This window comes from Microbacterium sp. STF-2 (genome assembly GCF_034650155.1).
Classification (GTDB): domain Bacteria; phylum Actinomycetota; class Actinomycetes; order Actinomycetales; family Microbacteriaceae; genus Microbacterium; species Microbacterium maritypicum_A.
The window spans coordinates 964,695-1,019,846 of the sequence record NZ_JARKMW010000001.1 but is presented as its reverse complement, the minus strand read 5'-3'; the positions used below and the strand labels follow the sequence as shown (position 1 = coordinate 1,019,846).

At 68.6% G+C, this 55,152-nt stretch carries 56 protein-coding genes (2 of these 56 running past the window's edge); 31 read left to right on the top strand and 25 right to left on the bottom strand.

Going from position 1 to position 55,152, the window contains the following annotated elements; all coding sequences use genetic code 11:
• On the top strand, nucleotides 1-563 hold the 3' portion of the coding sequence (locus MicroSTF_RS04900; RefSeq protein WP_322954006.1) for a ComF family protein. Its footprint begins 82 nt before the window's first position; the window shows 563 of its 645 coding nt (coding positions 83-645); the start codon falls outside the window, past its left edge; its stop codon occupies nucleotides 561-563.
• A gap of 135 nt (nucleotides 564-698) precedes the next feature.
• Nucleotides 699-1,355 carry a ribosome hibernation-promoting factor, HPF/YfiA family gene (hpf, locus tag MicroSTF_RS04895; protein ID WP_029258249.1) on the top strand — a complete coding sequence of 219 codons (657 nt, stop codon included), beginning with the start codon at nucleotides 699-701 and terminating at the stop codon, nucleotides 1,353-1,355.
• A gap of 76 nt (nucleotides 1,356-1,431) precedes the next feature.
• Here hpf and MicroSTF_RS04890 read toward each other — a convergent pair whose 3' ends face one another.
• A complete protein-coding gene (locus tag MicroSTF_RS04890; protein ID WP_029266818.1) occupies nucleotides 1,432-2,754 on the bottom strand; it encodes a hypothetical protein in 1,323 nt (440 codons plus the stop codon).
• Between the two features lie 105 nt (nucleotides 2,755-2,859).
• Nucleotides 2,860-3,480, bottom strand: a complete 621-nt coding sequence (locus MicroSTF_RS04885) for a PadR family transcriptional regulator (protein WP_021199850.1) — start codon at nucleotides 3,478-3,480, stop codon at nucleotides 2,860-2,862.
• Nucleotides 3,481-3,670: 190 nt separating this feature from the next.
• Between MicroSTF_RS04885 and secA the strand changes: the two genes are divergently transcribed.
• Entirely contained in the window at nucleotides 3,671-6,472 is a 2,802-nt protein-coding gene (gene secA / locus MicroSTF_RS04880) for a preprotein translocase subunit SecA (RefSeq protein ID WP_322954002.1), read from the top strand.
• Nucleotides 6,473-6,536: 64 nt separating this feature from the next.
• Complete coding sequence (locus MicroSTF_RS04875; protein ID WP_021199852.1) at nucleotides 6,537-7,763, top strand: pyridoxal phosphate-dependent aminotransferase; 1,227 nt, start codon at nucleotides 6,537-6,539, stop codon at nucleotides 7,761-7,763.
• On the opposite strand, the gene MicroSTF_RS04870 is transcribed toward MicroSTF_RS04875, so the two are convergent.
• Complete coding sequence (locus MicroSTF_RS04870; protein WP_322953999.1) at nucleotides 7,687-8,928, bottom strand: AAA family ATPase; 1,242 nt, start codon at nucleotides 8,926-8,928, stop codon at nucleotides 7,687-7,689. The two genes, MicroSTF_RS04875 and MicroSTF_RS04870, sit on opposite strands and share 77 nt — an antisense overlap.
• Nucleotides 8,925-9,287, bottom strand: a complete 363-nt coding sequence (locus MicroSTF_RS04865; RefSeq protein ID WP_322953997.1) for a hypothetical protein — start codon at nucleotides 9,285-9,287, stop codon at nucleotides 8,925-8,927. The genes MicroSTF_RS04870 and MicroSTF_RS04865 overlap by 4 nt, the downstream gene beginning before the upstream one ends.
• A 356-nt stretch (nucleotides 9,288-9,643) precedes the next feature.
• Between MicroSTF_RS04865 and MicroSTF_RS04860 the strand changes: the two genes are divergently transcribed.
• A complete protein-coding gene (locus tag MicroSTF_RS04860) occupies nucleotides 9,644-9,922 on the top strand; it encodes a helix-turn-helix domain-containing protein (RefSeq protein WP_029258242.1) in 279 nt (92 codons plus the stop codon).
• Here MicroSTF_RS04860 and MicroSTF_RS04855 read toward each other — a convergent pair.
• A complete protein-coding gene (locus MicroSTF_RS04855; RefSeq protein WP_322953994.1) occupies nucleotides 9,910-10,521 on the bottom strand; it encodes a hypothetical protein in 612 nt (203 codons plus the stop codon). The genes MicroSTF_RS04860 and MicroSTF_RS04855 overlap by 13 nt on opposite strands.
• A 131-nt stretch (nucleotides 10,522-10,652) precedes the next feature.
• On the opposite strand from MicroSTF_RS04855, the gene MicroSTF_RS04850 reads away from it, so the two are divergent.
• Nucleotides 10,653-11,039, top strand: a complete 387-nt coding sequence (locus MicroSTF_RS04850) for an Rv3235 family protein (protein ID WP_292765411.1) — start codon at nucleotides 10,653-10,655, stop codon at nucleotides 11,037-11,039.
• Nucleotides 11,040-11,063: 24 nt separating this feature from the next.
• Complete coding sequence (locus MicroSTF_RS04845) at nucleotides 11,064-12,548, top strand: sensor histidine kinase (RefSeq protein WP_029266826.1); 1,485 nt, start codon at nucleotides 11,064-11,066, stop codon at nucleotides 12,546-12,548.
• A gap of 63 nt (nucleotides 12,549-12,611) precedes the next feature.
• Here MicroSTF_RS04845 and MicroSTF_RS04840 read toward each other — a convergent pair whose 3' ends face one another.
• Nucleotides 12,612-12,860, bottom strand: a complete 249-nt coding sequence (locus MicroSTF_RS04840; protein ID WP_017203224.1) for a WhiB family transcriptional regulator — start codon at nucleotides 12,858-12,860, stop codon at nucleotides 12,612-12,614.
• A gap of 230 nt (nucleotides 12,861-13,090) precedes the next feature.
• Here MicroSTF_RS04840 and MicroSTF_RS04835 point away from each other — a divergent pair, with 230 nt between their 5' ends.
• Nucleotides 13,091-13,477, top strand: a complete 387-nt coding sequence (locus tag MicroSTF_RS04835) for a hypothetical protein (protein ID WP_322953962.1) — start codon at nucleotides 13,091-13,093, stop codon at nucleotides 13,475-13,477.
• A gap of 54 nt (nucleotides 13,478-13,531) precedes the next feature.
• Here the strand turns inward: MicroSTF_RS04835 and bcp are convergent, their stop codons facing one another.
• From bcp to aroA, 3 genes are read right to left on the bottom strand one after another with little or no spacing between them, the layout of a single operon-like run.
• Nucleotides 13,532-14,005 (bottom strand): thioredoxin-dependent thiol peroxidase, encoded by a 474-nt coding sequence (bcp, locus tag MicroSTF_RS04830; RefSeq protein ID WP_021199860.1) that lies wholly within the window; start codon nucleotides 14,003-14,005, stop codon nucleotides 13,532-13,534.
• 9 nt (nucleotides 14,006-14,014) lie between these two features.
• Nucleotides 14,015-15,085 carry a ribosome small subunit-dependent GTPase A gene (gene rsgA, locus MicroSTF_RS04825; protein WP_136023837.1) on the bottom strand — a complete coding sequence of 357 codons (1,071 nt, stop codon included), beginning with the start codon at nucleotides 15,083-15,085 and terminating at the stop codon, nucleotides 14,015-14,017.
• Nucleotides 15,086-15,087: 2 nt separating this feature from the next.
• On the bottom strand, nucleotides 15,088-16,404 hold the full coding sequence (gene aroA, locus MicroSTF_RS04820; protein ID WP_029258236.1) for a 3-phosphoshikimate 1-carboxyvinyltransferase: 1,317 nt from the start codon (nucleotides 16,402-16,404) through the stop codon (nucleotides 15,088-15,090).
• Nucleotides 16,405-16,474: 70 nt separating this feature from the next.
• On the opposite strand from aroA, the gene MicroSTF_RS04815 reads away from it, so the two are divergent.
• From MicroSTF_RS04815 to MicroSTF_RS04805, 3 genes are read left to right on the top strand one after another with little or no spacing between them, the layout of a single operon-like run.
• Nucleotides 16,475-17,137: a sigma-70 family RNA polymerase sigma factor gene (locus tag MicroSTF_RS04815; RefSeq protein ID WP_021199863.1), complete on the top strand. Its 663-nt coding sequence runs from the start codon at nucleotides 16,475-16,477 to the stop codon at nucleotides 17,135-17,137.
• Nucleotides 17,134-17,379, top strand: coding sequence for a zf-HC2 domain-containing protein (locus MicroSTF_RS04810; protein WP_021199864.1), 246 nt, complete (start codon nucleotides 17,134-17,136; stop codon nucleotides 17,377-17,379). Before MicroSTF_RS04815 ends, MicroSTF_RS04810 begins: the two co-directional genes overlap by 4 nt.
• A 34-nt stretch (nucleotides 17,380-17,413) precedes the next feature.
• Nucleotides 17,414-18,715: a GNAT family N-acetyltransferase gene (locus MicroSTF_RS04805; RefSeq protein ID WP_322953957.1), complete on the top strand. Its 1,302-nt coding sequence runs from the start codon at nucleotides 17,414-17,416 to the stop codon at nucleotides 18,713-18,715.
• Between the two features lie 64 nt (nucleotides 18,716-18,779).
• Here the strand turns inward: MicroSTF_RS04805 and MicroSTF_RS04800 are convergent, their stop codons facing one another.
• A complete protein-coding gene (locus MicroSTF_RS04800; RefSeq protein WP_021199866.1) occupies nucleotides 18,780-22,460 on the bottom strand; it encodes a multifunctional oxoglutarate decarboxylase/oxoglutarate dehydrogenase thiamine pyrophosphate-binding subunit/dihydrolipoyllysine-residue succinyltransferase subunit in 3,681 nt (1,226 codons plus the stop codon).
• A 160-nt stretch (nucleotides 22,461-22,620) separates the two neighbouring features.
• Here MicroSTF_RS04800 and MicroSTF_RS04795 point away from each other — a divergent pair, with 160 nt between their 5' ends.
• From MicroSTF_RS04795 to MicroSTF_RS04785, 3 genes are all read left to right on the top strand, one after another.
• Nucleotides 22,621-24,075: a GuaB1 family IMP dehydrogenase-related protein gene (locus MicroSTF_RS04795; protein WP_322953954.1), complete on the top strand. Its 1,455-nt coding sequence runs from the start codon at nucleotides 22,621-22,623 to the stop codon at nucleotides 24,073-24,075.
• A 112-nt stretch (nucleotides 24,076-24,187) separates the two neighbouring features.
• Nucleotides 24,188-25,504, top strand: coding sequence for a hemolysin family protein (locus MicroSTF_RS04790; RefSeq protein WP_322953952.1), 1,317 nt, complete (start codon nucleotides 24,188-24,190; stop codon nucleotides 25,502-25,504).
• Nucleotides 25,501-26,562: a hemolysin family protein gene (locus MicroSTF_RS04785; RefSeq protein WP_021199869.1), complete on the top strand. Its 1,062-nt coding sequence runs from the start codon at nucleotides 25,501-25,503 to the stop codon at nucleotides 26,560-26,562. The genes MicroSTF_RS04790 and MicroSTF_RS04785 overlap by 4 nt, the downstream gene beginning before the upstream one ends.
• A 70-nt stretch (nucleotides 26,563-26,632) precedes the next feature.
• Here MicroSTF_RS04785 and MicroSTF_RS04780 read toward each other — a convergent pair whose 3' ends face one another.
• Nucleotides 26,633-27,700, bottom strand: coding sequence for an NADH:flavin oxidoreductase/NADH oxidase (locus MicroSTF_RS04780; RefSeq protein ID WP_029258231.1), 1,068 nt, complete (start codon nucleotides 27,698-27,700; stop codon nucleotides 26,633-26,635).
• Between the two features lie 56 nt (nucleotides 27,701-27,756).
• Here MicroSTF_RS04780 and MicroSTF_RS04775 point away from each other — a divergent pair, with 56 nt between their 5' ends.
• The 6 genes from MicroSTF_RS04775 to MicroSTF_RS04750 are packed head-to-tail and all read left to right on the top strand — an operon-like array spanning nucleotide 27,757 to nucleotide 32,526.
• Nucleotides 27,757-28,590, top strand: coding sequence for an ADP/ATP-dependent (S)-NAD(P)H-hydrate dehydratase (locus MicroSTF_RS04775; RefSeq protein ID WP_322953948.1), 834 nt, complete (start codon nucleotides 27,757-27,759; stop codon nucleotides 28,588-28,590).
• Nucleotides 28,587-29,822: a hypothetical protein gene (locus MicroSTF_RS04770; protein WP_040569816.1), complete on the top strand. Its 1,236-nt coding sequence runs from the start codon at nucleotides 28,587-28,589 to the stop codon at nucleotides 29,820-29,822. Before MicroSTF_RS04775 ends, MicroSTF_RS04770 begins: the two co-directional genes overlap by 4 nt.
• A gap of 4 nt (nucleotides 29,823-29,826) precedes the next feature.
• On the top strand, nucleotides 29,827-30,171 hold the full coding sequence (locus MicroSTF_RS04765; protein ID WP_322953945.1) for a thiamine-binding protein: 345 nt from the start codon (nucleotides 29,827-29,829) through the stop codon (nucleotides 30,169-30,171).
• Nucleotides 30,164-30,640, top strand: a complete 477-nt coding sequence (locus MicroSTF_RS04760; protein WP_322953943.1) for a GNAT family N-acetyltransferase — start codon at nucleotides 30,164-30,166, stop codon at nucleotides 30,638-30,640. The genes MicroSTF_RS04765 and MicroSTF_RS04760 overlap by 8 nt, the downstream gene beginning before the upstream one ends.
• Before the next feature lie 9 nt (nucleotides 30,641-30,649).
• Complete coding sequence (locus MicroSTF_RS04755; RefSeq protein WP_322953941.1) at nucleotides 30,650-31,879, top strand: MFS transporter; 1,230 nt, start codon at nucleotides 30,650-30,652, stop codon at nucleotides 31,877-31,879.
• Nucleotides 31,880-31,914: 35 nt separating this feature from the next.
• On the top strand, nucleotides 31,915-32,526 hold the full coding sequence (locus MicroSTF_RS04750; RefSeq protein WP_322953939.1) for an NUDIX domain-containing protein: 612 nt from the start codon (nucleotides 31,915-31,917) through the stop codon (nucleotides 32,524-32,526).
• A gap of 10 nt (nucleotides 32,527-32,536) precedes the next feature.
• Here the strand turns inward: MicroSTF_RS04750 and metX are convergent, their stop codons facing one another.
• The 3 genes from metX to MicroSTF_RS04735 form a co-directional block, all read right to left on the bottom strand.
• Nucleotides 32,537-33,742 (bottom strand): homoserine O-acetyltransferase MetX, encoded by a 1,206-nt coding sequence (gene metX / locus MicroSTF_RS04745; RefSeq protein ID WP_021201020.1) that lies wholly within the window; start codon nucleotides 33,740-33,742, stop codon nucleotides 32,537-32,539.
• A 184-nt stretch (nucleotides 33,743-33,926) separates the two neighbouring features.
• The gene (locus MicroSTF_RS04740; protein WP_168440968.1) at nucleotides 33,927-34,871 is read right to left on the bottom strand and encodes an endonuclease/exonuclease/phosphatase family protein; all 945 of its coding nucleotides are present in this window, start codon (nucleotides 34,869-34,871) and stop codon (nucleotides 33,927-33,929) included.
• Between the two features lie 124 nt (nucleotides 34,872-34,995).
• On the bottom strand, nucleotides 34,996-36,318 hold the full coding sequence (locus tag MicroSTF_RS04735) for a bifunctional o-acetylhomoserine/o-acetylserine sulfhydrylase (protein WP_021198513.1): 1,323 nt from the start codon (nucleotides 36,316-36,318) through the stop codon (nucleotides 34,996-34,998).
• Nucleotides 36,319-36,513: 195 nt separating this feature from the next.
• Between MicroSTF_RS04735 and MicroSTF_RS04730 the strand changes: the two genes are divergently transcribed.
• Genes MicroSTF_RS04730 through MicroSTF_RS04720 form a run of 3 tightly spaced genes read left to right on the top strand, consistent with a single transcriptional unit; the run spans nucleotide 36,514 to nucleotide 38,634 of the window.
• The gene (locus MicroSTF_RS04730) at nucleotides 36,514-37,296 is read left to right on the top strand and encodes an SDR family oxidoreductase (protein WP_205810311.1); all 783 of its coding nucleotides are present in this window, start codon (nucleotides 36,514-36,516) and stop codon (nucleotides 37,294-37,296) included.
• Between the two features lie 2 nt (nucleotides 37,297-37,298).
• On the top strand, nucleotides 37,299-38,012 hold the full coding sequence (locus tag MicroSTF_RS04725) for a uracil-DNA glycosylase (protein ID WP_021198511.1): 714 nt from the start codon (nucleotides 37,299-37,301) through the stop codon (nucleotides 38,010-38,012).
• A 4-nt stretch (nucleotides 38,013-38,016) separates the two neighbouring features.
• On the top strand, nucleotides 38,017-38,634 hold the full coding sequence (locus MicroSTF_RS04720; protein ID WP_322953929.1) for a GNAT family N-acetyltransferase: 618 nt from the start codon (nucleotides 38,017-38,019) through the stop codon (nucleotides 38,632-38,634).
• Nucleotides 38,635-38,664: 30 nt separating this feature from the next.
• On the opposite strand, the gene MicroSTF_RS04715 is transcribed toward MicroSTF_RS04720, so the two are convergent.
• The 6 genes from MicroSTF_RS04715 to MicroSTF_RS04690 form a co-directional block, all read right to left on the bottom strand.
• Nucleotides 38,665-39,462 (bottom strand): ABC transporter ATP-binding protein, encoded by a 798-nt coding sequence (locus MicroSTF_RS04715; RefSeq protein WP_031206731.1) that lies wholly within the window; start codon nucleotides 39,460-39,462, stop codon nucleotides 38,665-38,667.
• The gene (locus tag MicroSTF_RS04710) at nucleotides 39,459-40,250 is read right to left on the bottom strand and encodes an ABC transporter ATP-binding protein (protein WP_029266363.1); all 792 of its coding nucleotides are present in this window, start codon (nucleotides 40,248-40,250) and stop codon (nucleotides 39,459-39,461) included. The genes MicroSTF_RS04715 and MicroSTF_RS04710 overlap by 4 nt, the downstream gene beginning before the upstream one ends.
• Nucleotides 40,247-41,116: an ABC transporter permease gene (locus tag MicroSTF_RS04705; RefSeq protein WP_029266365.1), complete on the bottom strand. Its 870-nt coding sequence runs from the start codon at nucleotides 41,114-41,116 to the stop codon at nucleotides 40,247-40,249. The genes MicroSTF_RS04710 and MicroSTF_RS04705 overlap by 4 nt, the downstream gene beginning before the upstream one ends.
• Nucleotides 41,113-42,063 carry an ABC transporter permease gene (locus tag MicroSTF_RS04700; RefSeq protein ID WP_322953924.1) on the bottom strand — a complete coding sequence of 317 codons (951 nt, stop codon included), beginning with the start codon at nucleotides 42,061-42,063 and terminating at the stop codon, nucleotides 41,113-41,115. The genes MicroSTF_RS04705 and MicroSTF_RS04700 overlap by 4 nt, the downstream gene beginning before the upstream one ends.
• Nucleotides 42,064-42,080: 17 nt before the next feature.
• Nucleotides 42,081-43,601 (bottom strand): ABC transporter substrate-binding protein, encoded by a 1,521-nt coding sequence (locus tag MicroSTF_RS04695; RefSeq protein ID WP_029258474.1) that lies wholly within the window; start codon nucleotides 43,599-43,601, stop codon nucleotides 42,081-42,083.
• A 92-nt stretch (nucleotides 43,602-43,693) separates the two neighbouring features.
• Entirely contained in the window at nucleotides 43,694-44,620 is a 927-nt protein-coding gene (locus MicroSTF_RS04690; RefSeq protein WP_322956337.1) for an alpha/beta fold hydrolase, read from the bottom strand.
• A gap of 170 nt (nucleotides 44,621-44,790) precedes the next feature.
• On the opposite strand from MicroSTF_RS04690, the gene MicroSTF_RS04685 reads away from it, so the two are divergent.
• The 3 genes from MicroSTF_RS04685 to MicroSTF_RS04675 are packed head-to-tail and all read left to right on the top strand — an operon-like array spanning nucleotide 44,791 to nucleotide 46,522.
• Nucleotides 44,791-45,267: a carboxymuconolactone decarboxylase family protein gene (locus MicroSTF_RS04685; RefSeq protein ID WP_021198503.1), complete on the top strand. Its 477-nt coding sequence runs from the start codon at nucleotides 44,791-44,793 to the stop codon at nucleotides 45,265-45,267.
• Complete coding sequence (locus MicroSTF_RS04680) at nucleotides 45,264-45,998, top strand: tyrosine-protein phosphatase (protein WP_322953921.1); 735 nt, start codon at nucleotides 45,264-45,266, stop codon at nucleotides 45,996-45,998. The genes MicroSTF_RS04685 and MicroSTF_RS04680 overlap by 4 nt, the downstream gene beginning before the upstream one ends.
• A gap of 35 nt (nucleotides 45,999-46,033) precedes the next feature.
• Nucleotides 46,034-46,522, top strand: coding sequence for an SIP domain-containing protein (locus MicroSTF_RS04675; protein WP_231479866.1), 489 nt, complete (start codon nucleotides 46,034-46,036; stop codon nucleotides 46,520-46,522).
• Between the two features lie 76 nt (nucleotides 46,523-46,598).
• On the opposite strand, the gene MicroSTF_RS04670 is transcribed toward MicroSTF_RS04675, so the two are convergent.
• The 4 genes from MicroSTF_RS04670 to MicroSTF_RS04655 all read right to left on the bottom strand — a co-directional run bounded on the left by MicroSTF_RS04670 (nucleotide 46,599) and on the right by MicroSTF_RS04655 (nucleotide 50,754).
• Entirely contained in the window at nucleotides 46,599-47,042 is a 444-nt protein-coding gene (locus MicroSTF_RS04670) for a Fe-S oxidoreductase (protein ID WP_322953918.1), read from the bottom strand.
• Nucleotides 47,039-47,842: an arginase family protein gene (locus MicroSTF_RS04665; protein ID WP_322953916.1), complete on the bottom strand. Its 804-nt coding sequence runs from the start codon at nucleotides 47,840-47,842 to the stop codon at nucleotides 47,039-47,041. The genes MicroSTF_RS04670 and MicroSTF_RS04665 overlap by 4 nt, the downstream gene beginning before the upstream one ends.
• Nucleotides 47,843-47,906: 64 nt before the next feature.
• Nucleotides 47,907-48,650, bottom strand: coding sequence for a PspA/IM30 family protein (locus tag MicroSTF_RS04660; RefSeq protein WP_017831053.1), 744 nt, complete (start codon nucleotides 48,648-48,650; stop codon nucleotides 47,907-47,909).
• Between the two features lie 58 nt (nucleotides 48,651-48,708).
• Nucleotides 48,709-50,754, bottom strand: coding sequence for a TPM domain-containing protein (locus MicroSTF_RS04655; RefSeq protein ID WP_322953911.1), 2,046 nt, complete (start codon nucleotides 50,752-50,754; stop codon nucleotides 48,709-48,711).
• A gap of 122 nt (nucleotides 50,755-50,876) precedes the next feature.
• Here MicroSTF_RS04655 and MicroSTF_RS04650 point away from each other — a divergent pair, with 122 nt between their 5' ends.
• The 5 genes from MicroSTF_RS04650 to MicroSTF_RS04630 all read left to right on the top strand — a co-directional run bounded on the left by MicroSTF_RS04650 (nucleotide 50,877) and on the right by MicroSTF_RS04630 (nucleotide 54,962).
• Complete coding sequence (locus MicroSTF_RS04650; RefSeq protein ID WP_322953909.1) at nucleotides 50,877-51,716, top strand: DUF3097 domain-containing protein; 840 nt, start codon at nucleotides 50,877-50,879, stop codon at nucleotides 51,714-51,716.
• Nucleotides 51,717-51,781: 65 nt separating this feature from the next.
• Complete coding sequence (gene trmB / locus MicroSTF_RS04645; protein ID WP_021198496.1) at nucleotides 51,782-52,507, top strand: tRNA (guanosine(46)-N7)-methyltransferase TrmB; 726 nt, start codon at nucleotides 51,782-51,784, stop codon at nucleotides 52,505-52,507.
• Nucleotides 52,508-52,527: 20 nt separating this feature from the next.
• A complete protein-coding gene (locus MicroSTF_RS04640) occupies nucleotides 52,528-53,394 on the top strand; it encodes a CPBP family intramembrane glutamic endopeptidase (RefSeq protein WP_297555182.1) in 867 nt (288 codons plus the stop codon).
• 53 nt (nucleotides 53,395-53,447) lie between these two features.
• Entirely contained in the window at nucleotides 53,448-53,840 is a 393-nt protein-coding gene (locus MicroSTF_RS04635; protein WP_322953907.1) for a DUF1304 domain-containing protein, read from the top strand.
• A 45-nt stretch (nucleotides 53,841-53,885) separates the two neighbouring features.
• Nucleotides 53,886-54,962 (top strand): DNA polymerase IV, encoded by a 1,077-nt coding sequence (locus MicroSTF_RS04630; RefSeq protein ID WP_322953905.1) that lies wholly within the window; start codon nucleotides 53,886-53,888, stop codon nucleotides 54,960-54,962.
• 39 nt (nucleotides 54,963-55,001) lie between these two features.
• Here the strand turns inward: MicroSTF_RS04630 and MicroSTF_RS04625 are convergent, their stop codons facing one another.
• Nucleotides 55,002-55,152, bottom strand: partial view of a RidA family protein gene (locus MicroSTF_RS04625; RefSeq protein WP_322953903.1) — the final stretch only. 251 nt of this gene lie beyond the right edge of the window; 151 of the gene's 402 nt are visible here — the last part of the coding sequence; its start codon lies beyond the right edge, outside the window; its stop codon occupies nucleotides 55,002-55,004.

Here is a 55,152-nt window from a genome sequence, read left to right as displayed (position 1 = left end):
AGCCGGCCACGCTCCTGTGCGGGCGGTGTGAAGCGGCGCTCCGGCCCGCCCTGCAGCTCGGGCAGACCCCTCGAGGCATTCCGGTCCGAACCGCCCTCGTGTTCGATGGGGTGGCCGCGTGCTGTATCCGCCGTCTGAAGGGAGAGGGGGAGACGCTTCTCGCCCGCCCCCTCGGCGCCGCCCTGGCGGCGGTGCTCGAGCCTGTGGTCACGCCGAGCACGTGGATCGTGCCGGTCCCGACCAGGAGAAGCGCGTTTCGGCGTCGCGGATACCGCGTGCCCGAGCTCTTGATCCGTCGCGCGCACGCAGAGCCTCAGCGATTGCTCTCGCTTGCGGACCGTACCGCCGATCAGCGCGGCCTCGGTGCACGCGCACGAGAGTCCAACGTGCATGGTGCCATGCAAGCACGCCGGTCAGGTGGGGGCGCAGAGGCGGTCGTCGTCGACGACGTCGTCACGACGGGGGCGACCCTCGACGAAGCGGCACGAGCACTGGAATCGACCGGCTTCCGCGTCGTGGCGGCGGTTGCGCTCGCCGCCACGCCGCGTCGTGGCGGATTCTGATGAAGCTCATCGGGAATGCACCGGCGACACAGCGGAATGATCCCGTGACATCCGTCGGCGGGCGGACTACGGTGGGGGGACACAAGGCGACCACGGTCCGCCCTTGGCCGGGAGGACCGGGACAAGGAGGCAGCAATGGAAACAAGCATCGTTGGCGTCGGAGTGGGTATCACCGATCGCTTCCGAACCGTTGTCGAAGAGAAGATCGCCAAGATCCAGATGCTCGCGTCTCGCGCGCAACGGCTGGACGTGAAAGTCACCCATCGCGTATATCGCAACGGTCATGTCCCGGATGAGACCGTCGAGCTGACCTTGATCGGCAAGGGTCCGGTCGTCCGCGCAGAGGCGACGGATGGAGACAAGTTCGTGGCCCTCGACCTCGCGGTCGACAAGATGTCCGAGCAGCTGCGTCGCGCGAAGGAGAAGCGAGTCGACGGACGACAGCATCCGCGCGGCGCGCATTTCGAGAAGGAGAGTGGAGCGCTCGAGGGCATCGACGTCCAGCCGGCATCGGCCGACATCCTCCACGCGGTCGCGACCGGCAGCGTGCCGGTGCAGCAGACCGAAGAAGACGACTATTCGCCCGTCGTCATCCGCACGAAGAGCTTCGATGCGGAATGGATGACCGTCGAAGAGGCGGTCGACAGGATGGAGCTGGTCGGACACGACTTCTTCCTCTTCGTCGACGTCCGCACCGACCACCCGAGCGTCGTCTATCGACGCAAGGGCTGGGACTACGGTGTCATCGCGTTGAGCACTCAGGCTCCGCCGTCCGAGGCGCTCGCCTCCTGATCTGAATCGCAGAACGGCCCGATCCCGTGAGGGACCGGGCCGTTTCTGTGTCGAGCGATGCGGCGGAGACTGAATGTCAGTCGAAGATGCCGTCCAGCAGACTGCCGATCACGAGGCCACCGAGGATGCCCGAGGCGAGATCGCCGCCGCCGCCGCGCCGTCCGCCGCCGCCCCAGCCGCCACCGCCGCCCCAGTTCTGATCCTGGGGACGCGAGGAATCGATGTCGCGCTGCGCGAGCTGCAGCGCTTCGGAGGCCAGGTGCGCGACGCGACGCGCTTGGACGAGCGCCGCTTCGCGAGTGTCCTCGGCGGGGAGGAGGTCGGACAGATCGACGCGAAGGCGCTCCGCCTCGGCGAGGCGGGTGCGGGCGTCGGCACCGATCCAGCCGCGGTGTCCGGAGATGAGGCCGCGCGCCACCCCCAGCTGCCGGTCGGCATCGTCGATCGCGTGCTGCACCTGAGCGATGCTCGGGAGAGGGTTCTCGGCGCGGTGACGGGCCTGAGCGATCGCCTGGTCGAGGGCCGAGTTCGCGTCGCGCAGCTGGGACAGCTCGGCAAACGGATCGTTGGGCTGTCCGGAGGGCGTCAGCGCGCCCAGCGCGGCCTGGAGTGCGGCGACCGCCTGGGCGACGGCAGGCACGTTCGGGGCTGTCCGCGCCGCGATGAGATCGCCGCGGGAGTCGGCGACCACCTCGGCCAGGGTGGATTCGGCGCGCAGGGCCTCGATCTCGAAGTCCTCCACCGCATCGAGCAGGGCAGACGCACGGCGGGTGGCTTCCGTCGCCGTCTCGAGGGCGACGTTGGCCTCCTCGTTCTGCTTCGCCGCGCGACGGCGTTCCGACACGTCGGCGCTGTGCGTAGCGAAGCTGATGAGCTGCTCCGCCTCCGCCGCGCTGGCGGTGATCTGGTGCATGGCGGAATCGGCGTACCGGGCCGAGAGACGGGAGACGGCTTCGTTGGTCTGGGGGATGCGGGCGCTGAGCGCGGCTGCCTCGGCCCGCACCTGCGCGATGATCTCCGGGGCGCGTCGCACCTTGGCGACCGACTCGGCGAGGACGGAGGTCTTCTCGTCGAGCAGGTCCTGCGCCCAGTCGCAGAGCTGGAGGATGCGCGCGTTGCGCGTACGCAGCTCCTCGTCGGTGTCCGGGATCTCGTCGTGGTTCAGCTGGTGGAGCTGGAACGCTTCGCGCAAGTGGGTGCGCACCGCAGCGAGTGCCGTGCGCAGATCAGCGGTGAGCGACTCGCCGAGCTCGGCTTCCGCGAAGGAGAGCTCGTCGGAGGTCGTGCGGATCCGCTCGTCGGCGCTGACCAGGGCCTGCTCAGCACGTCGAGCCAGATCGGCATCCTGTGCGGCGAGTTCTTCCTGTTCGCGTTTGCGTCTGCCCCAAAATCCAGCCATGACCCGATCCTAGTTTCCCCGGGCACAGGGATGGCTGAGCATCCGCTCGGGGCGAACGGCGATCCCGTATCGGTCCCGGCGTGCGGAGCGCGCCTGTGACGTGGGTCAGAGTGCCGGGAGGGCGTCGGACATCGCCGACACGGTCTTCGCGGGTCGCCCGCGCTTGGGGCGATCGGCGGTGAGCTCGAGCGCCATCGCATGGCGGGGATGCCCGCTGAGGCGCTGCGCGGTGTGATCGAGCCAGCGCACCTCGGCCTCCGCGGCGAAGATCATGGAGTCGGTCAGGAGGGCCCACGCGAGTCCTTCGGGATCGTCGGCGTCGCCCCGCGCTCGGCGCTCCTGCCGAAGAGCTTCCAGCTGTCGCAGGGAGGCCGATCGCTGAGCGAGGATCGCTGCGGTCGCATCGACGCCCGGAAGAGTCGCCGCGACCGCGAGCTTGATCGCGAGTTCGTCCCGGGTGCCCTGGGGGCGCACGACGGGGGAGGAGAGCCACTCGTCGACGTCGGCGATCCCGGCATCCGTGATCCGCCAGTACACGTGTCCGCGATCGTCGGCCTCGCCGCGCGACACCAGGCCGTCACGTTCGAGGCGCTCGAGGGTGTTGTAGATCTGTCCGACGTTCAACGGCCAGACCGATCCGGTGCGGCGATCGAATTCGTGGCGGAGCTGGTATCCGTAGCAGGGCCCCTGCGCGAGGATGGCGAGCAGACTCTGGCGTACTGACATCGTTCGTCCCCCGTGACCGTTCTTTGGAATGCGATACCGAGTATATGGTTGCCGGGCAACCCGACGATCCGACGCGCGGGACCGCCATGCAGGCGACGTGCAGGTCACAGCCCGGTAACATGGCGAAGTATGCCTGGCGTCGGGTTCACCGATGACCGGCGATTTACCCACTGACAGGGAGATGACATCCGTGGCCAATCCTCTTGAGAAGCTGCTGCGTGCGGGCGAAGGGCGGGTCATCCGCCGCCTGAATCAGGTCGTCAAGGCAGTGGGGGCGCTGGAAGAGGACATCTCCAAGCTCACCGACGACGAGCTGCGCAACGAGACCACGGAGCTGCGTGCTCGCTTCGAGAAGGGCGAGACGCTCGACCAGCTGATGCCCGAGGCGTTCGCCGCGGTGCGCGAGGCCGCCAAGCGCACGCTCGGAATGCGCGCGTACGACGTGCAGATCATGGGCGGCGCCGCCCTCCATCTCGGCAACATCGCCGAGATGAAGACCGGTGAGGGCAAGACGCTGGTCGCCACGCTCCCGGCCTACCTGAACGCGATCGCCGGCAAGGGCGTCCACGTCATCACGGTCAACGACTTCCTCGCCAGCTATCAGGCCGAGCTCATGGGACGCGTGTTCCGCGCGCTCGGGATGACCACCGGCATCATCGTCTCCGGTCAGACTCCCGCGGTGCGCCGCGAGCAGTACGCTGCCGACATCACCTACGGCACGAACAACGAGTTCGGCTTCGACTACCTGCGCGACAACATGGCGTGGCGCAAGGAAGACCTCGTGCAGCGCGAGCACTTCTTCGCCATCGTCGACGAGGTCGACTCGATCCTCATCGACGAGGCGCGCACGCCGCTCATCATCTCGGGTCCGTCGTCGGGCGAGGCCAACCGCTGGTTCGCCGAGTTCGCGAAGATCGCCCGCACGCTCGAAGTCGGCGAGGACTACGAGGTCGACGAGAAGAAGCGCACCGTCGGCGTGCTCGAGCCCGGTATCGAGAAGGTCGAGGACTACCTCGGCATCGACAACCTCTACGAGTCCGCGAACACCCCGCTGATCTCCTTCCTCAACAACTCGATCAAGGCGCTGGCCCTGTTCAAGAAGGACACCGACTACGTCGTCATGAACGACGAGGTCATGATCGTCGACGAGCACACCGGCCGAATCCTGGTCGGTCGTCGCTACAACGAGGGCATCCACCAGGCCATCGAGGCCAAGGAGGGCGTGCCGGTCAAGGCCGAGAACCAGACCCTCGCCACCGTCACCCTGCAGAACTACTTCCGCCTGTACGACAAGCTCGCCGGCATGACCGGTACGGCCGAGACCGAGGCCGCCGAGTTCATGTCCACGTACAAGCTCGGTGTCATCCCGATCCCGACGAACCGTCCGATGATCCGCAAGGACCAGTCCGACCTCGTCTACAAGAACGAGACGGCGAAGTTCGCACAGGTCGTCGAGGACATCGCCGAGCGTCACGCATCCGGTCAGCCGGTGCTGGTGGGAACGGTGAGCGTCGAGAAGAGCGAATACCTGTCGCGCCTGCTCGCGAAGAAGGGCGTCAAGCACGAGGTCCTCAACGCGAAGAACCACGCACGCGAGGCCGAGATCGTCGCTCGGGCCGGTCGCCTGGGAGCCGTCACCGTCGCCACGAACATGGCCGGACGAGGAACCGACATCATGCTCGGTGGTAACGCCGAGTTCCTCGCCGTCCAGGAGCTCAAGGGCAAGGGCCTCGACCCCGTGGAGACGCCCGAGGAGTACGAGGTCGCGTGGGATGAGACCTACGAGGCGATGAAGGCCGTCGTCGCGGAGGAGGCCGAGAAGGTCATCGAGGCCGGCGGCCTCTACGTGCTCGGCACCGAGCGTCACGAGTCCCGCCGCATCGACAACCAGCTCCGTGGCCGTTCCGGACGTCAGGGCGACCCCGGTGAGAGCCGCTTCTACCTGAGCCTCACCGACGACCTGATGCGTCTGTTCCAGTCGGGGGCGGCCGAGGCGATCCTCGCCCGCACGAACTTCCCGGACGACGTGCCGATCGAGTCGGGGCTCGTGTCCCGTGCGATCCGCAGCGCGCAGTCGCAAGTCGAATCCCGCAACGCGGAGATGCGCAAGAACGTCCTCAAGTACGACGACGTCCTGAACCGCCAGCGCGAGGCCATCTACGCCGACCGCCGACACATCCTCCAGGGCGATGACATCGCCGACCGGGTGCAGCACTTCATCGAAGACGCCATCAGTGGCGTCGTGAAGGATCACACCGGGGAAGGTCACAACGAGAGCTGGGACTTCGATGCTCTCTGGACCGAGCTCAAGACCCTTTACCCCGTCGGCGTGACGATCGATGAGGTGGTGGCCGAGGCCGCCGACCGCAAGGGCGGAATCGATGCCGATGGACTCACCCGCGAGCTGCTCTCGGACGCCAAGATCGCATATGAGGCGCGCGAGGAGTCGCTCGGCGAAGCCGCCACACGTGAACTCGAGCGTCGTGTCGTGCTCCAGGTGCTCGACCGCCGCTGGCGCGACCACCTCTACGAGATGGACTACCTCAAGGACGGCATCGGCCTGCGTGCGATGGCTCAGCGCGACCCGCTCATCGAGTACCAGCGCGAGGGCTACGCGATGTTCCAGTCGATGATGGGGCAGATCAAGGAGGAGTCGGTCGGCTACCTCTACAACCTCGAGGTCGAGGTGCGCCGTGCCGGTGACTCGCAGACCGCAGAGGTCGAGGCGAAGGGCCTCGCCACGGACGGCGGCGAGCAGCGACTCGAGTACTCCGCCGCGAACGATGCGGGAGAGGTCGAGGTGCGCAACGACCGCGGTCAGGTCCAGCAGGCGGCCACCGATCGCGTACGCCAGGCGGCGGCTCGCGCGCAGGCACCGCAGACCGAGCCGGAGGACGCGCCGCGCGGGGCTTTCGGTCAGCGCACCGATGCAGAGGCGCCCGCTGCCGGGAACCGCGAGCAGCGTCGCGCCCAGGGCAAGAAGAAGAAGTAGCGTCAGCGCAAGGAGGGCCAGTCCGCGTGGATTGGCCCTCCTTTCGTCGCTGTAGGCTTGGCCGATGACCCCAACGCGCAACTTCGACCAGTCGTCGAAGCTCAAGAACGTCCTGTACGAGATTCGCGGAAACGCCCTCGTCGAGGCGGCGCGGTTGGAAGCCGAGGGACACAAGATCCTCAAGCTGAACACGGGCAATCCGGCGATCTTCGGTTTCGACGCTCCGCACCAGATCGTGCGCGACATGCTCGCGGCGCTGCCGACGGCGCACGGCTACAGCGACAGCAAGGGCATCATCTCCGCACGGCGTGCTGTCGTGAGCCGCTATGAGGAGATCGAGGGCTTCCCTCGATTCGACCCCGATGACGTGTATCTCGGCAACGGTGTCTCCGAGCTCATCACGATGACCATGCAGGCGCTGCTGGATGAGGGCGACGAAGTGCTCATTCCGGCGCCGGACTACCCGCTCTGGACGGCGATGACCAGCCTCGCCGGCGGGACGCCCGTGCACTACCTCTGCGACGAGGATGACGAGTGGCAGCCGGACCTCGAGGACATCCGCTCGAAGATCACACCACGCACCAAGGCGCTCGTCATCATCAACCCGAACAACCCCACGGGCGTCGTGTACTCCCGTCAGATCCTCGAGGGGCTGGTGCAGATCGCCCGCGAGCACCAGCTGCTGCTGCTGTCGGACGAGATCTATGACCGCATCCTGTTCGACGGCGCGGTGCATATCCCGACAGCGACCCTTGCTCCCGATCTGCTGTGCCTGACCTTCAACGGCCTGTCCAAGACGTATCGGGTGGCGGGATACCGGTCGGGATGGATGGTCATCACGGGACCACAGGACCACGCCAAGGGCTTCCTGGAGGGCATCACGCTCTTGGCGTCCACGCGACTCTGCCCGAACGTCCCGGCACAGCATGCCGTGCAGGCGGCGCTCTCCGGAGTGCAGTCGATCGAGGCGCTGATCGCTCCGACCGGCCGCCTGCACGAGCAGCGCGACATCGCATGGGAGGGGCTCGAGTCGATCCCCGGCGTCTCCTGCGTCAAGCCGCAGGGCGCCCTGTATGCATTCCCGCGGCTCGACCCGAATGTGCACGAGATCCGGGATGACGCACGGCTGGTGTACGACCTGCTGGTCTCGGAGCACATCCTGCTCGTTCAGGGCACCGGCTTCAACTGGGCGACCCCGGACCACCTCCGGCTCGTCACGCTCCCCGAACCCCGAGTGCTGAGCGAAGCCGTCGAACGACTGGGGAACTTCCTCTCGAGCTACCGGCAGTAGCGGTCTCCGCCTCGGCGGGACAGAGCGTCGTCGCCAGTCGTCTCACGGCGGCAGCGAAGGGCGAGCGGGGAGCCACATCGGTCATGGGGCGCGCATGCAGCAGCGCCGCGTCGGCCGCGCGCTGGTCGAACGGCAGGAAGACGACGTCGGTGATGCCCGCGAACCTCTCGAGCGTGCGCCGCACCTGCCCTCGCGCATCGATCCCGAGGGGCCCCGATCGCACCCGATTGACCACGACGACCACGGGAGTGCGTGCGGCGATGCGTCGCAGCTCGGCATGGTCGCGCACGAATCTGCTGATTCCGAGCGGATCGGCCGAGGCGACCGCGATGATCAGATCAGCCTCTTCCAATGTCGCCGAGGTCGCCGCGTGACGACGTGGCCCCGCGAGATCGTACGTGACCTCGTCGTCGGCATCGAAGGCGTCGGACACATCGACGACGGTCTCCTCGATCCACTCGCGGCAGGCGGTGAACGTGGCTCTGAGGCGCGTTGCAGAGAGCTCCGGCCAACGGCTGGGACGGTTGATGCCGGGCAGCACCTCGACGTCCCCTCCGCCCGTGGAGACCGTGGTGGCGAGTCTGGTCAGTTCGGCGGAGTCGAGAGCCCCGCGCTCCGCCCGCCGGCACGCGGCGGCCACGCCCGGTGAGTCGTCGCCGAGCCCGAGCAGGAGAGCGAGAGCCGGAGCGACGGTATCGGCGTCGACCAGAGCGGTCCGGCGTCCGGTGCGGGCGAGCTCGGCCGCCAGCTGGATAGCCAGCGTGGATCGCCCCGGGGCGCCGTGCGGACCCCAGACGGCGATGACGCGGTGGGGGAGGATGGACGGCGGCCGCGACGCCGCATCCGCCTCTGTCGCCAACGTCGCTGCGACCTCCCATCCCGCGGCGTCGGCGCGCAGGGCCGCGGACAGCCCGAGACGGCCCAGCAAACGGCTGTCCGCTCCGCCGAGGGCCAGGATGCGCACGCCGGCTCGATCGCACGTGGAGATCAGTTCTGGGGTCAGCACCGCGCGCGTGGCGGGGACGATGACGGCTTCGGTGCCGGGAGGGATCTCGACGCCCGGGGCGGGCACGACGATCGAGACCACCTCGATGCCTTCCAGTCCGAGTTCCGCGGCCAGCACGCTCGCGCGGGGCTCGGGAACCGCCACGACGACAGCCGTCACGATCCGGACCCGACCGGCACGACCGAGAGGGCGGCCCCACCGGTGATCGCGGCGAGCACGTCGGCCACATCGGCGCGGTCGATCACGACTTCGAGCTGGCTTCCGGTATCGGCGAGCACGCCCTCCTGGTCGAGCACGTCGTGCACGATCACGTCGGCGACGAGGATGCGCGGGACATCGTAGGACCTGCCCTCGTCGAGGGGCGGCGCCTGCCAGATCTCCACAACCGTGCCCGCCTCGACTCCTTCCGGGATCCCGGTGCTGCTCTGGATCACGACGGTCGTGGAACGGCTGCTGTCGGCGTCGGTCAGGGCTGACGTCGGAACGAGCTCGCCGCTCTGCAGAGTGCGCGCCGCCACGCTGCCGGGACGGACGTCTTCGGGCCCGAGATAAGTCGTCGGCCAACGAGCCCAGACCGACGTCGACGACCTGGAAGTCCGAGGAGGTCAGCTCCTCTCCCTGCGCGATCGTCCGCGTGGCCTGGAGGGCCGGTACTGCATGGTCTGATGCCGACACGATCAGCCAGACGCCTGCGATGGAGAGCACTACCAGTGCGATGCCCACGAGGAAGCGGACGTCGCCCCAGAACGCACGCCGAGGAGGAGGGAGGGATGCCATGGCGATATCGTCACAGAAACGGCGTCGATGGTCCGTGAGTTATCCACAGGAGGCGATCGGACCGGATTTCTGGCTCTCCGCGGGAGAGAATGAGGACATGTCCGCCTCTCCTGTTCGCGCCTCGCGTTATCTCGCGCCGGCACAAGTGGCCGAGCTGCTGAGCATCGAGGTGGATGAGGTCATCGCGCTCGTGCATGAGGGACGACTTCGGGGCGCGCAACTCGGATCGCCGCCTCGGTGGCGCGTGGAAGAGACCAGTCTCGAGGGGTATCTGGCCGAGGAGTCCGAGAACTCCCGACGGATGGCGCTGTGGCATCAGTCCCAGACCGCGAGCTTCCCCGAGGTCTGGGGCACATCATCGGCTCATCGCAACTGATCGCCGGGGGCGCGTACCGCGACCAGCGCTGAGAACGGGATGATGCGGAACCCGTGCACGGCCCCGGCGAGCCGAGCCTGGCCCGCGTCGTGCACGGCCAGATCGAGGTGATCGGCAGCGGCGCGGTCGATCGTGCCATGGACGTCGTCGCCCACCCGTGTGCTGATGTGCACCGGGACGCGTCGCCGCGCGAGGTCACGCAGCAAGAAACCGAGAGTCATCCGCTCTCGTAGCGGTATGTCAGCAGAAGGCGGTGCGTCGAGACTCGCCAGGAGCATGCCGTGATCCGTCGCGACACCGCTGACGGCCGCGAGCGGAAGGAAGAGGGCGGTGGAGTCGCCGTGTGCCGCGCCCATGCCGCGCGTGGAAACCGCGACCCAATCCGCACCGAGGCACTGCAGCGAGACCGGAATCCGTCTCCCGTTCGTGAGGTCGATCGTGGCGTCCGCACCGGTGCGGCACAGCGCGCGCAGCCGAGAGCGCAGATCCAATCGCGCGATGCGAAGCCGTTCCGACTCGGCATCCAGCACCGCGCGCTCGGCCTCCCATTCTGATGCCAGCTGGCCTTCGAGGTCTTCGAACAGTCGGTCCCAGTGCATTCGACAGAGCGTAGGCGACACCATTCCCCGGCTGTACGAGTTATCCACATTCCTCCACCTTTTCCTCCCTCGTCCGGGCATCGCGGTGCTGTACTTGCTCACTCGCAGACCTCCCCGATCGAGAGTTCGACATGATGCCCCACGAGTACTTCGCACCCCAGCCGACACCTACCATCGAGCTGCCAGACCCTGTGCCGCTTCTGCGCAGCCTCACGCACGGCGTGCTCGAGGTCCTCGCGGGTGTCAGAGAAGTCGATCAGCTCGCCCGATGGTTCAGCGAAGAGGCGTTCCGTAGCCTGGTCACCCGATCGAATCTCTCCGCGCGAGCACGCAGCGCGCGCGGAGTGCCTCCTGCACGTCCGACCTTCGAGATCCGAGCGCTACGAGTCGCCGAGCCCCTCGACGGTGTCATCGAAGCCGTGGTGGTGGTCGCGGGTCCCGGTCGAACCCGGGCGGTCGCCGTGCGCCTGGAAGGGACGGATCGTCGCTGGCGCGCGACTTCGCTGGCGATTCTCTGAGGCATGTGACCGTAGGCTGGTCAGGTGTCAACCCTCAGCGATCTCGCCCATGCCCAGGGACTCCTGAACGACAGCGATGTCGAATGGCTCCATCGTCTCGCCGGCGACGGACAGCTCCTCGCGGACCTGGCCTCCGCCGACATCGTGATCTGGATCCAGACCGACGACGGCTCCTTCATCGCGGTCGCACACGCGCGACCGAGCGGCGCCGCGACCCTCTTCTATCGCGACATCGTCGGTGAACGGGTGCGGCCGCAGTGGCGCACGCAGGTCCAGGGCGCCTTCGAGTCCGCCGAGATCGTCGATTCCTCTTCGCCTGACTGGTTCGAAGAGACGCCGACCAGAGTGCGAGCCGTGCCGATCGTGAGTGTCCGACGCGGCGCCGACGCCCAGTCCACCGTGATCGGAGTGGTCACCCGGCACACCAACCTCGGCGAGGTGCGCACGCCCTCCCGTCAGCAGATCACCTTCGACGAGTGCGCGAACGATCTTTTCCGCATGATCGCCGACGGAAGCTTCCCCGACCTCACCGCACCGACGTCACCGCGTCGCGGCGCCCCGCGAGCCTCCGACGGACTCATCCGCATCGACGTCGACGGGATCACCACATTCGCCAGCCCGAATGCGCTCTCCGCCTTCAACCGGATGGGTTTCGACGACGAGCTCGAGGGGGAGTCGCTCGCCGAGGTCACCACTCGGCTGGTGCCGCCTTCCCGACAGGTAGACGAGTCTCTGCCCGTCGTCGTCACCGGACGCGCGCCGTGGCGCACCGATATCGAGGCCCGCGGGGTGACGGTGTCGCTGCGCGCCATTCCGCTGAAGGACCACGGCACCCGGATCGGGGCGATCGTCCTCTGTCGCGATGTGTCGGAGCTGCGTCATCAGGAGCAGGAGCTCATCACCAAGGATGCGACGATCCGGGAGATCCACCACCGGGTGAAGAACAATCTGCAGACGGTGGCCTCCCTGCTGCGGATCCAGGCACGTCGCACGCATTCCGACGAGGCGCGGGACGCGCTCACGCAGGCCATGCGCCGCGTGGATGCCATCGCCGTCGTGCATGACACGCTCGCTCAGGGCCTCACGCAGAAGGTCGATTTCGATGAGGTCTTCCACCGCGTGCTCAAGCTCGTCGCCGAGGTCGCCTCCGCGCCCAACACGCGCGCACGCACGCAGTCGACCGGACGCTTCGGTGTGCTGCCGAGCGAGTATGCGACTCCGCTCGCGCTCGCGCTGACGGAGGTCGTGACCAACGCGGTGGAGCATGGTCTCGCTGGGCAGGAGGGCGTCGTGACGATCGACGCCAAGCGCACCGAGGAGAATCTCCGCGTGACGGTGCGGGACACCGGACTCGGCCTGCCGGAGGGGCGGATCGGCCAGGGGCTCGGCACTCAGATCATCCGCACCCTCATCCAGGGCGAACTCGGTGGAACGATCGAATGGCACGGGAGCGACGGAGAAGGCACCGAGGTGGTCATCGACATCCCGCTGCGCTGGCTCGAGAGGTGAGCACGGCCGCTCCCGAACAGACGGAAGCGGCCTGAGAGTCGATCTCAGGCCGCTTCCGGACGATCAGGAGGCGCGGCGGGCGCGGGCGGCGCGACGCTTCAGAGCGCGGCGCTCGTCTTCGGAGAGACCGCCCCACACGCCCGAGTCCTGGCTGGTCTCCAGGGCGTACTGCAGGCAGATCTCGGTGACGGTGCAGGTGGCGCACACAGTCTTCGCCTTCTCGATCTGATCGACGGCCGGGCCGGTGTTCCCCACGGGGAAGAAAAGCTCGGGGTCGACAGTCAGGCAGGCGGCCTTATCGCGCCAGTCCATGGGGGCTCCTCGGTGTGGATTTCAAGAGATGTCGCGATGCGACCTCTCGGATTCGGGTAGTAGTTCGGGTTCCGCTACCCTGTTGAGATGCGGACGGAATGCCCGCGAATTGTGATGCGAGCGTGAACGCTCGCCCCACGCCGCTGTGGGAGCACATGACTTTCTCTATTCTGTTACATGAAAACCGTGAAATCAAGGGTTTTCTCCTCTTTCGATCCTTGGGAGACACCGTGCGCGCACCCGGAATCGCCCTCGCAGCTGCGGCGGTCCTCGGCCTCGAGGCGGTGGCTCTCCTGGTCTTCGCCGTGATCGAGCTCGCCGGCCTCGGTGCGGGCGACGCGGCCTCGCTGCCGACGGCGCTGGCACTCATCGTGCTCACGCTGATCGGTGCCGCAGCCCTCGTCGCGTTCGCCGTCGGCACACGTGTGGGCAAGTCGTGGGCGCGGTCCGGGGGAGTGGTCTTTCAGGTGCTCGCCGTGGCTCTCGCGCTGGCGTCTCTCACGCTGCAGCCGATCGCGTGGACATTCACCCTCGGTGTCGGGCTTCCCGGGCTGCTCGGATTCGTCCTGCTGATCTCGAGCGCGCGTCTGGAAGGCCCACAGCGCGCTGCCGAGTGACCTCAGCGCCGTGCGGGCCGCGGGGCCCATCGGCCTCGGATCGAAAGTCGCGGCTCAGGCGTCGATGCCGAGCTGCTTGCGCAGTCGTGCGACGTGGCCGGTGGCCTTGACGTTGTACTGCGCGAGAGCGATCTTGCCCTCTTCGTCGAGCACGAAGGTCGAGCGGATGACGCCCTCGATGCGCTTGCCGTAGTTCATCTTCTCGCCCCACGCGCCGTACGCCGTGTGCACCGCGTGGTCGGGATCGCTCAGGAGCGGGAAGGTCAGCCCGTCGCGCTCGCGGAACTTCGTCAGCGTGGCGGGTTCGTCGCGCGAGATGCCGATCACCCGATACCCGGCGCCCTGGAGCGAGGAGATGCTGTCGCGGAAGTCGCAGGCCTCGGTGGTGCATCCGGGGGTCATCGCCGCCGGATAGAAGTACAGCACGGTCTTCTGGCCGCGCAGGTCGTCCAGACGGACGGTGTTCCCGTCCTGGTCGAGGAGGGAGAAGTCGGGGGCGGCGGTTCCGGGTTCGAGGCGCTGAGTCACGTGTCCAGCCTAACGGCCGGGCGCCTGCTCCGCCTTGTCCGCGAAGGTCTGCAGGAGCCGCTGCAGGGAGTCGAGCCGCGCTCGACCGGTCTCGCCCAGTTCGCCGCTCTCCGCGGCCTCGATGAGGGCGCAGTCGGGGGCGTCGGCGAGGTGGGTGCAGCCGCGTGGGCAGTTCTCGGCGATCGCGGCGAGCTCGGTGAACGCCGCAAGGATGTTCGCGGGGTCGACGTGTCCGAGACCGAACGAGCGCACGCCGGGGGTGTCGATGACCCAGCCGGTCCCGCGGGGGCCTTCGTAGCGCAGCGACACCGTCGACGACGAGGTGTGCCGCCCGCGTCCGGTGACCTGATTCACGTGGCCGGTGGCGCGCAGCGCCGTCGGGACGAGCGCGTTGACGAGCGTGGACTTGCCCACTCCGGAGTGGCCGACGAAGACGGTGGAGTGTCCGACGAGGGATTCGCCGATCTCGTCAACGGGCATCTGATCCTGCGCACTGGTGAACACCCGCAGGTCGAGCCCGTCGAAGTGCGTGAGGAACTCGGTGGGATCCGCGATGTCGGTCTTGGTGACGACGAGGAGTGGGCGGATGCCGGCATCCAGCGCGGCCACGAGATAGCGGTCGACGAGTCGGGCGCGGGGCTCGGGGTCGGCAGCCGCGACCACGACGAGCATCTGATCGGCGTTGGCGACGATCACGCGCTCCACCTGGTCGGTGTCGTCGGCACTGCGTCGCAGCAACGAGGTGCGGTCGATGATGCCGACGATGCGGGCGAGGGTGCCTTCGTCTCCCGATGTGTCGCCGACGACCCGTGCCTGATCGCCGGTGACGATCGGCATACGTCGCAGCTCCCTGGCGCGCGTGGTGGTGATCATGCGCTCCTCGGCGGTGTCCTCGCCGAGGAGGACGGAGTACCTGCCGCGGTCGACGCCGAGCACTCGACCCACCTGCGCATCCTCGTGCGCTGGGCGACGTTTGGTGCGCGGGCGGTTCGCCTTCGGGTTGGGGCGCGTCCGGATGCTGCTCTCGTCGAAGTCCTCGAAGTCGTCTTCGAGGTCGTCGGCGTCGTCGAGCCAGCTCATCCTCAGCCCCGCAGCATCCGCTCCCAGAGCATCGTGAACTCCGGGAGGGTCTTGGCGGTCGTACCGATGTCGTCGATCTCGACGGCGGGGATGCGCAGGCCGATGAGCGCTCCGGTGGTGGCCATCCGGTGATCGTGATGCGCGGCCCATCCGCCGCCCTGCAGTGGGCGGGGGATGATGCGGAGGCCGTCGGGAAGTTCTTCGGCTTCGCCGCCGAGCTTTCGGAGGTTGCCGATCAGTGCGGCGATCCGGTCGGTCTCGTGCAGACGGATGTGCCCGATGCCGCGGATCGTGGTCGGAGACTCCGCGAAGGCGGCGAGGCCGACCAGGGTCGGCGTCAATTCGCTGGCCGCGGAGAGGTCGAGATCGAGGCCGCGGATTCCGGAGCCGGCGCGCACGGTGAGCGTGCCGCCGTGACGGCCGACGTGCGCTCCCATGGCCTGGAGGATCTCGGGCAGCAACGCACCGGGCTGGGTGGAGTGGGCGGGCCAGCCCGTGATCGACACCGATCCGCCGGTGACGAGTGCCGCAGCGAGGAACGGTGCGGCGTTGGAGAGATCGGGTTCGATCGCGATCTCCTTGGCGCGCGGCACGCCCGCTTCGACCAGCCATTCGCCGACAGCGGGGCGCTCGATGCGGATGCCGCGTCGGCTGAGGGCCTCGATCGTCATGTCGATGTGCGGGAGGCTCGGCAGGTGCTCGCCGGTGTGGACGAGGTGCAGGCCGACGTCGAACCGAGGAGCGGCGAGCAGAAGCCCGGAGACGAACTGGCTGGATGCCGAGGCGTCGATCTCGACCCGTCCACCGCGGATCCGACCGTGACCGCGGATCGTGAAGGGGAGGGCCCAGGTGCCCTCGTCGTCGATGTCGACGCCGAGATCGCGCAGCGCGCTGATCAGGCCGCCCATCGGACGGTGGAGGGCGGTCTCATGGGCGGTGAGATGCACGTCATGTTCCGCGAGTCCGGCGAGCGGGGCGATGAATCGCATCACGGTTCCGGCCTGCCCGCAATCGATCGTGGTGCCGCCACGGAGCTTCGCAGGGGTGACGACCAGATCGGGTCCGAACTCGTGTCCGGCGTCCACCTCCTCGATACCGACCCCGAGAGCGCGGAGAGCGTCGACCATGCGCGCGGAGTCGTCGGAGTGCAGCGGCGAGATCAGGCGGCCGGGACCGTCGGCGATCGCGGCGATCATCAGCTCGCGGTTCGTCAGCGATTTGGAACCGGGGATCGTGAGCTCGGCGTGCACCGGCACGTCGGTCGTGGGCGCGGCATAGGCGCCCTGCACACGGGAAGGGGAATACCTGTTGGCGCTCATCGGTTCTCACCTTAGTAAACACAGGGAGCTTCGTCGCGAAAGACAGGCATCCCGACGCGAAGGAGAGAGTATGCCGGCGACGTTGGAGCGCGAGGTGTTCGACCTCAGCGGCCTAGACTGGCCGATGATGGATGACACCGCAACCGCAGACACCGTCAGCGACCCTCGGCGCGAGTTCGAGGAGCAGGCGATCCCTTTCATGGATCAGCTCTACGCCGCGGCGATGCGCATGACGCGCAACCCGGCCGACGCCGCCGACCTCGTGCAGGAGACCTTCGTCAAGGCCTACGGGTCCTGGGCGACGTTCTCGCAGGGCACGAACCTCAAGGCGTGGTTGTACCGGATTCTCACGAACACCTACATCAACATCTACCGCAAGCGCCAGCGGGAGCCGTTCCAGGGAACGATCGACGAGCTCGAGGACTGGCAGCTGGGCGGAGCAGAGTCGACCACGGCGTCGCACAGCCGGTCGGCCGAAGCCGAAGCCATCGACCGGATGCCCGCGTCGGTCGTCAAGGACGCGCTGCAGGCCGTTCCGGAGGATTTCCGGCTGGCGGTGTATCTCGCCGACGTCGAGGGCTTCGCGTACCAGGAGATCGCCGACATCATGAAGACCCCCATCGGCACCGTCATGAGCCGTCTGCACCGTGGCAGGCGGATGCTGCGGGAGCTGTTGGCAGATTACGCCGCTGAGCGGGGCATCGCCGCGGCTGAGACGAGGAGCAAGAAATGAGCGACTGCGGCTGCGACAAAGCCCGTCAGGATCTGGAGGAGTACCTCCGCAACGAGGTGTGCAAGACCGAACACACCGAGATCCGCGAGCATCTCGAGAACTGCCCGTCGTGCCGGGACGAGGCGCTCGTCGCCACCACCCTCACCGATGTGATCGCCCGTGCCTGCAAGGAGACGGCTCCGGAGGAGCTGCGCGACCAGGTGTTCGCGCGTCTGCGGGCCGTTCAGGCGACACAGCACTGACACACGCGTCTGAGGCCGTCGCTAGTGTGGATGGATGACCTCCATCGATGCGCGCGAAGTTCCCGCTGACAACACCTCGACGGAAAGACTGGCCGGATCCGGGCTCGAGTACCGAGTCGTCGATCTGAGCGACGAGGCGAGCGCTTCCGCCTTCGCCCGCGCTGTCGACCGAGGGTTCCTCGGGTCCGACCCGAACGCCGAGATGCGGGCGCAGGTGCGGAAAACGTTCGCCGAGCGACGGAACATCGGCGTCTTCGAGAAGACACCGCCGGCGACCGCACTGCCGGTGGCGACGATCAACAGCTGGGTGACTCCGCTCACCGTCCCCGGCGACGAGATCCCCATGTGGGCCATCAGCGTGGTCACGGTCTCGGCGACGCACCGGCGTCGCGGGATCGCCCGGGCACTGCTCGAGGGCGAACTGCGCGCGGCAGCATCCGCAGGGGTGCCGATCGCGGGGCTCACCGTGTCTGAGGCGACGATCTACGGTCGGTACGGGTTCGGATCGGCGATCCCGGTCGCGCGTCACACGGTCGACACCCGACGCGCAGGTTGGAGCGGTCCGACGCCGACCGGCCGGCTCGAGTACATCGATGGCGAAACCCTCGCCGCCGATCTCGGCACGGTGCACGAGCGCGCCCGGGGCCGGGCGTCGGGCCAGATCCCCGGCTGGCAGGGTCGATGGGAGGGGTACGCGGGCGTCGCGCCCACCCCGGATCGCGACCAGGCGCGCGGGGTGCGCTACCTCGACGAGGAGGGTGCGCTGCGCGGTGTGATGGCGTACACGGTGGGGGAGGCCGGCGGAACCTTCCGCTTCCGGATGGACGTGCGCCTGCTGGTCGCCGAGACCGACGATGCGCGCACCGCGCTGTGGCGTTTCGCGCTGCAGCACGATCTCGTCGACGAGGTGGTCGCCGACCTCCGCCCGATCGACGACCCGCTGCCGTGGCTGGTCCACGACACCCGCGGGGTGAAGCAGGAGGTGCACGATCACGGGTGGCTGCGCATCCTGGATCTGCCGACCGCCCTGACCGCGCGCCGCTATTCCGCACCGATCGACACGGTCCTTCGCGTGGAGGACTCTCTGGGCTTCGCGAGCGGCGACTGGCGTCTGCGCGTCGATGACGCCGGGGTCGCGACGGTGGACGCGGCCGCGGGAGGCTCCGCGGTCGACGTCACACTCGACGTCTCGACGCTCTCCGCGCTCTACGCGGGGGGTGTCCGTGCGTCCACACTGCACGGTGCCGGACGGATCTCCGCCGAATCCGAGGCGGTCGAGGCGCTCGATCGGGCGCTCGTCGCCTTCCCGGCACCGTCGCTCGACATCTGGTACTGATTCCGGAGGGGGAAACGAAAGGGGCGCCACGACCGAAGTCGCGGCGCCCCTTCTCGTCTGACGATCAGCCGAGGGTGACCGCCGCGCGGATCAGCGCGGCCTGCTCAGCCGCGTGGACCTTCGAGGATCCGGTCGCCGGCGATGCCGAGGCCGGGCGCGACACCGGGCGGAACGAGCGGTCTCCGGGAACGTCGGCGAAGGCGAGCGCCAGGAACGGCCAGGCGCCCTGGTTCTCCGGTTCTTCCTGCACCCACACCAGTTCTGCGTTCGGGTAGGAGTCGGTGATGGCCTTGAGTTCGTCGATCGGCGTCGGGTACAGCTGCTCGAGCCGGACGAGGGCGACCTCGGGGTTCGGGTTCTTCTCGAGCTCGGCACGCAGATCCCAGTGCACCTTGCCCGAGTGCACGAGCACCCGCTTGACGGCGGTGCGGTCGAGCCCGCGGTCGTCATCGATGACCGGCTCGAAACGACCCTGCGTGAACGCCTCGACCGGGCTCGTCGCGCCGCGCAGACGCAGCATCGCCTTCGGTGTGAAGACGATGAGCGGCTTGCGCGGTCGGGCGTAGGCCTGGCGGCGCAGCAGGTGGAAGTACGACGCGGGGGTCGACGGACGCGACACGATCATGTTGTCCTGCGCGCACATCTGCAGGAAGCGCTCGATGCGTGCCGACGAGTGGTCCGGCCCCTGGCCTTCGTAGCCGTGGGGGAGGAGCAGGGTCACGCTGGACTGCTGTCCCCACTTCTGCTCGGCGGCCGAGATGTACTCGTCGATGACCGACTGGGCACCGTTGACGAAGTCGCCGAACTGGGCCTCCCAGAGCACGAGCGCCTCGGGAGCCTCCACCGAATAGCCGTACTCGAAGCCGAGGGCGGCGTACTCGCTGAGCAGCGAGTCGTAGACGAAGAAGCGCCCCTGAGCGTCGGAGAGGTTCGACAGCGGCAGCCATTCCTGGCCGTTCGCACGGTCGTGCAGGGTCGCGTGCCGCTGCACGAACGTGCCGCGGCGAGCGTCCTGGCCGGCGAGCCGGACGGGCGTTCCCTCCACCAGCAGCGAACCGAATGCGAGCAGTTCGCCGAAGCCCCAATCGATATTGCCGTTTCGGCTCATGTCGAGGCGCTTGTCCAGCAGCTGCTGGATCTTCGGGTGCACCGTGAAGCCCTCGGGCTTGTTCACGAAGGCGTCGCCGATCATCTGGATGACCTCGCTCGGCACACCGGTGATCTCGGGGGCACCGACCTGGTCGTCGACGGGGGCCTGCTCCGGAGCGATCGGCAGAGCGCCGGTCTCGGCGGCGTGCGTCTCGGCGAACGCGATCTCCAGGCGGTTCTGGAAATCGGCCTTGGCCTCGTCGTACTCCTGCTCGGTGATGTCACCACGGCCGACGAGCGACTCGGTGTACAGGCGGCGGACGGAACGCTTCGCCTGGATGAGGTCGGTCATCAACGGCTGCGTCATCGAGGGGTCGTCGCCCTCGTTGTGACCACGTCGGCGGTAGCAGACGAGGTCGATCACGACGTCACGGTGGAAGCGCTCGCGGTACTCGAACGCGAGCTGCGCGACGTGGATGACGGCCTCGGGGTCGTCGCCGTTCACGTGGAACACCGGCGCCTGGATCGTCTTGGCGACGTCGGTCGAGTAGATCGACGTGCGGCCGTCGTTCGGCGTCGTGGTGAATCCGACCTGGTTGTTCACGACCACGTGGATCGTGCCACCGGTGCGGTAGCCGCGCAGCTGCGACATCTGCAGCGTCTCGACCACGACACCCTGACCGGCGAAGGCCGCGTCGCCGTGCACGAGGATCGGCAGCCAGGCGAAGGTGCCGATCGGCTTGCGGTCCTGTTTGGCGCGGACGATGCCTTCCAGCACGCCATCGACGGTCTCGAGGTGCGAGGGATTGGCGGCCAGGTAGACCGGAAGCTCGGAGTCGTCGTCGGCGACGAAGGTGCCCTCGGTGCCGAGGTGGTACTTGACGTCGCCGGAACCGCGCTGGTTGCCCGGGGTCTGCGTGCCCTCGAACTCACGGAACACCTGGCCGTAGGTCTTGCCGGCGATGTTGGTGAGCACGTTCAGACGGCCGCGGTGCGCCATGCCGATCGCGGCGCCCTCGAGGCCGGCGGTCGCGGCGCCCTGAAGGATCTCGTCGAGCAGCGGGATGAGCGATTCGCCGCCCTCGAGCGAGAAGCGCTTCTGACCGACGAACTTGGTCTGCAGGAAGGTCTCGAAGGCCTCGGCCTCGTTGAGCTTGCGGAGAACCCGCAGCTGCTCGTCGTGGCCGGGCTTCTGGTACTTGACCTCCACCTTCTCCTGGAACCAGCGACGCTGCTCCGGGTCCTGGATGTGCATGTACTCAATACCGAGCGTGCGGCAGTACGAGTCGCGGAGCACCCCGAGGATGTCGCGGAGCTTCGCGATGCGCCGACCGCCGAACCCGCCGGTGACGAACTCGCGGTCCAGGTCCCAGAAGGTGAGGCCGTGGCTCTCGATCTCGAGGTCGGGGTGCGAGCGCTGCACGTACTCGAGCGGGTCGATGTCGGCCATCAGGTGTCCGCGCACACGGAACGAGTTGATGAGCTCCTGCACACGGGACTGCTTGTCGACGCGCTCGGCGAGGTCGACGGCGATGTCGGGGTTCCAGCGGATCGGCGCGTAGGGGATGCGCAGGGCCGCGAAGATGTCGTCGTAGAACCCGCGCTGGCCGATGAGCAGCTCGTGCACCTTCTTCAGGAACTCGCCGGAGCCGGCGCCCTGGATGACGCGGTGGTCGTAGGTGCTGGTCAGTGTGATCGTCTTGCCGATGGCGAGTTCGTTGAGCGTCTTCTCGCTCGCGCCCTGGAACTCGGCGGGGTACTCGAGGGCACCGGCACCGATGATGCAGCCCTGGCCCTTCATCAGACGCGGCACCGAGTGCACGGTTCCGATGCCACCCGGGTTCGTCAGCGACACCGTGGTGCCCTGGAAGTCGCCGGCCGTCAGCTTGTTGCCGCGGGCGCGGGTGACCAGGTCCTCGTAGGCGGAGAGGTACTCGGTGAAGGTGAGGGTGTCGGCGCGCTTGATGCTGGGCACCATGAGGGCGCGTGTGCCGTCGGGCTTGGGCAGGTCGATCGCGATGCCGAGGTTGACGTGCGCCGGCGCGACCACGGAGGGCTTTCCGTCGACCTCCGCGTAGAACACGTTCTGGCTGCGGAACTCGTCGAGTGTCCGGATGAGTGCCCAACCGATGAGGTGGGTGAAGCTCACCTTGCCGCCGCGGGTGCGTGCCATGTGGTTGTTGATGACGATGCGGTTGTCGATCATCAGCTTGGCCGGCACGGTACGCACGCTGGTGGCGGTCGGGACGGTGAGCGACTCGTCCATGTTCGCGGCGAGGGTCTTGGGCAGACCGCGCAGCGGCGTGACCTTGTCCTCTTCGGCGGGCGCCGGAGCGTCCTTCGACTCGGATTTCGCCGGCTTCGGGGCCTGGGCGGGGATCGGCGCGGCAGCGGCGGGCTTGGCCGTCGTGCGCGCCACCGGCTGCGAACCGATCACCGGGATCGGTGCGGTGACGGGATGAGCCGCCGCCGGCGCATCGGGCGTTGCCGCGGGAGCTGCGGAAGCCGTCTCGGAGTGGTACTTCTCCAGGATGGGCCACCACTCCTTGTCGACGGAGTCGCGGTTCACCTTGAACTGCTCGTAGAGCTCTTCAACGAGCCAGGAATTGGCTCCGAACCCCCCGTCGCCGTTGACGCCGGTCACCTGGTTCGACACTCTCGATCGCCCTCTTTCATCGCTGAAGCTCTCTGGTGCGGACGTCGACGCAGGATGCGTTCGGGCCCGCACACTCTCGACCAACAAGCCTAACGTGTTTCGCTATGGGAATCGTCGAAGCTGAGCGCCCACCGCGTCGCGATCTGGGTACCGTGGAAGCATGAAGTTCTCTGGAGAGCAGCCGACCGTCGATCTGACCTACTCCGACGTCTTCCTGGTACCGCGCAGATCCGCGGTCACCAGCCGTCTCCAGGTCGACCTTGCCCCGCAGGACGGCACCCCGGCGACCCTGCCACTCGTCGCCGCGAACATGAACTCCGTGACCGGCCCGCGCATCGCAGCCGTGCTCGCGCGGCGTGGCGCGCTGGGCGTGCTGCCCCAGGACCTGCCGCTGCAGGATCTCGATGCGGCGATCCGCGAGGTGAAGTCGCAGCCCGTGCTCTGGGACACGCCCATCGTGCTGCCTCCCGAAGCATCGGCGGCCGATGCGCTCCGTCTGCTCCCGGCGACCAGCGGTCACGGGATCGTCGTCGCCCGCGGCACGGCGCCGATCGGCGTCGAGCGCATCCTCGGGATCCTCCCGGCGACCCGCCTGGCCACGGCGCTCCCCGATGCGCAGCTCGGCGATCTCGTGCACCACGGCACGCCGGCGATCGACGCGGACGACATCGGCTCGGAGCGGCACGCGTTCGATGTGATCACCGATGCAGGCGTCGAGATGGTGACCGTCGTGCACCACGGACACCTCGTCGGAACACTGAGCGCCCGGAGTGCGCTGCGCTCGACGCTCTACCGCCCTGCGGTCGATTCCGATGGGCGCCTCGCGGTCGCCGCGGCCGTCGGGATCAACGGCGACGTCGCGGCCAAGGCCAAGGCACTCGCAGCGGCAGGCGTCGACGTTCTGGTCGTCGACACCGCCCACGGCCACCAGGAGGGGATGCTGCGGGCTCTGCGCGCGGTCGCCGAGCTCGACCTCGGCCTCCCCGTCGTCGCAGGCAACATCGTCACCGCCGACGGCGTGGCCGATCTGGTCGACGCGGGGGCGTCGATCCTCAAAGTCGGCGTCGGCCCCGGCGCCATGTGCACCACCCGCATGATGACCGCGGTCGGTCGCCCGCAGTTCTCCGCCGTGCTCGAGACCGCGCAGGCGGCACGCGAGCTCGGTGCGCACGTCTGGGCCGACGGTGGCGTGCGCTATCCGCGCGATGTCGCTCTGGCCCTCGCCGCCGGCGCGGCCTCCGTCATGGTGGGATCCTGGTTCGCCGGCACCATCGAGGCGCCGGGAGAGTTGCAGCGCGACGCAGAGGGGCGTCTGTTCAAGGAGTCCTGGGGCATGGCGTCGACCAAGGCCGTCCAGGCGCGCTTCGGTCGCCTCGACGCCTACGAGCGTGCTCGCAAGGAGCTCTTCGCCGAGGGCATCTCCTCATCGAAGATCTATCTCGACCCGCTCCGTCCCGGGATCGAAGACCTTCTCGACATGATCACCTCCGGTGTCCGCTCATCCTTCACCTACGCCGGCTCCTCGTCTGTACCGGAGTTCCATGAGCGCGCCGTGGTGGGCCTGCAGTCGGCGGCCGGCTACGAAGAGGGCAAGGCGCTGCCGGTCAGCTGGTGACCGCGAGCGCACTCCCCGTCGTCTTCGGTACAATCGTCGGCATAATGGACGACCCTCCCAGTTGTAGAACATCGCCCCACTGTCCGCCTCTCTCACAGGAGAGGAACTTCTGATGGACTACATCATGTTGGGCGTGGGGCTCCTGCTCACGGTCGGCACCGGCCTCTTCGTGGCGAGCGAGTTCGCATTGGTGAACCTCGATCGCGCCGAACTCGAGGCCAGGCAGGCACGCGGTGAATCGCGGCTCTCGCTCACGATCAGCGCCCTCAGGCACACATCGACGCATCTCTCGGCGGCCCAGCTCGGCATCACGCTCACGACGCTTCTGACCGGTTACACGATGGAGCCGGCGCTGTCGAACCTCCTGCGCCCGACCCTCATCGCCTGGAACCTCCCTGAAGCGGCCGTCGCGCCGATCGCGACCATCGTGGCGATGCTGGTGGCGACGGTGCTCTCGATGATCCTCGGCGAACTCGTGCCCAAGAACTTCGCCCTCGCTCTGCCGCTGGCCACGGCGAAGCTCGTGATCCCTTTCCAGATCGCGTTCACGACCGTGTTCAAACCGGCCGTCGTGGTGCTCAACGGCAGTGCGAACGGCGTACTGCGCGGCATGGGGATCGAGCCGAAGGAAGAGCTCTCAGGCGCCCGCAGCGCGGAGGAGCTGTCATCGCTCGTGCGGCGGTCCGCCAACGCGGGCCTGCTGGAGGCCGACACCGCCTCGCTGCTCGACCGCACCCTCATGTTCTCGCGCCTCACGGCCGCCGACGTGATGACGGCCAGACCGAGCATGCACGCGATCGCTGCAGGCGACTCGGTGGACGACGTCATCCAGCTCGCGCGACGCACGGGCCACAGCCGCTTCCCCGTGTACGACGACGACCTCGACGACATCACGGGCGTCGTGCACCTGAAAGCCGCCATCTCGGTTCCGCGCGAGCGGCGCACGGAGGTGCCGGTGGGCGCTCTCGCGACGGAACCGCTCCGCGTTCCGGAGACCGTGCACGTCGACGCCCTGGTCGCGGAACTCCGTGCACGCGGTTATCAACTCGCGATCGTCGTGGACGAGTACGGCGGGACCGCGGGGCTGGTCACCTTGGAAGACCTCGTCGAAGAACTCGTCGGAGAAGTCGCCGATGAGCACGATCGCACCCGCGCGGGAGTCATCCGCAACCGGGAGGGCGTCACGTTCCCCGGAGAGCTGCGCCCGGACGAGCTGCGTCGCCGTGCCGGTGTGGAAGTACCCGAGGGCGATGTGTACGACACCGTCGGCGGCTACGTCATGAGCGTGCTCGAGCGCGTGCCCGCGGTGGGCGACGAGGTCTCTCTCGACAGCGGCGTGCTGCAGGTGGTCCGCATGGATGGCAGACGGGTGGATCGGGTGCGCTACGTGCCGAATCCCCTCGATGGCGATGAGGAGGTGACCCGATGAGCGATTGGGCAGGACTCGCCTGGCTCGTCGTGCTCCTGGTCGCGAATGCGTTCTTTGTCGGTGCCGAGTTCGCGGTGATCTCGGCCAGACGATCGCAGATCGAGCCTCGAGCCGACCAGGGCTCGCGCGCCGCGAAGACCGCGCTGTACGCGATGGAACACGCGACGCTGATGCTCGCGACGTCGCAGCTGGGCATCACGATCTGCTCGCTTCTCATCCTCAATGTGTCCGAGCCGGCGATCCACCATCTGCTCTCCGTGCCGTTGCACGCGCTCGGGTGGCCGGACGGTGCGGTCGACGCCGTGTCGTTCACGATCGCATTGGTGATCGTGTCCTTCCTGCACGTGGTGTTCGGCGAGATGGTGCCGAAGAACCTGGCGTTCTCGGTGCCGGACCGTGCCGTGCTGATCCTCGCCCCACCGCTGGTGTGGGTGTCGAAGGTGTTCATGCCCGTGATCTGGGTGCTCAACGCGGCAGCCAACGGCGTCCTGCGCCTGTTCCGGGTCGAGCCCAAGAACGAGGCCGCATCGACGTTCACGCTCGATGAGGTCGCGACCATCGTCAGCCAGTCGCGTCGCGAAGGCGTGCTCATGGACACGGCGGGAACAGTCGCCGCAGCGGTCGAGTTCACCGACAAGAAGGCGCGGGACGTCGCGGTGCCACTGAGCGATCTGGTCACGCTGCCCCAGTCGACGACGCCCGACGACATCGAGAAGGCGGTCGCACGATACGGGTTCTCGCGCTACGTGATCGTCGACGATGCATCCGTACCGATCGGCTATGTGCACCTGAAGGACATCCTCCGCGCGTCCGAAGGCCCCGACGCCGAGGCCAAGATGGTCGAGCCGGTTCCGGCCAAGCGCATCCACCACATGGTGCCGGTGCAGGAGGACACGGATCTCGAGGACGCCCTCGCGGTCATGCGTCGCGCGGGTCGGCATCTGGCGAAGGTGCGTGACGCGCAGGGCAACACCACCGCCGTTCTGTTCCTCGAGGACATCCTCGAGGAACTGGTCGGGGAGGTGCAGGACGCGACCCGCCGCTTCCGCGGACGCTGATCGTCGCTCGGACGACGAAGGCCGCCGACCCCTCTCAGGGGATCGGCGGCCTTCGTCGTCCGAGCACTGTTCAGCGCAGGCGGGCGCGCTCGTACTGCGGTGGCCAGACGATCTCGGCGTCGAGCTCGTGCGCGGCACGGAGCGCGAAATGGGGGTCGCGCAGCCACTCCCGTCCGGCGAAGATCGCATCCGCGGCTCCCTCGCTGAGCACCTGCTCGGCCTGGGCCGCCGCGGTGATGAGACCGACCGCCGATACCGGGATCCGACCGCCCTGACGCACGGTCTCGGCGAGCGGGACCTGATAGCCGGGGAAGACACTGATCCGCTGGTGCGCGACCAGGCCGCCACTCGAGACGTCGATCAGATCGGCACCTCGCTGCGCGGCCCAGTCGCCGACGATCGCCGCTTCCTCGGGTGTGAACCCGCCGTCGGCATGATCGGTGGCGGAGATGCGCACGAACAACGGCACATCGGCTCCTACGGCTTCGCGGACCGCGTCGACGACGCGCAGCAGCAGGCGGGCACGATTCTCGAGCGAGCCGCCGTACTCGTCCCTGCGCCGGTTCGACAGGGGAGACAGGAACTGGTGCAGGAGGTACCCATGCGCCCCGTGCACCTCCAGCACGTCGAACCCGGCGTCCGTCGCGCGCCGTGCTGCGGACGCGAATGCGTCGACCACGCGGTCGATCCCGGCGAGGTCGAGGGCGACCGGCTCGTCGAAGCCGTCGAAGGCGATGGCCGAGGGGGCGGATGTCGTCCACCCGCCATCGGCGGCCGGCACCGATCCGCGTTCGGGTGCCCAGGGCCACCACGTCGATGCTTTGCGGCCGGCATGGGCGAGTTGGATGCCGGCGTGGGCTCCGCGGTCATGGATCGCCTGGACGATCGGGGCGAGGGCGTCGCGCTGCTCGTCATCCCAGAGCCCCAGGTCACGCGGTGAGATCCGTCCCTCGGGGGCCACGGCCGTCGCCTCGGCGATGATGAGTCCCGCGCCGCCGGACGCGAACTGTGCGAGGTGCGTGTGATGCCACTCCTGGGCCACGCCGTCGACCGCGCTGTACATGCACATGGGCGAGACCCAGAGGCGGTTGCGGAAGTCGACGGAACGGATGCGCAGCGGGGAGAAGAGAAGACTCACGGTTCGACGGTACCGCCGCGCGGGTGCAGGACGGGCCGTCGCACTAACGTGGAGTCATGTTCGAGGTGCGCGAGTGGACACGCGGCGACACGGCGCGGTTGTTGCGTGCGCCGACCGCGGATGACGACAAGTACGCCCGCGGCGTGGTGGCGCTGCGCACCGGATCGCCCGCGTATCCCGGTGCCGCGGTGCTCGGCGTCGAGGCGGCGTGGCGGGCCGGGGCGGGCTTCGTCCGCTACGTGGGCGCGGAGCGGGTGGCGGATGCCGTTCTCGCCCGGCGACCGGAGACCGTCGCCGGGGCGGACACGGGGCGTTCGAGGGTCGACGCCTGGGTGATCGGATCGGGGACGGACCCGGCGCACCGCAGCGACACGGAATCCGGTGCTCTGGGGGAGATCCTCTCCGGCACCGCCGCCGTCGTGATCGACGCCGGAGCGCTCGATCTCGCCGAACGCGCGACGGCGCCGTTCCTCGTGACGCCCCACGCGCGGGAGTTCGTCCGGCTGCAGGAGAGGCTCGGAATGTCCTCGACCGCGGAGGATCGCGCGCAGGCCGCGCGGCACATGGCGGACACGCTCGGGGGCGCCGTGCTGCTCAAGGGCGCGCGTACGCTGATCGCGGCGCCGGACGGGACGGTCATCGCCGTCGAAGCGGGGACCGGCTGGCTGGCCACCGCGGGGACGGGCGACGTCCTCGCCGGCGCGCTGGGTGCCGTGCTCGCGGCGAATCCCGGACGCCCGATCGCCGAGGTCGCCGCGGCCGGAGCGTGGCTGCACGGCCACGCCGGGCGTATCGCCGCCGGCGTGCGTGACGGCGGGGCGGGGCATCCGATCGTCGCGATGGACGTGGCCGAGGCCCTTCCACTCGCGATTGCGGACGTCCTGGCGTGAATCGCGCGTCGACGGCCCGGGTGGTCGCGCTGTGGAGCGTCTTCCTCATCGTGCACGCGCTCACCGCATGGGCCGGCTGGGTCTACCCCAGCCAGCCCATGGGCGATGTGGTGCTCGTGTACGAGCCCTGGGCGTCCTCTGCACTCGGTGGGGGGCCGATCGTCGGTGTCACCGAGACATGGGTCTACCCTCAGCTCGCCCTCGTGCCGATGCTCGTCGCCGCCGTGCTCTCCGCGCCGCTCGTGCCTCTGCTCGGAGTATCCAGTGCGTATCTCGTCGGATGGGCGGTCCTGGTCGTGATCCTCGACGCTGTCGCCTTCGCTGTGCTGGTGGGGCGCGCGCCCTCGCACGCGCGCCGTGTCGCGGCCTGGTTCTGGTGCGGCGCGCTGGCGCTCCTCGGACCGATCGCGCTCTACCGGATCGATGCGATCACCGTCCCGATCGCCGTGATCGGCGGACTCTGGCTCGTGTCGCGGCCCGCTGTCGGGGCCGCTCTCCTCACGATCGGGGCATGGATCAAGATCTGGCCCGGCGCGCTCGTGCTCGCCGCCGTCGTCGCGCTCCGTGCGCGCGTGCGGGTGCTGGTCGCCGCAGCCGTCGTCAGTGTCGGGGTCGTCGCGACTCTGCTCCTGCTCGGGGCGGACACCGAGATCCTCGGCTTCCTGACCGAGCAGACCGGACGAGGGCTGCAGATCGAAGCCGTGGCCGCCACCCCCTTCCTGTGGCTCGCGGTCGCCGGCGCCGCCCGCATCGAGTACAGCTTCGAGATCCTGACCTTCCAGATCACCGCGCCTGGGGTCGATGCCGTGTCCGCCGCGCTCACGCCGCTCATGGTGCTCTCCGTGCTGGCGGTCACCGTGCTGGGCGCGCTCAAGGCGATGCGCGGTGCGATCTTCCCGCGACTGTTCCCGCCGCTCGCGCTCACACTGGTGACGCTTCTGATCGTCACCAACAAGGTCGGTTCACCGCAGTTCCAGACCTGGATGATCGCGCCCGTGATCCTGTGGCTCGTGCTCGACCGGGCCCGAGCACGCGTTCCCGCCGTCCTCGTCCTCGCGCTCTGCCTGCTCACGTGCCTCGTCTATCCGATCGGCTACGACGGGCTGCTGAGGGCCGACGCCCTCTCGGTCGCCGTCCTCACGGTGCGCAACATCCTTCTCGTCGTCCTGCTCGTCCTCGCAGCCCGCGCTCTCGTGCGCGTGCCCGTCCGTCATCCGAAAACCCAGGAGTGAAACCATGCTGATCGCCTTCTCCGTCGCCCCGAGCGGCACCACCTCCGCGGGAGCAGAGCGCACCGATGCCTCCGTGCACGACGCCGTGGCCGCTGCCGTACGGGTGGTGCGCGAGTCCGGACTGCCGCACCGCACCACGAGCATGTTCACCGAGATCGAGGGACCGGACTGGGACACGGTCATGGACGTCGTGAAGCGTGCGACCGAGGCCGTGATGCCCTTCGGCTCGCGGGTCTCGCTCGTGCTCAAGGCCGACATCCGCCCGGGCTACTCCGGAGAGCTGGACGCGAAGATCGAGCGGCTGGAAGCAGCCATCGACGAAGCAGCGGTCGAGGAGTCCGGTGACTGATTCCCCGTCGTCCATGTCGATCGCTCTTCGACCGGCGACGGCCGACGACTCCGAGTGGATCGCGGAACTCCGCGCCGAAGTGCTTCGGGCCGACCTGGAGCGGCTGGGGCGTTTCGACGAGACCCGCGTCCGGCAGCGGTTCCGTGATGCGTTCGAACCGACGCAGACCCGGATCATCGTCGTGGACGGCACCGATGTCGGCTCGGTCGCCATCCGTGCGGAGGGGGAGTCCCGCTGGCTGGAGCACTTCTACATCGCGACCTCGCATCAGGGCCGTGGTCTCGGTGACCGCGTGCTGGGGATCGTGCTCGATGACACGACCTCGTATCGACTCAACGTGCTCCAGGGCAGCCCGGCACGGCGTCTCTACGAACGCCACGGTTTCGTCGTCGACACCCAGGATGACGTTGATGTCTTCATGACGCTCGATCGCGCGGGGCGGGCGACCTCCGGGTCCGACGGCCGCTAAGCTGATCCGGTGAATCCCTCGACTGAATCGAGGGGTGCGGCGAAGTGGGCGCTCCTCTCCCTCGCCATCGGCAGCTTCGGCATCGGCATGACCGAATTCGTGGTCATGGGCCTGCTGCCCAACATCGCCGCCGACCTGCTGCCTTCGCTCTGGGCGACCAGCCAGGAAGATGCGCTGAGCCAGGCCGGCTGGCTGATCTCGCTCTACGCGCTCGGTGTGGTGGTGGGCGCACCGACCATCGCCGGCTTCGTCGCGCGTTACCCGCGGCATCGGGTGATGATCGTGCTGGCCCTCGCGTTGACGGTGTTCAACGCCCTCACGGTCGTGCTGCCCACGTTCGAGCTCGTCGCCGCGTCGCGCTTCCTCGCCGGGCTGCCGCACGGTGCATACTTCGGCATCGGTGCGCTCGTGGCCGCCGATGTGATGGGGCCGGGCAACCGCGCCAAGGGTGTGGCGTTCATCCTCACCGGCCTCACGGTCGCCAACGTCGTGGGCGTGCCGTTGGGGACGTTCCTCGGGCAGCAGTGGGGCTGGCGCTCCGCCTTCGCCGTCGTGGCGCTCGTCTTCGCTCTCGCCACCCTCTGCATCGCGCTCTTCGTCCCGGAACATCCGGGAGACCCGGGGCGCACGATGCGCCAGGAACTGCGGGTGTTCCGTATCCCGCAGGTGTGGTTCACCCTGGGCGTCGGCGCGATCGGTTTCGGCGGATTCTTCGCCGTCTACAGCTACATCGCCCCGCTGGTGACCGAGGTCTCCGGCTCCCCGGACTGGGTGGTGCCGATCGTCCTCGTGCTCATGGGGCTCGGGATGACGGCGGGAAACCTCGTCGGCGGTCACCTCGCCGACATCGACCTGCGCCGCACGCTGCTCTTCGGACTCGCCGCCATGGCCGTGGTCTTCGCGCTGCTGGCGTTCCTGTCGTTCTGGATCGTCAGCCTGGCCGCGGTGGTGCTGGTGGTCGGGTTCGTCTCCTCCGTGCTGAGCCCGACGATCCAGACCCGGCTCATGGACGTGGCGGGCGACAACCAGTCGATCGCCGCAGCCATGAACCACTCGGCGCTCAACATCGGCAACAGCCTGGGCGCGTTCCTCGGGGGCGTCGTCATCGCCGCCGGCTGGGGCTTCACCGCACCGGCATGGACCGGTGCCGCGCTCGCCGTGGCCGGTCTGCTGATCGCGCTGCTCTCGTACCGCGTCGAAGGACGTCGCCCGGCGGCAGCGGAGCTCGTCGCCTCGTAGTTTCGCCGCGGTCGGTCCGGTCGTAGAGTGACGGGGTGAGTGCCCCCGAGCTGTCCCTGCCCGTCGCCGGCACTGCTGTGCTGCTGCGCGCGTCGGACCCCGCCTTCGAGGTGCTGCTGATGCGTCGACCCGATCGCGGGTCGTTCGCGGGTGCATGGGTCTTCCCCGGGGGCAAGGTCGAACCGGGCGACGTCCACGACGGCGACGACGAGTCCGAGAACGCGCGCCGTGCCGCGATCAGGGAGACGCGCGAGGAGGTGGGCCTCGCTGTCGACGACCTCGTGGTGCTCTCCGAGTGGCAGCCGCCGGTGGAGGCCCCCACGCGTATCCGCACCTGGTTCTTCCTCGCCGAGGCGCCGGACGGAGAGCCTTCGCCCGCTGCCGACGAGGTCGCGGAGATCGCCTGGGTGCCGGCGGCGGAGGCGCTCGCGAGGCACGCGGCGGGGGAGTGGACGCTGTATCCGCCGACGTGGATCACGCTCCACCAGCTTGCGGCGTTCAGCGACGTGGAATCGGCCCTGTCGTCGGGCGGTGCGGCGCAGCTGTTCCAGACCCGGGTGCTCGAGTCCGAAGCCGGGCGTGCCTTCGCCTGGGAGCAGGGACACCTCGAGGCGGGCGCGCTGCCCTGGCGGTTCGTCGCGACCTGAGCGGCCGGGGTCAGCTGTCGAGCAGATGCCGCAGGTTCGAGCCCACCGCCTCGGTCTCGATCAGGAAGCCGTCGTGCCCGAAGTCGCTCGTGATCACCACGGCTTCGTCGTCGATGACATTCGGGATGCTGCGGGCGATGCGCTGCTGTCCGTCGACGGGGAAGAGGCGATCGCTGTCGATGCCGAGAACCAGCGTGGTGGCGGTGACGCCGCGCAGCGCCTCTTCGACGCCCCCTCGTCCACGGCCGACGTCGTGCGAGTTCATGGCCTCGACGAGCGTGACGTAGCTGTTCGCGTCGAAGCGGCGTGTGAACTTGTTGCCGTGGAAGTCGAGATACGACTCCACGGCGAAGCGACCGCCGTGCCCGAGCGGCGACACGTCGGACTGCCACGAACGCTGGAAACGCTGGTTGAGCTCGATCGGGCTGCGGTAGTTCAGCAGGGCCATACGGCGCGCCAGGGCGAGGCCGCGGTGCGGGCCGTCGCCGTCACCGAGGTCGTAGTACTCGCCGCCCTGGAACCGCGGATCCATCCGGATGGTCTCCAACTGCACGGTGTTGAGCGCGATCTGGTCGGCGGTGGTCACCGGGGGAGATGAGAGCACGGCGAGGCGCTGCACGCGCTCGGGATGTGTGGCCGCCCACTCCAGCGCATGCATCCCGCCCATGGAACCGCCGATGACAGCGGCCCAGCTCTCGATGCCGAGCGCATCCGCCAGGCGGACCTGGGCGGCGACCTGGTCACGGATCGTGAGGTACGGGAAACGGGAGGCCCACTCGTAGCCGTCGGGGGCGACGCTCGCGGGGCCCGTCGAGCCCTGGCAGCCGCCCAGCATGTTCGGGGCGATCACGAACCAGCGGTCCGTGTCGAGCGGAGCTCCCGGACCCGTGATGTCCTCCCACCAGCCCGCGGTGGGGTGCCCGGATCCCGCTGCGCCGCGCACATGGCTGTCCCCGGTGAGCGCGTGCAGCACGAGCACGGCGTTGTCCCGTGCCGTGTTCAGCTCGCCCCAGGACTCGTAGGCGATGCGGATGCCGGGGAGCTCGGCGCCGCTCTCCGTCGAGAAGGCGCCGAAGGCGGCGAACCGGCGACCGCCCACCGGGTCTCCGTCACGCCATGCTCCGGTCGCCGGCGGGCGGGCACGGAGCAGCCTGACGTCGGCCTCCGTCACGGGCGCCGAGGGCACCGTGTCCTCGGAGGTCGTCTGCCAGTCCATGCTCCCATTCTCGCCTGGTCCGCGACTCGTCGGTGGCAGGTTACGCTCCGATGTCCCGACCCTCCCGACCGCGACGATCGAGGCGGCCCGTCGGCATCGTCGCGTCGGTCGTCGGTCGTCGGTCGTCGGTCGTCGGTCGCGGTCGTCGGTCGTCGGTCGCGGTCGTCGGTCGTCGGCAGGTGTATCAGCGCACTCGGGTCAGGGTGGCGAGATGATCGCTGTTCCCCGCCCGTATCGTGCCCGACGTGACGACATCGAGGCCGCGGACGAAGACCTGGTCGATGCGTACGAGGGGGAAGGCGACGGGCCAGGTGAGCCCGAGGCTCCCATCCGTCGGACGCACCCAATCGGCTTCCGCGCGCAAGGCCGTCAGGCTCGGATCGGTCGACGGTGCGTTGAAGTCGCCGACGGCGATGAGGGAGTCCGCAGGGTCGGAGCCGACCTGGTCCGCGAGTCCGCTCAGCATCGTGTCGCGGTCCTGCTGGTGCCCCGGCCGCACCGACGCGGCGTGCATCACGTAGACGGCGACCGGCGTGGACGGCACCTGCACCTCGACACGGAGCGCACGCTTCCAGCTGAGTCCCAGCGTCAGGGGCTCGGCGTTCGCGAGGGGATATCTGCTCCACACACCGACGGTTCCGACCGTGTACGAATGCGGGTACTGCCCGGCGAGGGCGTTCTGCGCCGCGGAGAGGCTGTCTCCATCGAGCTCCACGAGGGCGATCACATCGGCGCCGCTCTGCGCGAGCTCGGTCGCGGATGCGGCGGCCCCGCCGGATCGCGCCCTCACGTTCTGGCTCACGACCGTCAGCCCGGAAGCGGAGGCCGACTCCGACCCCGGCGGACCGGGGAGGGCGGGAAGAGCCGGTGCCATCGCGAGGATCCACAGGAGTGCGGGAACCAGGATCACGACGACCACTCGGCGGGCGAGGAACAGCGCGGCGATCAGCAGTGCGAGAAGCACGAGACCGAGCCAGGGGAGGGCGGCAGCGACCGCTGTGCCGACGATTCCGGGGATCCAGCCGCCGGCGATGACGAGCAGCACGGCGACGCCGGCGGCGGCGAGCCATCGCGCGCGGGTCGTCGTCACGCGTCGGACGCGCGGCGGTCGGTGTTCGACGTCGATCATGCTCTCCTCACGGCGGTCTTCCATTGTCGAGGCCGTCGCCTGTGGGTCGGCCGGGTGAAGACGTCGCCTGCACGCGAAGATGCCCCGGAGCTCGGGCTCCGGGGCATCTCGTGGGGTGTGCGGGTCAGGCGCGCGCGGCCTCCGACACGGCGCGGGCCGCGGCGAGAGCCTGCTCGAGGTCGGCCTTGAGATCATCGACGTTCTCGATGCCGACGGAGAGTCGGACCAGGCCCGGCGTGACTCCGGCGGTGAGCTGCTGCTCCGGCGTCAGCTGCGCATGCGTGGTCGATGCAGGGTGGATGACGAGCGAGCGCACGTCGCCGATGTTGGCGAGGTGGCTGAACAGCGACAGGCTGTTCACGAACTCGCGTCCGGCTTCGACGCCGCCCTTCAGCTCGAACGACAGCACGGCGCCGACGCCCTTGGGCGCGTACTCGTTCGCCTTGGCGTACCAGGGTGAAGAGGGCAGACCAGAGTAGTTGACCGTCGCGACATCGTCGCGGCCGTCGAGCCACTCGGCGATCTCCTGGGCGTTCTGCACGTGGCGCTCGATGCGCAGGGACAGGGTCTCGACGCCCTGGATGAGGTTCCAGGCGCTCTGCGGGGCGATGGCGGATCCGAGGTCGCGCAGGAGCTGCACGCGGGCCTTGATGATGTACGCGAGCGGGTCGCCGACGGCGGCGGTGTAGCTGGCGCCGTGGTACGAGGGGTCCGGCACCGTGAGGCCGGGGAACTTGTCGACGTTCTTCGACCACTCGAACTTTCCGCCGTCGATGATGACGCCGCCGATCGTGGTGCCGTGGCCGCCGAGGAACTTCGTGACCGAGTGCACGACGATGTCGGCGCCGAACTCGAACGGACGGATCAGGTACGGGGTGGCGATCGTGTTGTCGACGATCAGCGGGACGCCGTTCTCGTGGGCCACATCGGCGACGGTGCGGATGTCGAGGATGTTGATCTGCGGGTTTCCGATCGTCTCCGCGAAGAACAGCTTCGTGTTCGGGCGGACCGCTCGACGCCACTCCTCGGGGTCGTCTTGGTTCTCGACGAACGTGACCTCGATGCCGAGCTTCGCGAGCGTGTACTTGAAGAGGTTGTAGGTGCCGCCGTAGATGGAGCTCGACGCGACGAAATGGTCGCCGGCCTGCGCGATGTTCAGGACCGCGAAGGTCGACGCTGCCTGGCCGCTGGCGAGCACGAGAGCACCGGTGCCGCCTTCGAGCGCGGCGAGACGCTGCTCGAGCACGTCCTGCGTCGGGTTCTGGATGCGGGTGTAGATGTTGCCGAACTCCGCGAGGGCGAACAGGTTAGCCGCATGGTCCGCACTGTCGAACACGTACGAGGTGGTCTGGTAGATCGGCGTGGCACGTGCCTTGGTGACCGGGTCGGGGGCAGCGCCCGAGTGGATCTGCTTGGTCTCGAAACGCCAGGACTCGGGTGCGGACATGTGATTCCCCCAGGAGTGGTCGGAAGGTCGTGTGGCGGATGCCGTTGCAGCGACAGTACGGAATATCGCTGTCTGTCAACAACAGACGGGAAATGTGACGTAACAGAGCGGAGGCCCGGAATCCTGCGGCGGATCGATCGACGACAACCCCAGGGGGGAGTCCGCATTCCGGGGAGAACGCCGTACGGTGGAGGCATGGTGAACAGACGAGCAGTGGTGACAGGTGCGAGTTCGGGCATCGGCGCGGCGACGGTGCGTGCCCTCCGTGCCCGGGGATGGGACGTCGTGGGGGTCGCGCGACGCGAGGACCGACTGTCGGCGCTCGCCGCGGAGACCGGAGCCTCGGCCATCGCCTGCGACCTCACCGATGCCTCCGCCGTCGACGCGCTCGTGGGCGAACTCGAGCGGTCGGGCCCCGTGCACGCTCTCGTCCAGGTCGCCGGCGGTGCTCGCGGCACCGACCGCATCGAGGACGCATCGGTCGAGGACTGGCAGTGGATGTTCGACGCGAACGTGCTGGCGAGCCAACGTCTCGTCGCGGGTCTGCTCCCGCTCCTGCGCCGAGCCGCGGCAGCGGACGGTCACGCGGATGCGATCTTCGTCACCTCCACGGCTGCGCAGACCGCGTACGCCGGCGGTGCAGGCTACAACGCCGCGAAGGCCGCGGAGTCGATGCTGGTGAAGGTGCTCCGTCAGGAACTCAACGGCGAGCCGATCCGTGTGGTCGAGGTGGCGCCGGGAATGGTGCACACCGAGGAGTTCACGCTCAATCGCCTGGGCGGAGACTCGGTCGCTGCCGAGGCCGTGTACGCGGGTGTCGACGCCCCGCTCGTCGCCGACGACGTCGCCGACGTGATCGCGTATGCGCTGGAGTCGCCCGGACGCGTGAACCTCGACCTGATCACGATGCGGCCGGTAGCGCAGTCCGCGCAGCACCTGCTCGCCCGCGGCCCGCTGCGGGTGCGCTCCATCGACTGACGATGGCCCAGACTCTCGCAGAGCTCGCCGAGGGCGGGCTGATCGACGCCGGATGGGCGGAGGCGCTGGCCCCCGTCCAGGACACGATCACCTCCCTGGGGGAGCGGCTCCGCGACGAGCAGGAGGCAGGGCGGGGATACCTGCCGGCGGGCGCGAACGTGCTCAGGGCCTTCCAGCGGCCGCTGTCCGACGTCCGCGTCCTCATCACCGGGCAGGATCCCTACCCCACGCCCGGACATCCCATCGGACTCTCGTTCGCCGTCGATCGCGATGTGCGCCCGCTGCCGCGCAGTCTCTCGAACATCTACAAGGAGCGCGAGACCGACCTGGGCATCCCTCCCGCACCGCACGGTGATCTGACGGCGTGGAGCGATCAGGGCGTCCTCCTGCTCAACCGTGTGCTCACCGTGCGTCCCGGTGAGGCGGCCTCTCACAGAGGGTGGGGGTGGGAGAAGGTCACGGAGCTCGCGATCCGTGCGCTCGTCGCGCGCGATCAGCCGCTCGTCGCGATCCTGTGGGGGAAGGACGCAGCCAACCTGCGGCCCCTCCTCGGGGAGACGCCGGTCATCTCCTCGGCTCATCCATCCCCGCTCTCGGCCCGCCGCGGCTTCTTCGGATCACGTCCGTTCTCGCGGGCGAACGCCCTCCTCGAGGAACGGGGTGCCGAGCCCGTGGACTGGAGGGTGGAAGGCGAAGCCTCTCCCTCTCTAAGCTGAGCGCATGCAGTTCGAGCCGGGGGACCGTCGTCGTGTCCTGCCGCGCCACCTGCGGCCTGCGCCCGCGCCCGAGATCTTCTCGTACATGATCCGCGCCGCGCGGCCTGCCGACCTGCCCCATGTGCGCGAGATCTACAACCACTTCGTGAGCAATTCGGCCGTGACACTCGACGAGCGACGCAGCAGCATTCCCTACTGGCGCGACAAGTACGCTCTGCTCGCCCGGCTCGAGCTTCCGTTTCTCGTCGCGGTGTCCCCGGGCGGCGAGGTGATGGGCTACGCCCTCGCGCAGCCATGGGCAGGCAAGAACGCCTACAAGTACACCGTCGAGGATTCGATCTACCTCGGTCCCGGTGCGGGAGGCAAAGGCCTGGGGGCGGCGTTGCTGCAGGCCCTCATCGATGCCTGCGAGCAGATCGGCCTCCGAGAGATGGTCGCGGTCATCAGCGACCACGGTGCGGAGGCGTCGATTCGACTGCACGAGAAGCTCGGCTTCGTCGAAGCGGGACGGATGGGACGCGTCGGGTACAAGTTCGGCCGAGACCTCGGCACCGTGTACATGCGCCGCGTGCTCAAGCCGACAGGGCGGCGGCGGGGAGGGCTCTTCGGCTCGCGGCGCTGAGGACGCTCGTCCGGTCTCGCGATCGATCTCTCAATGCCCGGGGCCGGCGGGGATGACGGGGATGGCCGAGAGCAGCCTCTTCGTGTAGTCCTGTGTCGGATGCAGGAGCACGTCGCGAGTAGCGCCCCGCTCGACGATATGGCCGTCCTTCATCACGACGACCGTGTCGCACAGGTTCTGCACCACTCCGATGTCGTGCGACACGAGCACCAGCGTGAGGGCGGTCGTGTGTCGCAGTTCGATCAGCAGCTCGAGGATCTGGGCACGAACGGTCACGTCCAACGCCGACAGCGGCTCGTCGCCGACCAGGATCCGCGGGCCATGCACGATCGCTCGCGCGAGGGCGATCCGCTGCCGCTGCCCGCCCGAGAACTCATGCGGATAGCGGTCACCCATCTCGGGTTCGAGCCCGACCCGGGCGAGCACCTCCCGCACACGCGCACGGTGATCCCCCTCGATGCCGAGGGCCCAGAGCGGTTCTCGCACGATCTGACCGGCCGTCATCCGGGGGTCGAGCGACGCGTACGGGTCCTGGAACACCAGCCCTGTCTCGCGGCGCAGCCAATGCAGGGACCTCGCCGATGCGGTGGCGTCGACCGGGCGGCCGCCGACGGCGATCGTGCCGGACGTCGGTCGGTCCAGTCCCAGCAGCAGCCTGACCAGCGTGGACTTGCCCGATCCGGATTCGCCGATGATGCCGACGGACGATCCTTCGACGATGTCGAGGTCGGTGGGAGCCAGGGCGGTCTGCGTGCGGGTGCGCTCGAATGCGGAGCGTTTCGGGACGAAGAAGTCGCGACTGAGCCCTCGGGCTTCGATCAGACTCACGCGGCACCCCCGTCCGGACGCCACAGGGTCGCCGTTGCATCCCGCAGCAGCCCCTGGGTGATGGGCGAGGACGGTGCGGAGAGAAGGGTCGAGACCGGGGCGGCTTCGACGACGTGCCCGTGTTCGAGCACGACTCCCTCGGTCGCGACCTGTGCGAGCACGGCGAGGTCGTGGGTGATGAACACGAGGGACATGCCCTCGTCCGCGACGAGCGCGAGCAGCAGGGAGAGGATCTCGGCCTGGATCGTGACGTCGAGCGCGGTCGTCGGCTCATCGGCGATGAGCAGTCTCGGACGACACGCGAGTGCCATCGCGATGGCGACACGCTGGCGCTGACCGCCGGAGAGTTGGTGCGGGTACCGGTCCACGATCGACGCGGGGTCGGGAAGCCGCACTCGTGCCGCTTCCGCGATCGCCCTCTCCCGGGCCTCGCGGCGTCCGAGTCCCTCGTGGATGCGGATCGATTCCGCGATCTGCCGCCCGACGGTCCTGATCGGATTCAGTGCCGTGCGCGGCTCCTGGAACACGATGCCGATGTCGTCGCCGCGAAGGCGGGCCAGCTCGCGATCCGGCATCCCCACCAGCTCGGTGCCGTTCCAGCGGATGCTCCCGCTCGTGGTCGCGCCGTCCGGGAGCAGTCCCAGCACAGCGAGCGCGGTGAGGGACTTGCCGGACCCGGACTCGCCGATGAGTCCGAGTCGCGCGCCGTCGGGCACCTCGAAGGAGATGCCGTCGACGACGTGTCGCCCATCGATCTCGACCACGAGGTCCTTCACGGAGAGGCTCATGCGACCACCCCCGGGGTGTGGATCTCGGCGGCGCGATGCCGCAGCGTCGGATCGGTCGCCTCGCGCAGACCGTCGCCCAGCAGGTTCAGCGCGAGGACGGTGATCGTGATCGTGAGCCCCGGCCAGAGCACGGACAGCGGATGCACCCCGATATACCGTTGGAGGTCGGCGAGCAGCAGGCCCCAGCTCGGTTCGACCACCGAGGCGCCGAAACCCAGATACGAGAGACCGGCTTCGGCGAGGACTGCGACCGCCATCGACCACGACAGCTGCACGATGAAGACGGGGGCGACGTTCGGCAGCAGGTGTCGCACGAGGCTCTGAGCAGGCGTGACCCCCGCGGCTCGCGCAGCCAGGACGAAGTCGCTCTGCTGCACACGGCGCAACTCGGGGCGGGTGACGCGCGCGATGTTGACGCCGAAGCCGATTCCCACCGCCCAGATCACCACCCAGAGGGATCCGCCCCAGACCGAGGAGATCATCATGGCGATCAGCAGCACGGGGAATGCGATCAGGATGTCGACGAGTACCGCCACGGTCTCACGCAGCCAGCGTGCGGTCAGGGCTCCGAGGGCTGCGAGTGCGATACCGACCACGGTGGCGACGAGCCCTGCTCCGATGCTCACGAAGACGGTCGTGCGGGCACCCGCCATCAGCAGGCTCAGGATGTCGCGACCCGTGTCGTCGGTGCCCAGCAGATGCGGCCAGCTCGGCGGCAGCCAGCGATCGCCGATGTCCGATGCCTGCGGATCGAAAGGTGTCCAGAAGAGGGCGACGAGCGCGGTGAGGGCGATCACGACGACGACGATGGCACCGAAGCGCCCCGTCGAGGTGTCCCACAGTCGGCCCAGCCAGCGCGGGGTCATGCGGCCTCCCGCTGTCGAGGGTCGATCGCGCGGTGCACGAGGTCGACCAGGAAGCCCACGACCAGCACGAATCCGGTGAGCACGAGCAGCTCGCTCTGCACCTTGATGAGGTCTCGCGTTCCGACATCGGCGACGAGCATGCGTCCGATCCCCGGGAGGGTGAACAGCTGCTCGATCACGACCGATCCGACGATGATGCCGGCGACCTGGAGGCCGAGCACCGTGATGATCGAGAGACCGACGGCCGGGATGCCGTGCTGGATGAGCGCTCGGGTGCGAGTGAGCCCCTTCGCCGCGGCGGTGCGGACGAAGTCCTGTCCTGCGGCTTGGAGCGTCGCACTGCGTACGAATCGCATCAGCATCGCCCCCTCCACGATCCCGATCGTCAGCGCGGGGAGCAGGAGCGACTCGATCGCCCTTCCGGGCGTCGACCAGCCGGTGCGGGGGAACCCCTGCGGTGGAAGCCAGCCCAGCCAGACCGAGAAGACGACGATGAGCATCATGCCGGCCCACACCACGGGGACGGCGGCCAGCGCCTGAGCGCCGACGCTGAGCGCGGTGCCGCCGCGTCGGTTGCGCAGGAGCGCGGCCAGGATGCCGAAGGGCACGGCGATGAGCACGGCGATCAGGAGCGACATGATGCCGAGCGGGACGGTGACCTGGGCCTTGAGGAGGAGCTCTTCGCCGACGGAGGCGCCCGACAGCAGAGACGTGCCGAGGTCGCCGCGGACGATGCCGCCGATCCAGTCGGTGTACTGGGCGAGCAGAGGCCGGTTCAGTCCGAGGGATTCGCGCAGGGCCTCGACCTCGGCGGGGGAGGCCTGGGTGCCGGCGATGAGCTGTGCGACATCGCCGGGGAAGACGCGGAGCGTCAGGAAGATGAGCACGCTCGACACGAGGAGCCCTGCGATGAGCAGGGCTCCTCGGACGAGCGCATAGCGGATCACGAAGGGGTGACCGCTCGCTACTTCTCGGCGGAGACGGTGACGCCCGCGAGGTTGATGCGCGAGTTGATCGAGTCCTCGGGGAAGCCGGCCACGATCGGGCTCACCGCCGTGATCGTCTCGCCGTTGTAGAGCCAGTCGGCGGCGTGGTCCTCCGACACGATGCGTGCGGCCTGCGCGAGCAGGTCAGCGGACTTGTCCGGGTCGACCTCGGCCAGTGCCTTCGCGTACAGGTCCTGCACCTCGGCGTTGTCGTAGCCGAAGTAGTAGTCCGGGTCGGCGAAGTTGCCGAAGTCCCGCGGCTCGACGTGCAGAACAAAGCTGAGGTCGTAGTCGTGGTTCGTGTAGACGTCCTCCAACCAGGTGGGGAACTCGACGGAGTTGACTTCGAGCGTCACGCCGATCTTCTTGAAGTCCGAGATCAGGACCTTCGGCACGGTCGTGCCGTAGAAGGAGGGGATCGTGAGCGTCAGCTCCAGGTCCTTCTGGCCGGCCTCTGCGAGCAGGTCCTTGGCCTTCTCGGGGTCGTAGGAGATCACGTCGGACAGGTCTTCGTAGCCGGGGTCGAGCTCGGGGATCGGCCCGTACAGCGCGGTGCCGGCGCCGACCGCCTCGATGAGAGCTTCGTGGTCGATGGCGAGCCGGAGTGCTTCGCGCACGCGGACGTCGTCGAGCGGGGCCTTCTTGTTGTTGAAGGCGAGAGTGGCCTTATCGGTGGTGCGCCCGGTCGTGAGTGCGAAGTCTCCCGAGTCCTCGAGCTGCGGCGCGAGGTTCGGATCCACGGCCGTGAGCACGTCCACGTCGCCGGCCAGCGCGGCGTTCACCCCCGCGGTGAAGTCGGGGATGTACTGGAACTCGACCTGAGCGACGCCGGCCGGATCGCCCCAGTAGGCGTCGTTGCGCGCGAAGGTGATGGTGCTGCCCTTGTTCCAGCGCGTCAGGGTGAAGGGACCGGTACCGTTCTCGGCCGTCTTCAGATCGGTGGTGTCTCCGGTCTTGAACACCAGACCGGCGGGCCCCGTGAGGGCGAACAGGAAGTTCTGGTTCGGTGCGGACAGCACGATCTCGACCGTCGTCGGGTCCGGTGCAGTGATCGCCGTCACCGAGGCGAAGTCCGCGTTGCCCTGGACGGTCGCATCCGTGCGCACGGTCTCGTACGAGGAGACGACGTCGGCGGACGTGAGCGGCGTGCCGTCGTGGAAGACGACGCCGTCGTTCAGGGTGAACGTGTACGTGAGACCGTCGGACGAGACGGTGTAGTCGGAGGCGAGGCGACCCTCGATCTCATTGTCCTGCGTGCGGGTGACGAGACCCTCGTAGATGTTGTCGATCAGGATCTGCTCGAGCGCGGCACCACTGGTGTGGCGGATGTCGAGATTGGTCGGCTCGAGGACGAGCCCGACGTGGAGGGTGGCGCTCGGGTCGGGTGTTCCCGCTGCGCTGCTGGGCTCGGGCTCGGTGGTGCCGGAGCAGGCGCTCAGGATCACGGCGGTGGCCGCGAGCGCGGATATCAGCGCGAGACGTCGGGTGCGTCGGAACATGGGCGTTTCCTCTCGGTGCGGCAGCTGCTGTGTGCCGTGGAATCGAGCCTAGAGATGTGAGGCGGGGTGCGGGTCGTGTATGGAACGGAGAGTCATATTCCGGCGGCGGGTGCTGCCGAGCCGATGAGACCGGCGAGAGCGGTCGGTGCCGTCTCCTGCACGTTATGGGTCGCATCGAGGACGACCAGCTGCGCCGCAGGCACGCGTCGCTGGAGCTCGGCGGCATCGGCTTCGCTGACGAATCCTCGTGCGGCCCGCACCAGGGTGATCGGCGCGCTGACTGCGGCCAGGTCATCCCAGCCCGTCTCGTGCAGCACCGACGGGGCGGTTACCGATCCGGGGTCGTGAGCGGCGAGAGCCTGGGCGGCGAGGTGCGCGAAGTGGTGCTTCCACTCCACGCGTCCGTCCTCGCGTACGCGCGTGTTCAGGAAGACACCGCGTTCGGTCTCGGGGCGAGATCCGCCGAAACCGAGCGCGATCGCCTTGTCGACGAGTTCGTCCCGCGTGGCGAAGTCGGTCGGGCCCGCGTAGAACTCGCGCAGCGCCGCGGGTCCGGCTGTCACGTCGATCCCTGGCGTGATGTCGACGATGATGAGCTCGGACACCAGATCGGGTCGTGCGGCTGCGAGCGCGGCACCGGTGAGTCCTCCGAGCGACTGGCCGACCACGACCTGGGGCTGCGTGGCCCAGGCGTCGAGCGCGGCGGCCACGTCGCGGGCGAGCGTTCGCGGCGTGTAGTCGATGTCGTCACGCCAGGAGGAGTCGCCGTGCCCGGCGAGATCGATCGCGAGCAGCGGCTGCTGCAGCGCAAGCGATGTGGTGTCCCAGGTGTGCGCGTTCAGGCCCGCTCCGTGCAGCAGTGTCACGCGCGGCTCGTCGGTTCCGAAACGAAGGGCGCTCAGGGTGCGTCCGTCCGGCAGCGGAAGGGTGAGACGCTCCACCGCCGGGAACGGCACGCCGAGTGCTTCGGCTTGTGCGGGAAGATAGCTGAACTCGCTGATGTCGATCGCCACCTCCACATTCTGCGCCCTCGCGCAGACGCGCAGGAAATGCAGGACCATTACGACAAGCATTTGCGGCGTTCGGTTGCTCATTATGTCTCTATGTTTCGCTATCCTGTTGTCAGTATGCATTTCCTGCAGACGCGTCAGTCGGAGCGTGGGCAATGCTCGCCGAATATCATGGAGTCATGAGCGAGACGCGTGTGCACCTGTCAAAGACCGAGCCGACGGCGTACCAGGCGCTTGACGCGTTCTCGAAGACCGTGGGGCAGATCTGCGCGGCCAACGGCATCGACGACCGCCTCAAGGAGCTCGTCATGATCCACTGCTCGCAGCTCAACGGCTGCGCGTACTGCGCGCGGATCCATGTCGACCGAGCGGTGGCGGCGGGGGTCGACACCGACACTCTCACGCAGATCCCCACGTGGCGCGAGAGCGGTGTGTTCAGCGAGCGGGAACGCGCCGCCCTCGAGCTCGCCGAAGCGTTCACGTTCATCGCCGAGGACGGGATCTCCGACGAGGTCTACGACCAGGTGGGAAGTGTGTTCACCGAGAAGGAGTACGCGGCGCTCAGCTGGGCCTGCGTGTCGATCAACGCCTTCAACCGCATCGTGATCGCGGGACGCTACCCCGTTCCTGCTCGCGATCCGAAGGGTCAGGCATGACGATCCTCGAGGTCGAGGGTGTCTCGAACATCCGGGATGTCGGGGGTATGCCGGCGAACGGTGGTCGTATCCGTTCCGGGTTGCTGCTGCGATCGGGACAGCTCTCGGGTGCGACCGCATCCGGCGCCGCCGCGCTGCGGGCACAGGTTCGGCACATCGTCGATCTGCGCGACGGCGAAGAGGTCGCTGCGGAACCCACGGAGATCGAGGGGCCGGACACCACACACCTTCCCTTGTTCCTGGGTTCGGTGCGATCCTTCTTCGAGGCCGACACGAGTCTCGAAGACCTGTATCTGCATCTGCTCGAGGAGAGCGGCGAACGACTCGTCGACGCCATCCGCATCATCGCCGCGGGAGAGTGCACGCTGGTGCACTGCACCGTCGGCAAAGATCGGACCGGCGTCACCGTCGCCCTCGCTCTCGCCGCCGTCGGAGCCGATCGCGAGGCCGTGATCGCCGACTATGCGCTCACCGAGTCGCAGCTTCCTGCTCAGCGCACGCGGTGGATCGCCGAGTACCTGCGGACCCAGCACCCGGAGGCCGTGCACGCGGTGGCGCTCGCGACCCAGTCCCCGGCGCCCGTGATGCGTCGTCTGCTGCAGCAGGTCGACGAACGGTGGGGGTCTGCTGCCGCATACCTGCGCGCGCAGGGGATGACCGAGGCCGAACTGGCCGCCTTGGTGGCGGCGCTCGTCGAACCGGCTTCCTCCACCGAAAGCTCCCGGCGATGACCGAGCTGATGCAAGGTTAGGCAAGCCTTCACTTGGTGTACGATGAAGACACCATGGACACCTCGCTCGAGACTCGCGGCACGCGCGCCGAACGTCGCGCGGCACGTCAGCGTTCCCATCACCTGGTGACGGCAGACGAGCACTCGCTCACTGAGCTCGAGGTGTTCCTGACCACGCTGCCGTTGTGCGCGTCGGGTCGTATCTTCATCGAGGTGCCCGAGGTCGCCGACATCGGCGTGATCGATGCTCCTGGTCGAATGACGGTCACGTGGCTCGCTCGTGAGCAGCGGTCCGGTGCTCCCGGAAGCGGTCGGGCGTGCGCACCCGGTCAGGCTCTGGCAAGAGCGACCTGCGCGTGGGCCGACGAGATGATGTGCGACGACGAGATCGAGACCCACGTCACTCTGCTCGGCAGCTACCTCGGGACGGCCGACATCATCGACCACCTGATGAGTGCGCTGGAGATCTCCCCGGCGCTCATCCACGCTCCCGCGCGCTTCGGCCTGCTGCCCGCCGACCGCTGATCCGCACGCGCAGGCGGCTCACGGCATGTTGACGTGCCGTCCAGTGGCCCGCGCCCATGCGAAGGCCGTCAGCACGTCACCGCGTGCGGCGCACGTAGTTGCCGTCTTCGAGTCCCGCCTCGATCTCGAAGCGATTGCGTAGGGGGTTCCTCCCCGCAAAGAGGTACAGCACCGGCATCAGGAAGCCGTAGCGAAGCCACTGCTCCTTGTGCACGGCTTCGTGGCGGAGAACCGCCTCGCTGGGGCGGGTGCCACCTGTCAGGAAGCAGCCGCCGACGCACACCCCGCCGCGATTGAAGGTCCATGAGGGCATGCCCTGGAAGACCCACAAGCCTTCGCGCCGCTCGACGGGGCCGGTGCTCCACAGCGAGCCCCAGATCCACCCGATGGCCGTGCCCCAGGCGTAGCCGAGGCGGCTGATCGGAGAGCGCAGCAGGAAAGAGGGAATCCGTCGGTCGAGGCGTCGTCCGTGAGCGAGAGCCTGTTCTGCGGCCGGCCGCCAGTCCGTGGCGGCGGTCACGCCACCGCTCCGACCAGCCGCAGCAGCGCACCGAGGTCGTCGACCGCGTCGGCCGGAGACCGGGGAGCGAACCCGGCGATCGTCGCGCCTGCCAGCGGCACTTCGCTGCGCAGCGCGCGGATGGCGGTGCTCAGCGCCGCGGGTGAGAGCCCGAACGGCACCGAGGACGACACACCGGAGAAGTCCGAGGGATCGAGCACGTCGACATCGATGTGCACCCACACGCGTGACGCCCCGGTCGCGCGGACGGCATCGAGCAGCGCCGCGGGGTCTTCGAGGTCGTCGACAGAGAGGTTGGTCAGCGGGGTGATCTGTTCGACCTCCGCTTCATCGAGGTTGCGCATGCCGACGGTCACCACACGGCTCACCGGGATCGCGGGGGACAGCACGAGCTGCTCCTCACCCTCACCGAGCAGCGCCCGCAGCGCCATGCCCGAGAATGCACCGGACGGTGAGGTCTCGGGCGTGTGCATGTCGGCGTGCGCATCGCACCACACCACCGCGAGACCCTCGGTGCCACCGGGAAGGGCGTCGAGGGCGGCGACGGTGACGCTGCAGTCCCCTCCGATCACCACGGTGTCGGCGTCGACGTGCCCGTGCACCATCTCACGGGTGCGTAGCAGGGCGCTCAGGCGGCGGACCCCGGTTCCCAACGACTCACCGGCCTCGACCGGCACATCGAGCACGGTCGTCGCCGTCCTCGGCAGATCACCCGCGATCGCTGCGGCACCGTCGGTGAGGAGCATCGCGCGCGGTGCGGGTGAACCCTGCCACTGCGGGATGACGAGGAATCGCACCATGGGTGCCTCCGAAGAAGAGAGGGCGGATGCCCCGGCGCGCTGCCCGGGGCATCCGCCGGTCGTGTCAGTTGCCTTCGATGGCCTGGCGGGGAGCGCTGCCGCCGGCCTTGAGCTCGGCGAGACGTGCCTCGACCTCGGTCAGTTCGCCGAGGTCTTCCAGGCTCTCGAACTGGGCATCGAGGCTCGACGCTGCGAGCTCGATCTTGCCCTGCGCGATGGCCTCCTGGCGGCGGACCTTGTCCTCGAACCGCCCCAGCTCGCTGGTGGGGTCGAGCACGTTGATCGAGCCGACAGCGTCCTGCACCTTGGTCTGCGCCTCGGCGACCTTGGCGCGCGCGAGGAGTTCGCTGCGCTTGTTCTTGAGCTCGACCAGCTTGTCCTTCATGCCGTTCAAGCCGCTCTTGAGCTTGTCGACGATCTCGGTCTGCGCCGCGATCTGGGGCTCAGCACCGGTGGCCTCGCGCTCGGCGCTGATCTGGCGCTGCAGGGCGATCTTGGCGAGGTTGTCGAACTTGTCCGCGTCGGCGGTGTTGCCGCTCGCGCGCATCTCATCGGCCTTGCGGCTGGCGGCGAGGGCCTTGTTGCCCCATTCGGTCGACGCCTGGACGTCTTCCTCGTGGTCGCGCTCGAGCAGGCGGAGGTTGCCGATCGTCTCCGCGATCGCGGACTCGGCGTCGGCGATGCTGTTCGTGTAGTCGCGAACGAGCTGGTCGATCATCTTCTGCGGGTCCTCCGCAGAGTCCAGCAGGGAGTTGATGTTCGCGCGGACGAGGGTCGAGATACGTCCGAAGATGGACTGCTTGGTCATGCGTGGTTCCTTTCAGAGGGCGTCTTCGAGAGCTTGTCGTAAGTGTCTGTGTAGGGGATCAGAAGCGTCTACCTCCCGAGCGGCCGCTGCGGCCGCTGCTGCGCGATCCGCCGCCTCCGCCGAACCCGGAGCTGCGGAAGCCTCCGCCTCCGGAAGAGCGCCAGCCGCTGCTGCCGCCGCGGCGCGAGGATCCGCCACCGCCACCGGCGAGCAGTCCGCCGATGATGCCGCCGAGGATGTCCCCGCCGATCCCCGAGCCGCCGGACGACGACCCGGATCCGCCGAACGGGCCTCCGAAGCCGCCCTGGTCGTAACCGGGAGGGGTGTACGCCTGCACATCGGATTGCGCAGCCGAGGTCGCCTGGCCTGCCAGGGCGAGCGCACGATTGGCCTCCGCCAGTGCGGCGTCGGGGTCGGTCGCCCGCAGGTTGAGCGCCTGCGTCAGGCTCGCCTCCGCGTTCGCGAGGCGGGTGCGGGCGGTGGAGCCCACGGTTCCTCGGCGCGTCTCGATGAAGTCACGAGCCGCGCGGATCTCGGAGTTCGCCTGAGTGAGGGTCTGATCGAGCATCTGCTGCACACGACGCGCGCGTTCGACGCCCTCCCTGCCCTGAGCGATCGCGGCATCGATCTGCTCGTTGGCGGCGGTGAGCGCCTCGAGAACGCGCTGCGGATTACGCGTGGAGCCGGCGAGGTCGGTCTGTGCCACTTGGAGCTGCTGTGCGGTCGCGGAGGCCGCGCCGGCGATCGCTCCCGAAGGATCGGGCAGCTGCTGCGCCGCCGCGAGGTCTCCCTGCAGCTCGGTGACGAGCGCCTGGGACTGCGCCTCGATCGTCGAGAGCTCGGTGCCCAGCGTCGTCACAGCCTGGGCGAGCTGTGCCGCCTGCGCCACCGACTGCTCTGCGGTGCGGATCGCGAACGCCGCCTCGCCCGAACGGCCGGCCGCGATCGCCTGCGCCGCCGCCTCGATCGATCGATCCGCGAGGTCGGCTCGCTCGCGGGCCTGTGCGGGGTTGTCCGCGACCATCGCGAGCGCCGCCGGAGCGTAGGTGGACGTGAGTGCGGAGAGGGCTGGAGCGGCCGCGGCGAGGACCGGGTCGAGCGCCGCGCGCTCACGACGGACCCGCTCGAGCTCCTGCGGGGCGTTCTGCTCCAGTTTGCGGAGCTCGTCGAATGCGGCGGTGTTGTCATCCAGGATGTCGTCGATCTCGTCCGCGATCTGGATGATGCGAATATGCCACGCCCTGCGGTCGTGGATCGTGTCCTCGATCTCGTCGTCGAGCTTCTGCTTCAGGTCGAAGGCCTCGGAGATCTTGGCCTTCGCCGCATCGACGACGCGCGTGAACTCCTCGGTCGCGCCCTCGCCGAACTGGGCGACGGCGAAGCCGAGTTCCTCCCGGCTCGAGGTGATCGCATCGTCCGCCTGCACGAGCGCGAGTCCGGCCTGTGTCTCGACCTGCTGGTCGGTCAGAGCGGAGAAGGGATCGGCGGGATCGGGGGTCTCGGGCATGGCGCCGCGCTCACGGATCTCGGCGCGGCGGCGCGCGCGGCGCACGAGAGCGACGACGAGCCACACCAGCAGCGCGACCACGACGATCGCGACGACGATCAGGCCGATCCGGAGCGCGCCGGCGCCCCCGTCTCCCTGGATCTCATCGGCGGCGAGGGTGATCGCTCCGACCCAGTCGCCGTCGGACGCGAAGGGAACCATCTTGTCCTCGATGCTGTCGAGCTGTCCGAAGCTCACGGGCCCGTCGGGGGCGGCGGAGATGTAGTAGCTCCGGCCGTCGACGGCGATCGCGAGAAGATACTGCTCGGTGCCGAGATTGTTGTCCTGTGCGACCGTATCCGCCCACTGCACGTTGTCGCTGGGATTGGTGAAGTCGTCGACGAGGACGACGAAGAGGTCGGCGTTCGAGTTGTCGGTGAGCTCCTGGAGCCGGGCTTCGACGGTGGCCTCTTCGTCGGCGCTCAGCACACCCGCCTGATCGGTGACGTACCCGGCATCGAGGGTGAGCGGATCGGTGGCCGATGCCGCGGAGGCGGTGAACGCTCCAGCCACCGCGGCGAGCGTGAGTGCGGCCAGCGCGAGCCACCGTTTCGTCATCGTGTTCCCTCCGACCGGCAGCCGAGCCCCATGCCACGAGTCTATGCACTGGATCCGACACGCGACAGCACTCGATGGTGCTTCTCCGTTCGCCCTCAGCGCAGACACATACGCTGGGAGGCATGGACGACATGTACGGTTCGGATGTGCTGGCCACCGGCTGGCGCGACCGCGGCGCGAAGCAGGTGCCGCAGGTCGCGGCGGAGACGGATCTCGTGGTGGAGGTCGCCGACGACGGTTTCTGCGGTGCCGTGACCCGCGTGCAGGGTGGGAACGTCGAGCTGGAGGACCGGGTCGGACGTCGACGCGTGTTCCCCCTCGGCGGAGGATTCCTGATCGACGGCGCACCGGTCCGTCTGGTCGTCCCCGCGGCGAAGTCCCAGGGCCCGCGTCGGACGGCGTCCGGGTCCTTCGTGGTCGCCGATCAGCGCGCCCGCGTCGCGCTGCCCAGCCGCATCCTCGTCGAGGGCAAGCACGATGCCGAGCTCGTCGAGAAGGTATGGGGTGCAGATCTGCGGGTCGAAGGCGTGGTCGTCGAGTTCCTGCAGGGGGTGGATCTGCTCGACGATCTGCTGGCAGCCGAACCACCCAGCGCGACGCGACGCTACGGAGTTCTCGTCGACCATCTCGTCCCGGGCTCCAAGGAGTCGCGGATCGCGGATGCGGTCGCCCGGGGCCCGCACGGTCGCCATCTCCGCATCGTCGGTCACCCCTTCGTCGACGTCTGGCAGTGCGTCACGCCGCGAGCCCTCGGCATCGCGAAGTGGCCGGAGATCCCGCGCGGCATCGAGTGGAAGGTCGGTATCTGCCGTGCCTTCGGGTGGCCGCACGAGACGCAGGCCGACACCGCGCGCGCCTGGCAGCACATCCTCTCGAAGGTGACGACCTATCGGGATCTGGAACCCGCCCTGCTGGGCCGTGTGGAGGAACTCATCGACTTCGTGACGGCGCCGACGCACTGAGCGCGGCTCTCGCGGGAGGTATCCGAGGCGCCGGACGCCGCGACGCCGACGGCTACCCTGGATTCATGCCCGAACCCCGTACCTTCCGAGACGAACCGGTGTCGTTCGTGCGCCGCAGCGGTCGGATGTCCGACGCCCAGGAGCGCGCGTTCTCCGAGCTCGGCCCGCACTACCTGCTCGACGTGCCGCGAGACGTCGCCTGGACGTCCGTGCACCCCGAGGCCCGTCTCGACCCCGCGACCGAGTACGGACGCTCGGCCGATCTCTACGTGGAGATCGGCTCCGGGCAGGGGCATGCGATCGTGGCCGCGGCGTCGTCGCGCCCGGACGACGACTTCCTCGCCGTCGAGGTGTTCCGCGCTGGACTCGCGCGGACGATGCTCGACGCCGATCGCGAGGGTGCCCGCAACCTGCGCGTGGTCGAGGCGAACGCGCCGGAGGTGCTCTCCTCATTCCTCCCCGAGGCTGCGGCACGGGAGGTGTGGATCTTCTTCCCCGACCCGTGGCACAAGAAGAAGCACACCAAACGACGTCTGGTTCGCCCCGGTTTCGGCGACACCGCGGCGAGAGCATTGCGTGACGGCGGACTGCTGCGACTCGCGACGGACTGGGAGGACTACGCGCTGCAGATGCGCGAGGTGCTCGATGCCGAGCCGCTGTTCGAGCGTGCATTCGACGGGGAGTGGGCTGACCGCTTCGACGGTCGGGTGATGACCGCATTCGAGCGCAAGGGCATCGCGAAGGGGCGTGACATCCGGGACCTCGTGTATCGGCGCAGGACGCGCGCGTGACGGACGTGCGGCGTGACACGATGCAGCGGCTGGGCTTCGTGCCGGCGCTGCTCGTGTGTGCGGCGGCTCCGGCATTCTTCGTGCTGGAGATCCCCTGGATCGGGTGGGTGCTGCTCGCGGTAGGGATCTGTGCGGCATGGCTGATCGAGCGCGGTCGGAAGGCCGAGGATCAGGTCGTGAGCATGGGTGCTCGACGAGAGACGGCGACGGTGATCGGTGTGCACAGGCCGCCTTCGCTCACACGAGACCTCTCCCTGATCGCGATCGGTCTTCTGATCGTCAGCATCATCCCGTTGGCCGCGGAACTCGACAATCTCGCGATGCTGCGCTTCACTCTCGCGCTCGGCGGAGCGGTCGCGGTGCCCTACGTCGTCTCGCGGTTCGTCTACCGCGACCGCGCGATCAGCTTCCCGTGGCGAACGCGTAGACGCTGGGGTCGGCTGCAATGGGGCTGGCTGGTGGCCGTGCTGGTGCTCGGCTGGCTCATCCTGCCCTTCTACTTCATCACCAGCGGGGTCTACCAGAACTGGCCGGTGGTCGACACCCCCGACCTCATCGCGAGGCTCTTCGTCGGCGTCGGCGCCGTCGGCATCTGGGACGAGCTGTTCTTCATCTGCACGGTGTTCGCGCTGCTGCGACGCCACTTCCCGGACCTGGTCGCGAACCTGCTCCAAGCGATCGTCTTCGTCTCGTTCCTCTGGGAGCTCGGCTACCGGGAGTGGGGACCGCTGCTGACCATCCCGTTCGCCCTGCTGCAGGGGTACATCTTCCTCCGCACGCATTCGCTCGCCTACGTCGTCACGGTGCATCTGCTGTTCGACGCCGTGGTGTTCGCCGTGCTGGTGCACGCACACAATCCGGGACTGCTGCCGATCTTCCTCGTGTAGCCCCGCTCACCGGTCGGCTTGCTCCCGACCCCTCGGAACGGGAGAATCAGCCCATGCTCATCGTCGGTCTCGTCCTCGCCGCAGCCGCCGCTGCGTTCCACGTCTTCATCTTCGCGCTCGAGTCGCTCAGGTGGACCGATCCCGAGACGCGGAAGATCTTCGGCGTCGCCAGCGAGGCCGATGCGGTCACCATGAAGCAGTTGGCCTTCAACCAGGGGTTCTACAACCTCTTCCTCGCGCTGACGACCCTGCTCGGCATCGGTCTCGTGATCGTGGGAGCCGAGACGGTGGGGCTCACACTCGTCTTCGCCGGTACCGCGATGATGCTCGCAGCCGCGCTGGTGCTCGGGCTGTCCGACCGCACCAAGGTGCGCGCGGCCACGATGCAGGGAGCCCTGCCACTGCTCGCGGTGGTCGCCACGGCGATCGGCGTCGCGATCGGCTGATGCTCGAGGGGTGACATCCGCGCCGTCAGCGACCACACTCGTTGCATGGCCGACTGGGTGCTGCACGTGGACATGGATCAGTTCATCGCCGCGGTCGAGGTGTTGCGAAGGCCCGAGCTCGCCGGCCTCCCGCTGATCGTCGGTGGTCGGGGAGACCCCACCGAGCGCGCCGTCGTGTCGACCGCCTCGTATGAGGCGCGCGCCTTCGGCATCGGTTCGGGCATGCCTCTGAAGATCGCCGCGCGCAAGGCACCCGATGACGCGGTCTTCCTCCCCGTCGACCACGAGGCCTATGCTCTGGCTTCCGGTGAGGTGATGGCCGCGCTCCGGGCGCTGCCGGATGTGGTGCTCGAGATCGTGGGGTGGGACGAGTGCTTTCTCGGCGTGACCACGGACGATCCGGAGAAAATGGCGAGGTCTGCGCAGGCCGCGGTGCTCCATGCGACCGAGCTGCACTGCTCGGTGGGGATCGGCGACAACAAGGTGCGGGCGAAGATCGCGACCGGATTCGGCAAGCCCCGCGGCATATTCCGCCTCACAGCGGACAACTGGTTCGAGATCATGGGAGACAGGCCGACGCGCGAGCTGTGGGGTGTCGGGCCGAAGGTGCAGAGGAGACTGGCCGCTCACGGCATCCTGACCGTGCGCGAGCTGGCCGATGCGGACGAGCAGGCTCTGGTGGCGGAGTTCGGACCGCGGATGGGCGTCTGGTATCACGGCTTGGGATCCGGAATCGGTCCGCGTACCGTCGACGACACCCCATGGGTCGCTCGTAGCCACAGTCGCGAGATGACCTACCAGCAGAACCTGACGACACCGGATCAGGTCGAGACGGCGATCAGAGAACTCGCCGCGCAGGCCTTCCAGGACTGCGCCGCCGAAGGGCGACCCGTCGTGCGTGTGTACCTCAAGGTGCGGTACGCCCCGTTCGAGACCAGGACGATCGGTCGCAAGCTTCCGGGGCCGACCACGGATCGCGAGGAATTCGTCGCGGCCGCGGCAGCACTCGGCGCGACGCTCGATCCCGAGCGTGAGGTTCGCCTGCTGGGCGTGCGCGCGGAGATGACCATGCCGGACGGCGCCGACGATGCGGCGCGGACTCCGGTGCGTGGCAGGATCTGACCTCCTTCCCGCATGCCCCCACGGGTGCAGGGGGTTCGATCAGTCGCGGACGACGGCGGCGACGGCGCTCACCTCGATCAGCGCACCGGGCACCCCGAGCCCTGCCACCAGCGCAGCCGTGACGAGGGGCGGGGCGCCTTCCCTGGCGAGCCTCGAGGCGACCGCTCCATAGGCTGCGCGCAGATCCGCG

Bases quoted from the DNA above. Each gene is read 5' to 3' on its own strand.
- MicroSTF_RS04855 (WP_322953994.1), bottom strand. From the start codon at position 10,521: ATGCACTGGGACCGACTGTTCGAAGACCTCGAAGGCCAGCTGGCATCA.
- MicroSTF_RS04875 (WP_021199852.1), top strand. From the start codon at position 6,537: ATGACCCCAACGCGCAACTTCGACCAGTCGTCGAAGCTCAAGAACGTC.
- MicroSTF_RS04885 (WP_021199850.1), bottom strand. From the start codon at position 3,480: ATGTCAGTACGCCAGAGTCTGCTCGCCATCCTCGCGCAGGGGCCCTGC.
- trmB (WP_021198496.1), top strand. From the start codon at position 51,782: ATGCCCGAACCCCGTACCTTCCGAGACGAACCGGTGTCGTTCGTGCGC.
- MicroSTF_RS04840 (WP_017203224.1), bottom strand. From the start codon at position 12,860: ATGGACTGGCGCGATAAGGCCGCCTGCCTGACTGTCGACCCCGAGCTT.
- MicroSTF_RS04730 (WP_205810311.1), top strand. From the start codon at position 36,514: ATGGTGAACAGACGAGCAGTGGTGACAGGTGCGAGTTCGGGCATCGGC.
- MicroSTF_RS04765 (WP_322953945.1), top strand. From the start codon at position 29,827: ATGCTGATCGCCTTCTCCGTCGCCCCGAGCGGCACCACCTCCGCGGGA.
- MicroSTF_RS04785 (WP_021199869.1), top strand. From the start codon at position 25,501: ATGAGCGATTGGGCAGGACTCGCCTGGCTCGTCGTGCTCCTGGTCGCG.
- MicroSTF_RS04685 (WP_021198503.1), top strand. From the start codon at position 44,791: ATGAGCGAGACGCGTGTGCACCTGTCAAAGACCGAGCCGACGGCGTAC.
- MicroSTF_RS04695 (WP_029258474.1), bottom strand. From the start codon at position 43,601: ATGTTCCGACGCACCCGACGTCTCGCGCTGATATCCGCGCTCGCGGCC.
- MicroSTF_RS04705 (WP_029266365.1), bottom strand. From the start codon at position 41,116: ATGACCCCGCGCTGGCTGGGCCGACTGTGGGACACCTCGACGGGGCGC.
- rsgA (WP_136023837.1), bottom strand. From the start codon at position 15,085: ATGAGCTGGCTCGACGACGCCGACGACCTCGAAGACGACTTCGAGGAC.
- MicroSTF_RS04735 (WP_021198513.1), bottom strand. From the start codon at position 36,318: ATGTCCGCACCCGAGTCCTGGCGTTTCGAGACCAAGCAGATCCACTCG.
- MicroSTF_RS04890 (WP_029266818.1), bottom strand. From the start codon at position 2,754: ATGGCTGGATTTTGGGGCAGACGCAAACGCGAACAGGAAGAACTCGCC.
- MicroSTF_RS04850 (WP_292765411.1), top strand. From the start codon at position 10,653: ATGATGCCCCACGAGTACTTCGCACCCCAGCCGACACCTACCATCGAG.
- MicroSTF_RS04680 (WP_322953921.1), top strand. From the start codon at position 45,264: ATGACGATCCTCGAGGTCGAGGGTGTCTCGAACATCCGGGATGTCGGG.
- MicroSTF_RS04815 (WP_021199863.1), top strand. From the start codon at position 16,475: ATGCCGGCGACGTTGGAGCGCGAGGTGTTCGACCTCAGCGGCCTAGAC.
- aroA (WP_029258236.1), bottom strand. From the start codon at position 16,404: ATGAGCGCCAACAGGTATTCCCCTTCCCGTGTGCAGGGCGCCTATGCC.
- hpf (WP_029258249.1), top strand. From the start codon at position 699: ATGGAAACAAGCATCGTTGGCGTCGGAGTGGGTATCACCGATCGCTTC.
- MicroSTF_RS04805 (WP_322953957.1), top strand. From the start codon at position 17,414: ATGACCTCCATCGATGCGCGCGAAGTTCCCGCTGACAACACCTCGACG.
- MicroSTF_RS04740 (WP_168440968.1), bottom strand. From the start codon at position 34,871: ATGATCGACGTCGAACACCGACCGCCGCGCGTCCGACGCGTGACGACG.
- MicroSTF_RS04710 (WP_029266363.1), bottom strand. From the start codon at position 40,250: ATGAGCCTCTCCGTGAAGGACCTCGTGGTCGAGATCGATGGGCGACAC.
- MicroSTF_RS04640 (WP_297555182.1), top strand. From the start codon at position 52,528: ATGCAGCGGCTGGGCTTCGTGCCGGCGCTGCTCGTGTGTGCGGCGGCT.
- MicroSTF_RS04860 (WP_029258242.1), top strand. From the start codon at position 9,644: ATGTCCGCCTCTCCTGTTCGCGCCTCGCGTTATCTCGCGCCGGCACAA.
- MicroSTF_RS04635 (WP_322953907.1), top strand. From the start codon at position 53,448: ATGCTCATCGTCGGTCTCGTCCTCGCCGCAGCCGCCGCTGCGTTCCAC.
- MicroSTF_RS04650 (WP_322953909.1), top strand. From the start codon at position 50,877: ATGGACGACATGTACGGTTCGGATGTGCTGGCCACCGGCTGGCGCGAC.
- MicroSTF_RS04810 (WP_021199864.1), top strand. From the start codon at position 17,134: ATGAGCGACTGCGGCTGCGACAAAGCCCGTCAGGATCTGGAGGAGTAC.
- MicroSTF_RS04660 (WP_017831053.1), bottom strand. From the start codon at position 48,650: ATGACCAAGCAGTCCATCTTCGGACGTATCTCGACCCTCGTCCGCGCG.
- MicroSTF_RS04720 (WP_322953929.1), top strand. From the start codon at position 38,017: ATGCAGTTCGAGCCGGGGGACCGTCGTCGTGTCCTGCCGCGCCACCTG.
- MicroSTF_RS04655 (WP_322953911.1), bottom strand. From the start codon at position 50,754: ATGACGAAACGGTGGCTCGCGCTGGCCGCACTCACGCTCGCCGCGGTG.
- MicroSTF_RS04790 (WP_322953952.1), top strand. From the start codon at position 24,188: ATGGACTACATCATGTTGGGCGTGGGGCTCCTGCTCACGGTCGGCACC.
- MicroSTF_RS04630 (WP_322953905.1), top strand. From the start codon at position 53,886: ATGGCCGACTGGGTGCTGCACGTGGACATGGATCAGTTCATCGCCGCG.
- MicroSTF_RS04795 (WP_322953954.1), top strand. From the start codon at position 22,621: ATGAAGTTCTCTGGAGAGCAGCCGACCGTCGATCTGACCTACTCCGAC.
- MicroSTF_RS04665 (WP_322953916.1), bottom strand. From the start codon at position 47,842: ATGGTGCGATTCCTCGTCATCCCGCAGTGGCAGGGTTCACCCGCACCG.
- metX (WP_021201020.1), bottom strand. From the start codon at position 33,742: ATGGACTGGCAGACGACCTCCGAGGACACGGTGCCCTCGGCGCCCGTG.
- MicroSTF_RS04775 (WP_322953948.1), top strand. From the start codon at position 27,757: ATGTTCGAGGTGCGCGAGTGGACACGCGGCGACACGGCGCGGTTGTTG.
- MicroSTF_RS04725 (WP_021198511.1), top strand. From the start codon at position 37,299: ATGGCCCAGACTCTCGCAGAGCTCGCCGAGGGCGGGCTGATCGACGCC.